Consider the following 57,671-nt stretch of genomic DNA (forward strand, 5'->3'; position numbering starts at 1 on the left):
AGGGTTACGCCATAGATTGCGCCAGGCCATAAAGAGCAGCATGGGCAGGTGGGCGCGGCGGGCTTGTTCCACCATGGCGTTACCTGAGGCGCTGCAGGTTCTGCAGTGAGAAGAACGCCGGTTCCAGCGGCACGCCGAACTTGATGCTGTTGTAGGTGATCACCGTGGATTCGTTGGGTTTGTCTTCGGGCTGCAGGGTGAGGCGCATCGGGATCACTCGCTCATCCAGGGTCATAAACTGGTCAAAGGTCAGGGTGCGTACCAACAGGCCCTCTTCGTCAAAATAGAGCGCCTCCATGGGGGCGAGGCTGGACTGCTCGACCCGCATCACCACCTTACCCCAGACCACCGGTGCGTTCTCTCGTGGGATGGAGGTGATCTCATAGATCATCAAGCCGTCGCGTTGGCCCTCGAAGCTGATGTGTGAATCATAGTCGTCGGCGAAAGTGCTCTCGCGGATCAGGTCGTCGTTGGTGAAGTGGCTGCCCATCCAGGAGCCGGACATCATGCTGGAGGGGATCTTGGTCACCCGGTTGATCTTGGGCAGGTAGTTCCAGATGTTGGCTTCCACCTTGAGGGTGGCGATACCCCGATCCTTGACCGGATTGCGGATCAGGACCAGTGAGTGTTCCTTGCCGTAGCTCCAGGCCTCCATGGTCATGGTGCGTTGATAGCGCTGGGTTTTGACCTGCATCTCCATCTCGGCCTGAGAAGTTTCGCCGCGCCAGAGCTTGTCGATGTGGTCGATCAGGGCGTTGATATCGGTGGCCCAGGACGTGGGGCTGATGAATATCAGAAACAGAAGCAACGTCATCCGTGGCACCCGACGGGGCCGGTAACTGGAACGGATCTCTGACCTTGGATAATCCATAGAACCTCCCTGGCGGTACGCAACTAAGTGTAGCAGCCGCATATGGGCGGCGTATTGTTCGGAAAATCCGATCTATCAGAGCCTATAAATCGTTTTGTGCCGTTGGGGCAGGCTCCCTAGACTCATCCCTATAGGGTGAAAGCAACGGGGTGTCGAGCATGATAAAAGGCCACTCCATAATTCTGACAACGGTATTGCTGGCCGGGCTATGGTGGCTGTTGACGGGCGGTCAGCCTGAGTCCTGGTTGATTGGTATACCAGCCATTTTCTTCGCCAGTTGGGTACTCTGGCTGATGCCGGCGGATCGAGGCCGTGCCATCTCCTTAATCGCAGTTTTGCGTTTTCTCCCGCTCTTTGTGTACGAATCTCTGCGTGGTGGTGTGGCTGTAGCGCGTCGGGTGTTGGTGCCGACAGTCAACGTTCGCGCTGAGATGGTGCGCTATCACACCTGTCTGCAAGGCACGACTGCGCGCGTGTTTTTTGTTATCTGCATCAACCTGTTACCCGGCACACTGGTCGCCGAGATGAGCGGTGCGAACTTGCGTATACATCTGCTCAATGCCGATTCGGATGCGCTGGAGGAGGTGCGCACTCTGGAACAGATTGTCGCGCGTATCTTCCGCGAGACCTGCCGGGTCGAGAAGGTCTCATGAGCATCTCAACGCTCGCCGTTCTGGCGCTGAATATCTTGCTGGCTGCCGTGATCATCGGACTGCTGAGGGCGTTTTGGGGCGCTTCGCTGGAAGATCGCATGCTGTCGGTGCTGCTGATCGGCACAGGTGGTGTCGCTATCACACTGCTGCTCTCATTTGCACTGGCGGCGCCAGCCTTACTGGACGTCGCGCTGGTCATGGCGTTGCTGGCAGCAGTCGCGGTGATCGCCCTGACCAAGGGGGATGCCAGTGATGATTGAGAGTATTGGCTGGGGCCTGGTGTTTGTTGGCATCGGCTTTATTGCTGCAGGTAGCGTAGGACTGGTGCGTTTGCCGGACCTCTATTGTCGTCTGCATGCGCTGACCAAAGCCGACAACCTCGGGCTGGGTTGTATCTGCAGCGGACTGGCACTGCTGTTTGGGCAATGGATCATTGCCATCAAGTTGCTGCTGATCTGGTTACTGGTGCTGCTTACCAGTGCCGCTGTGGCCCACTTCATTGCCCGCCACGTGTTGGATAAGGAGCGGCGCAAATGAACATGCTGTTGTGGAATCTGTTCGATTGCGTGTTGGCTCTGCTGGCTCTTGTATTGGGCTGGCGTGTGGTCAGTAGCCACGATCTTAAGCGTGCTGTGGTGCTGTTTATCGCCTTTGGGTTGTTAATGTCGCTGATCTGGGCGCGTCTTGCGGCTCCCGATCTGGCGCTGGCTGAAGCGGCCATCGGGGCCGGTCTGACGGGTGCCTTACTGTTGTCAGCCCTGCGCCAGCAACCCGCCAGCAGTGAATCCCCGGTAAGGTCCTTGATGGATGTGTACGGGTCCCTGGTGCTGGTTTTGGTGTTAGGGGGCGTGATGGCATGGGCGCTGTTTGCGGCGCCCGGTATGGTGCAGGGCAGTTCATCGAATAATCCGATCTATCTGCAGCTTGAACAGAGCGGCGTCAGCAACCCGGTGACTGCAGTTCTCCTGAACTTCCGAGCGTATGACACCTTGCTGGAAATAGCGGTGCTGTTTTGTGTCGCCATTGGCGTGCTTGCTTTCGGTCGCGAACGTCAGCACGTGATGCCTGCAGGGCCCTTGCTCGGTGTTCTGATGCGCGTGCTGGTACCGTTACTCGTGGTCATGTCGAGTTACCTGTTATGGGTCGGCGCCCATGCGCCCGGTGGCGCCTTTCAGGCGGGAGCTGTACTGGCTGCCGCTGGCATCCTGCTGCATCTGGGCGGGATGCCCACACTTGGGATGCCCGGTCCACTCAACCTGCGTTGGTTACTTATCGCCGGGCTCGCCTGCTTCCTGTTGGTGGGGCTGGCCACCATGCTGAACGGAGCGTCGTTCCTGACCTACCCACAGGCATGGACCAGCGTGTTGATTCTGTTGATTGAAACGGGGGCTGTGCTCAGCATCGCTGCCACCCTGGTCTTGGCGTACCGAGGCGGTGGGGCGCCGTTGGATCAACCTCAGGGGGAGGGCAGTCACGAGGAGCGCCTCTGATGTTATCCGCAACGTTGATTTACGGGCTCAGTGGACTGGGGCTTTTTGTGGTCGGCCTGTATGGCGCCCTGCGCCCCGAGAGCCTGTTAGCCCGTGTGCTGGCGGTGAACGTCAGCAGTGCCGGCGTTTTCCTGATGCTGGTCGCGTTGGCCTACCGTGGCAACGATCAATTGCCGGATCCACTGCCCCATGCCCTGGTGCTGACCGGTCTGGTGGTAGCGATCAGTGCTACCGCTCTGGCGTTGGTGCTTGAGCGCCGTTTGCGGGAGTGGGGCGATGACTAGTCTGCTCATCCTGCCGGTGGCGTTGCCACTGTTGATGTCTCTGCTGGCGCTGATCTGGCCCGCCCGGGTTAACCAGATCGGTGTTGCAACAGGTCTGCTGATTGTCCTTATCGGTAGCGCTATTGTCGCGCTTGTTGCCGGCAATGGGGTGCAGTCCCAGGTACTGGGTGGTTGGCAAGCGGGACTGGGGATAGCGCTGTATGCGGATGGTCTGACGGCCGTGATGCTGCTGATGAGTGCGTTGATCGGACTGGCGGCGAGCACCTTTGCCTGCCGTTACTTCGCAGGCAAGCCAACGCTGGTACAGTTCTGGCCGTTGTGGCTGCTGCTGCAAGCGGCCATCAGCGCACTGCTGTTGTCGGCCGACCTGTTTAACCTCTACGTGGCGCTGGAGCTGCTGGGACTGTCTGCAGTTGCCTTAACGGCGTTGGGCAGCGGTCGGGCAGCGCTTAAAGCTGCGGTGGATTATCTGTTGCTCGGTTTGGTGGGATCGCTGGTGTTTCTGGCCGCGGTTGTGCTGATCTATGCGCGTTACGGTACGCTCGATATGCTGTTGTTGGGGGCCATGCTGCAAGCCGAACCGATCACCTGGGTTGCGCTGGCGCTCTTTACCACGAGTTTGATGCTCAAGTGCGCGCTGTTCCCTCTGCACTTCTGGCTGCCTGCGGTGCATGCGAATGCACCGGCGCCTGTCAGTGCTGCGTTGTCCGCACTGGTGGTCAAAGTCGTTTTTTACCTGTTGCTCCGCCTCTGGGTTGACCTGTTTGCGCCGGTCATCACGCCGGCATTGGCCTCCGTGCTGGGCGTATTGGGTGCTGCAGCGATACTGTGGGGTTCGTTCTGCGCGATCCGGGCAGAGCGGCTCAAACTGCTGGCGGCCTACTCAACCATCGCCCAGTTGGGCTATCTGTTCCTCTTTTTCTCTCTGTTGGTGGTGATGCCTGAGGGTGCGCAACGTCAGTTGCTCTATGGCGCGCTGCTGTTGTTTGCCCTGACCCACGGTTTCGCCAAAAGCGCCCTGTTTCTGGCGGCAGGTGAGGTGCAGCAACGCCTGGGGCATGACCGGATTGCAGAGTTGGGCGGCTTTGCCCGGGCGTTGCCCACCACCCTGTTTGCAACGGCGTTGGCGGGGATCGCGCTGATTGGGTTGCCGCCCAGCGGCAGTTTCCTGGCCAAATGGCAGTTGATGGCGCAAGCCCTGAGTCTGGGGCATTGGTATGTGGTGCTGGTGGTGGCCCTGGGGTCGCTGCTGGCCTGTATCTATCTGTTCCGGTTATTGGGCTGTGCCTTTAGCCCCGGCCTTGATAAGGCGCCGCCGGTAGTGGAGCGCCGCGCGCAGCTGTCACCCGTGATGATGGCGCTGATCGCCACGATTGTGCTGGGCCTGGGCAGTCACCCGCTTTGGCAACTGTTGGCCGATGTCGGCGGGGGAGGTGTTTGAGCATGATGCTGAATCAATGGTTACCGCTGCTGATCCTGGCCAGTTCGCTGGTGCCCGGGTTGTTGATCTTCTACCTGAGTGAACGCAGATCCGGATTGAGAACCTGGCTGAATATGAGTGGCGCGGTGCTCAAACTGCTGCTGGTGGGTGTGATGATCTGGGGGGTATTCCATGAGCAGGTCTACGAATCCCGTTGGACCCTGGCGCCAGGTCTGGAGCTGGTGTTGCATGCCGACGCACTGAGTGTGTTGTTCGTCACCCTGTCGACGGTGTTGTGGTTGGTGACCACCGTGTATGCGATCGGATATCTGGAGCGCAGTCCCTGCCGTAGCCGCTTCTTCGGTTTCTTCTGTCTTTGCGTGACGGCAACGGTTGGGCTGGCGCTGGCGGGTAACTTGTTCACCTTCGTGCTGTTCTATGAAGCGCTCACGCTGGCGACATATCCCCTGGTGGCGCATAAGGGCACACCCGAGGCGGTGCGTGGTGCGCGCACCTATCTGGCCTATACCTTGGGCGGCGGTATGGTGTTGTTGGTTGGGACCATCTGGCTGCAAACGCTGGCGGGGCCACTCGAGTTCGCTCAGGGGGGGATTCTGGAGAGCATCCCCGGGCTGGACCCGACCACGCTACGTTGGATCTTTCTGCTGCTGATTGTCGGGCTGGGCGTGAAGGCTGCGTTGGTGCCGCTTCACGGTTGGCTGCCCCAGGCGATGGTTGCCCCGGCACCGGTCAGTGCGCTGTTGCACGCGGTGGCGGTGGTAAAAGCGGGCGCGTTTGGCATCGTGCGGGTGGTGTATGACGTCTATGGCATTGAGTTCTCCGCATCCCTTGGTCTGCTGGGGCCCTTGGGGGCGGCCGCTGCGTTGACCATCGTCTATGGATCGGTCCGGGCGTTGTCACAGGATAATCTGAAGACACGGCTGGCGTATTCAACCGTAAGCCAGGTGTCCTATATCGCGCTGGGGACGGCGATCCTCGGCCCGCTGGCGACCGTGGGTGGACTGGTGCACCTGGTGCATCAGGGGCTGATGAAGATCACACTGTTCTTTGCCGCCGGTAACTACGCCGAAACGCTCGGCATCCATCGTGTCAGCGAGATGGACGGGGTCGGGCGACGGATGCCGGGCACCACCCTGGCGTTTACGGTGGGCGCGCTGGGAATGATCGGTGTGCCACCGGTGGCCGGGTTTATCAGCAAGTGGTTCCTGGCTCTGGGGTCGGTGGAGGCCGGGGCCGCCGCTTGGGTGATCCCGGTGCTGATGATCAGCAGCCTGCTTAATGCACTCTATTTCCTGCCGATCCTCTACCGCGCCTGGTTCAAGCCGGCGCCTGAGGAGTGGCCTCTGGACAGCAGTGCAGCGGGGCCGCTGGAGACTGCCGGTGCGTTGCTCTGGCCGCCGGTGGCGACCGCAGTGCTGGCGTTGGCGGCGGGGCTGCTTGCTGCCGCGCCCTTTAGCCATCTGGAGTGGGTTCAGCTGATCGCCGCCCGGGAGTACCGATGATGAACGGGATCCTACTGCTGGCTTTGTGGTTGGTACCGTTGCTCTTGGTACCTTTGGCCATCCGTGGCAACAGTGGTGTTTGGCCAATCCTGGCTGCACTGCCGGCGCTGGTCGCGGCGCTGCTCCTGCCGGACGGAGCGCAGATTGAGATTCCGTGGTTGCTGCTTGGGGTGCAGCTGGGCCTTGATGCCCAGAGCAGGATTTTTCTGCTGATCGCTGCCCTGTTGTGGCTTGTCGCCGCCTGCTATGTGCGCGCGTGGCTGGTGGATGATCGCACGGCCCGCCGTTTTCGCCTGTTCTTCCTGCTGGCGATGAGCGGTAACTTCGGGGTGATCGTCGGCCAGGATCTGGTCAGTTTCTATCTCGGTTTTTCCGTTATGGGGCTGGCTACCTACGGCTTGGTGGTGCATGGCGGCCAACCGCAGCAACGTTGGGCGGGCAAGGTCTACCTGGCGATGACGTTGCTGGGGGAACTGGTGCTGTTTGCCGCGTTCGTTTTGATCTACCAGCGGACTGGCACTCTGGCCCCTGATATGGAACAGCTTGTCGGTGGCGGTCCGTGGGAGGTCGGTCTATTAATACTGGCGTTCGCCATCAAGGCGGGCGTGGTTGGCGTGCATTTCTGGCTCCCGCTGGCCTACGTTGCGGCTCCGGTACCCGCCACTGCAGTGATGAGTGGTGCAATGAGCAAGACGGCGCTGATCGGCTGGTTACGTTTTCTGCCCCTCGGCCAGCAAGCGATACCCGAGTGGGGGGCGGGCTTACTGATCGCGGGATCTGTTGCCGTGTTGTTGGTAATACCCGCGGGGTTGGTGCAGCGCGATCCTAAAGCGGTGCTTGCCTATTCGAGCATTGGCAAGATGGGCCTGATGGTGGCGGCGCTGGGGCTCGCGTTGCGGGAACCGACGCTGGCAGGCGGGCTGATCGCTGTCGTGGTGCTTTTTGCTGCCCATCACAGCCTTGCCAAGGGGGCGCTGTTCCTGGGCATCGGCCTGGTGAAAAATACGCTGTCACGCTGGACGCTCTGGCTGATGGTATTGCCTGCCCTGGCGTTGGCCGGCGCGCCCTTTACCAGTGGTGGACTTGCCAAAGCACAATTGAGCGAGGTGCTATCCGAAGGTGACGTTCTGTGGGGTAACGGGATGCTGTGGCTGCTCGTGGTTGCCGCTATCGGCACACCGCTGCTGATGGCGCGATTCCTCTATCTGCTGAACTGCGTGCCGCGTAATCCGATAGCTCGTTCCCGCTGGCAGCTCGTGCCCTGGCTTATACTGGTGACAATGATGCTGCTGTTGCCGCTGATAGAAGATGATCTGTCCGACTCCTTGTCTGATCCGTGGTGGTTGTTGAGTGCGTTGGTGGTCGCTGCTGTCGTCTGGTGGCGGTGTCCCGATCCGCTGGCACGTTGGGTGGGGGCAATCCCGCCGGGGGATGTGCTGGTGCCGTTGTATTGCGGTTGGCAGAAAGTGGTCGAGTTGGTGAAGGGGCGCGCGCAGGTCGCTGGTAACCGGTTATCCCGGATGTCGATCCTGAAAATGGAGCGGATTCAGTTGAAGGGTGGCCGGCTGAGGGGGCTGTTGCTGCTGGCAGGGCGTGCCGGTTTTGGCTCCCTCTGGCTGGGTGTGACCTTGATATTTTTGCTGTTGACGGTGTGGTCCTGATTAACGGAGGTAACTGTTTAGCGGAGGTAACGATGAAACGCTTTAAGAACATTCTCTATTTCGCTGATGGCGAACAGCGAATTGGAAACGCCTTTGAACGGGCGGTGAATCTGGCACGTGCCAACAATGCCCAACTCTGTGTTTTTGATGTACTGCCCAGTACCAGTTCAGTAGCGGAAATCGAACAGCGCCTGGGTCTGACTTTGAACGATGTTTTGCGTGGCATGCGTCGGGATGCACTGGCCGTACTTGTCGAACCTTATGTGGAAGATGCGAGTCAATTGAGCATCAAAGTGGCGACGGGGGCTGCGTTTGTTGAAGTGATTCGAGAGGTCATCAGTGGTGGGTTTGACCTGGTGGTGAAAGCGGCACGGGCTCCTGGTGGGCTTTCTGAACGTTTGCTGGGCAGTACGGATATGCATTTGTTGCGCAAGTGCCCCTGCCCGGTGTGGGTTGATCGTCCCAGCGGTAAAACCGCTTACCGTAGTATTCTGGCAGCGGTTGATCCCGAAAGCCCTGAAGGGCAGGACTGTGCAGCAAAGGTACTGACCCTTGCTGCCTCAATGGCGGCGCGGGAAAACGCCGAACTGACGGTGGTGCACGCCTGGCACCTGTACGGTGAATCTTCGTTGGAAAGCGGTTTTGCTAAGATTCCGAAGACGGAGCTTGATGATCTGTTGGCCGACACAGAGCGCAAACACCGCGAGATGCTGGACCAGATGATGGAAAAATGCGGACTTGCCGATGCGGGTTACACGGTGCATCTGGTCAAGGAACTGCCGGCATCCTGTATCCGGCAAATGTGCCAGCAGGTCAGCGCAGATTTGATTGTAATGGGGACCGTGGGGCGGTGTGGGATACCCGGTTTTATCATCGGCAACACCGCCGAAGAAGTGCTGCAAACGACACAAGCGTCCATACTTGCTGTGAAGCCCGACGCCTTTGTGTCTCCGGTAACGCTCTCCTAGTGAATTGACGGGATATTGATGCCGTAGCATTGCGTGGTGAAGTGAAGGTGGGCAACAAACTGTCGGGCCGGGTTTGGCAACCGGGGGTGATTGATGCACAACCTGAAACTCAACCTGAAGCACCTACGCTATTTCTGGGCCGTGGCCAGTCATGGGTCTATTGTCCGGGCGGCGCAGGCACTTTGTATTACACCTCAGACCATAAGTGGCCAGCTGCGCGAGCTTGAACATCAGGTGGGCGCCAAACTGTTCCGGCGCCATGGGCGCAATCTGGTACTGACGGAGACCGGACAGCTGGTGTTTTCCTACACCGACGAGATGTTTGAGTTGGGTGGTCAGCTGCAGGATGCGCTGGATGGCAACCGCCCGGGTTCATCATTGGCCCTTAAAGTGGGTGTGGCGATGGTGGTTCCTAAACTGCTTGCCTACAGGGTGCTGGAACCGGTGCTATCGTTGGAAAACCCGGTTCGCCTGGTGTGCAATGAGGCACCGTTGGTGGATCTGCTTGCAGAGCTGTCGGTACATAAACTGGATGCGGTGTTGGCGGATTGTGCGGTGAACCCGACCCTTAATATCCGCGCCTATAACCACCGCTTGGGTGAATCGGGTATCAGCTTTTTTGCCACCCCCGATTGTGCCGACGCGTTGGCCCCAGAGTTTCCAGGCAGCCTTGATGGCCAGGATATGCTGATGCCGACCAGTGGCAGTAGTTTACGTCGTAATCTGCAGGTGTGGTTTGATCAGAACGGGATCAAACCAGAGGTGGTGGCGGAGTTTGAGGATCGCGCGCTCATGAAAGCATTTGGCGAGCGAGGTGCGGGCCTCTTTACTTCACCGACTGCGGTAGAGAGGGATGTATTGGATAAATACCGGGTTCGGGTGATTGGCCGTACAGCGGAGATTACCGAACAGTTCTATCTGATCTCTGCTGAACGTCGGATCAAGCACCCGGCACTCAGCGTGATAACAGAGCAGGCGCGGGACCTGCTCTTATCATAGCCAGGTCCGTTGCGTCGCGGATCTGGAAGAGAGGGCGCGGGCAACCCAGGCCTCCCGCGCCCGGCCGTTTAGCTTGGCAGGAACTCCTTGCCCCAGCCGGTACCGGCGATCTTACGTTCGATCATCGACTCGATCTCGTTATCGCTGTAGCCCACGCTGGCCAGAATCTCGCGGGTGGAGTGACCAAAGGCTTCAGTCGGGGAGACCGCTTTGATCTGCGCTTCCAGTGGACGGATCGAGTAGTGGTCGATCTGGGTGATGCAGTGACCGCTTGGGTGATCCGGGTAGATGGAGAAGGCGTAGCTGCCCCGATCGGTTCCCACGGTACCATCGGCGATACGGCTGTACTGCTCGCGCAGGGTTTCGATCGCCAGCGGCTCCGCTGCAGCGATATCCGCTTCGTGCAGCACCTCGATCCAGTAGGCGGTTGGCGCCTGCTTGAATGCTGCTGTCAGGAAGGCGGCGGTGTCCTCAGCCTGCGTGATGCCCACCAGGCTTTCCACAGACGCCAGTTTATCCAGCTCGGAAGTATCAGAATCCATAAACACCCAACCATCTTCGGTGGCATAGAAGTGGGACAGGGCGTGGTTGCCCAGGGCTTCACGGCCGGATGGCTCATCAAACGCTGCACGGCCTTCGTAGTCAAAGGCAAACGGGATCTGTGCCAGGTTGGTGACCGCCGACAGGGAGGTGCGGGCACGGCTCGGCTGGCCGGTTTTCAGTTTGTGGTAGATCGCAATCGCCATACCGAGACCGGCGGAGAAACCGCAGTTTACGTCCAGCGTACCCAGGTGCGCGTGCTCTTCCGGAGTCTCCGGGCCACCAAAACGGCTCATGATGCCACTGTTAGCCTGGATGATGTCGTCGTAACCGATGTAGTTGGTTTTTGGTCCCACGCGTGGGCCACCCAGGCAGTCCAGACGGCAGAACAGCACACCCGGGTTGATCGCCTGCAGGCTTGCGTCGTCCAGACCCAGCGGTTTCATCTGGCGCTCCGGGGCGTTGATCAGTACCAGATCGACGGACTTCACCAGACGGTTGAATGCCTCACGGCCTTCGTCGGTGGTGATATCCACCAGGGCTTTCTTCTTACCCATATCGGTCTGGAAGGTGAACAGGGTGCCGATCAGCGGATCATACAGCGGGGTCACCGGATCCAGCTTGATCACCTCAGCGCCGAAACGGCTGAGGAATGCACCGGAGTGCGGACCGGCGATCACGTTGGTCAGGTCGAGGACACGCACACCGTCGAGCCAGCCTTTGCCGGACGCCGGTTGAATGGCGTCGCCCACCGGACGGGTGACGGTTTCGCTTTCGGCTGCGTCGGTCAGCAGCGTCAGGGCTTCTTCGTAGGTGACCTGCTTGCGTGGTTGTGGGGTAAGCATTGGTTCGGCCATGCCCTCCAGCCAGCAGATCGGTCCCGGCTGCTTCATCAGGCCGTACTCCGGATCGTCGACCTCGATAATCAGGCCCGCGGCGTTAGTGTGCTCGCTGTTGACCCACTCCTGGGTGGTACGGTGTGGAGCGCCCGGGATCTGACCTTCACCGAACAAAACACCCCACTCCTCGGAGGTTTTGGTCAGGAACGCCTGCTTCATCTTGGCGGAGATGATGTCCGCCCACTTCTTCGGCAGCGGGTACACACCGATGGAGGTTTCGCCATCCCATTCGGCGATTGGCTGGTGCAGGTCTTCTACATCCGGCAGGCCTTCCGCCACCAGTTCATCGTAGATACCCAGCAGTTTCAGGGCGCGCTTAGCGTGGTTGCGGTGGGACGGGCAGACACAGTAGAACTTGCGGCCGTCGGCACACTTGTAGGTGCGGTAGAACGGGTCCAGGTACTCCTGCAGATCGTCGTAGGAGAGGTCCATTGGGATGTTGTTATTGCGGCGGTACTCGATCTCATGCTCACGCATGGTTTTGTAGCGCTCCGGTAACCCGTCGATCACATAGGAGTTGTAAGACAGGCCTTCCATCAGTGCCGCAGTAATCGGGACCTCGATGTTGTCACCGCGGCCGGTTTTTTCACGCTCCAGCAGCGCCAGGACTACAGAGCTGGCGGCCAGGGAGGTGGCATAAGAGGAACCCAGCGGTAGCGGGGAGAAGCTTGGTTCGATCCCCATCAGTACGCGGTTAAAACCCATATCGGTAAACGCCCCGGAGGTGGCCGCAACAATTGCCTCAGTGGCTTTCCAGTCGCGACGCAGTTCGTCATTGCTGGCAAAACCCGGGACCGACAGGGTCACCAGCTCCGGACGTTCCTGGCGCAGCTGTTCGAAGTCGATGCCCAGGCGTTTCATTACACCCGGTCGGAAACTCTCGATCACCACATCGGCCTTGGCGATCAGGGCCAGGGCCTGCTGCAGTCCAGAGTCGGTTTTCAGGTCGATCGAGAGGCAGCTTTTATTCCGGTTGAGGATAGCGTTTGCCGGGTGGTTCCAAAGTGGACCGGTTGGCGGATCGATATGAACAACCGTGGCTCCCATATCTGCCAGTGTCATGGCTACAGCCGGGCCAGCGATCTGTTGGCCAAAATCTACAACACGCAGCCCTGCCAAAGGTAAATATTTATTATTTTTCATCGCTATTTATCCTCGAAAAATAAAGCTGTTTTCATGTTTTTGGTTTTCAAGAAAACATGTGTATCGGATTAGTTGAGAGTGTGAGCTTTGTTTTTCTGCGTTTGGCTTTTATTTCAATTAAAAGGTTTTTGCAGTGGGTCAATGGTAGGTTTTTTGTGTTTTTCGACCAGCAATAAAAAATGAGTCTGAGGGGCGTTTTTTTTTATGGGTATACAGCGTTAAATAAAACGATACCTGAGGCCTCAAAAATCTTATGGCTCATGCGCTTGATAATGGTTTTGTACCTGTGTGCGGCATGGTTTGGCGCTTCGTGTGCTGTATTCATGGTTAGGTATAAAAAAAATTGGGTCTTAGGGGATTTTTTTATTGCTTCTAAGTTTTCTTGATCTTCATAACAATGATTTCTCGTTGGTATTTCCGGAGTTTAGTCATTTGTTTGGCTGAATTGATTAAATAAACCCAAGAGACGAGTTATGAATAATAAATACAAGAACGTCGTCATTCCGGTAGATTTGGAACATCCAAGCTCCTGGTATAACGCTCTGCCCATGGCTGTCGAATTTGCGCGTAATAATGAAGCAACGTTGCATGTTATTACCGTGGCTGCCCAAGCCGATATTCCGGCGGTTGCCATTCATCTGCCTAAAGATATCGATGATCAGATCATCTCTGCGACTGCCGAACGCCTGAAGCGCTTGGTACAGCAGGAAGTACCGTCGGATATCGAGACACTGACGGCGGTGGGTCAGGGACGCATCTATAAGGAGGTGTTACGCCTGGCCGCGAAAGCCGATGCGGATCTGATTGTGATGGCATCCCACCGTCCGGAAATCACGGATTTCCTGATTGGTGCAAATGCCGCCAATGTGATGCGCCATGCTCCGTGCTCGGTAATGGTCGTGCGTGAACAAGACCGGAGGGCTGCATAATGAAAACGATGAAGATCTCAATGCCGGAGAGTGGCCTGTTTGCCGGGGTACATCCGATCATGGCGGTGGGTTCCGGTTTGCTGGTGCTGGCATTTGTGTTGTTCACCCTGTTTGACCCGGAGTATGCAAGTTCTGTCTATGGGGCTGCCAAGGCCTATATTGCCTCTGATCTGGCCTGGTACTACGTGGGCATTGTCAGCGCCTTCCTGTTTTTTGCCGTTTGGCTGGCGTTTAGCCGCTACGGCAACATCCGCCTGGGGGCGGACGACGCGCGACCGGAGTTCAGTAACTTCTCCTGGTTCTCCATGCTGTTCGGTGCCGGGATCGGTATCGGCATCCTGTTCTGGAGTATCGCTGAGCCGATCTACCACTTCCAAAGCAATCCGTTTATCGGTGAAGAACAGAAGCTGACCGCAGAAGCAGCACAGGCGGCGATGCGTATCTCCATCTTCCACTGGGGTTTGCACGGCTGGGCACTGTTTGCCGTGATCGGTCTGGTGCTGGCCTATTTCTCCTACCGCAAGGGGCTGCCGCTGAGTATCCGCTCCAGCCTCTATCCGATCTTCGGTGAGCGTATCTACGGCCCAATCGGTCACGTGGCGGACCTGCTGGCGGTATTTGGCACCGTGTTTGGTATCGCCACCTCCCTGGGGCTCGGCGCACAGCAGATGAATGCGGGTTTGAGCCACCTGTTTGGTATCGAAGTGTCGTCCACCAATCAGGTGATCCTGATCGTATTGATCTCGATTGTTGCCACCGTATCGGTGCTGACCGGGGTGAACAAAGGCATTCGTATCCTCAGTGAGCTGAATATGCAGCTGACCGGTTTGATCCTGGTTCTGTTTGTCCTGTTTGGTCCGACCGCGTATGTGCTGGGCTCCTTCTTTACCAACACCGGTGACTACCTGTTCCACGTGGTGGAGCTGGGCCTGTGGGTGAATCCTGATCCGGAAAGTCCATGGCAGGGCTGGTGGACCATCTTCTACTGGGGCTGGTGGATCGCCTGGGCGCCGTTTGTGGCGATGTTCATTGCCCGTATCTCCAAGGGCCGTACGATCCGCGAATTTGTGCTGGGCGTGCTGATTGCTCCAACCGTCCTGTCCACCTTCTGGATCACCGTATTCGGCAACAGCGCGATCTTCCTGGAGTTGTACAGCGGTGGCGGCGTGGTAGACGCGGTGAATAGCGATATCACCATGGCCCTGTTCAAAACCATCGAACTGATGGTCTCCAGCGAGCTGCTGGCGATCACGATGGCGGGTATCTGCACCTTTATGCTGGTGACCTACTTCGTCACCTCGGCGGACTCCGCCACGCTGGTGATCTGCACCCTGGTGTCCATGGGTGATGAGCACCCACCGGCACGTTACCGCGTGTTCTGGGGGATGGCGATTGGCGCGGTGGCGGCGGTGCTGCTGTTCGCGGGTGGCCTGAAAGCGCTGCAGACCGCATCGATTGTAGCTGCCTTACCGTTCTCTGTTATTGCCCTGATGGCGACCTACGGGCTCTACAAGTCCCTGCGGGCTGAGCCACTGCCGGGCAAGCCGACGAAGAAACATGCGCCGGTTGCGGAGCCGGAAGAAGCTCATGTCGAAGTTCCGGTCGAAGCGCAGGTCAGCGTAGCGACAAGTTCCAACTGATTTTCCCGCAAAGCAGGGAGCACAGATGTGTTTCCTCTCCAATCAACCCGACGGCTTCACTGCGTGTGAACTGAGCGTGAAGTCGTCTCCTGAACTTACTCGTGGAGTTGATATGTCCTCTCAAGTAATTCTTCCCCGCATCATGCAGGTTGGTGCGGGTGCCAGTGAAAATGTACATGAAGTACTAATGAGCCTGGGCTGTGACCGCCCGTTGATCATCACCGACAAGATGATGGTCCAGCTGGGGTATGCCGGTCGTATCCAGGAAGTATTGGCCCTGCATGGTGTGAATGCCGACGTGTTTGACGACACCGTACCCGAGCCAACCGTGAACTCGATTCAGGCCGGTGTTGCGGCCATCCGTGACGGCAGCTACGACAGCATAATCGCGCTGGGTGGCGGTAGCCCGATCGACAGTGCCAAGGCGATGGGGATTCTCGGCAAGTTCGGTGGTGAGATGCGGGACTACAAGTTCCCACGCATCGTCAACGAAGAGGGCCTGCCGATCATCGCCGTGCCAACCACCGCAGGCACCGGTTCCGAAGTGACCCGCTTCACCATCATCACCGACGAAACCACCGATGAAAAAATGCTCTGTGTCGGTGTGGGCTTTATGCCGGTGGCAGCGCTGGTGGACTACACCCTGACGTTGTCGTTGCCTGCCCGGATCACCGCGGATACCGGCATCGATGCGCTGACCCACGCCATGGAGGCCTACGTAAGCCAGAAGGCGAACCACTACAGCGACAGTCAGGCGCTGGCGGCGATGAAATTGATCGGTCCGAATCTACGCAAGGTGTATCACGACGGCTCTGATGCCGCGGCCCGGGAGGCGATGATGCTGGGTTCCACCCTGGCCGGTGTGGCGTTCTCCAACGCGTCTGTGGCCTTGGTACACGGCATGAGCCGCCCGATCGGTGCCGCGTTCCACGTGCCCCACGGCTTGTCCAACGCCATGTTGCTGCCGAGTGTGACTGAATTCTCGATCCCAGGCGCACCGGATCGTTACGCTGACTGTGCCCGTGCCATCGGCGTTGCCAGCGAAGCTGACAGTGACGAGGTGGCTAACGCCAAGCTGCTGGACGAATTGCGGGCGCTGAACGACGAACTGCAGGTGCCAACACCGGAACAGTTTGGTATCGATCACACCACCTTTATGGAGCTGATGCCAACCATGGCGGAGCAGGCGCTGGCATCCGGTTCGCCCAACAACAACCCACGTATCCCAAACGCACAGGAAATCGTCGAAATCTACAAAACACTGTGGTGAGCGCTCCGGCGTTTGTGCGGTTTTTGACAACGAATTCTGCAGGCAACTGCTTATCCGTTATGAATTGAGGAAAGAAAAAGAATGAACATCGTAGGTCATCTGATTAATGGCACCATGGTCTCCGAAGCAGACCGAGTGCAGGACGTATACAACCCGGCTACCGGCAGTGTTTCCAAGCAGGTTGCGCTGGCGTCTAAAGCGACAGTAGAAGAGGCGATTGCTGCGGCGCAGGCGGCGTATCCGGCGTGGCGTAATACACCACCGATCAAACGTGCACGCATTATGTTCCGCTACAAAGAGCTGCTGGAGCAGAATGCCGACAAGATCTGCGCCATGATCGGCGAAGAGCACGGCAAAATCAGCCACGATGCGGCGGGTGAACTGCAGCGTGGTATCGAAAACGTAGAATTCGCCTGTGGTATCCCGGAACTGCTGAAAGGGGATTACACCAAGAACGTAGGCCCGAATATCGACTCCTGGAGCGAATTCCAGCCGCTGGGTGTGGTGGCGGGCATTACCCCGTTTAACTTCCCAACCATGGTACCGATGTGGATGTTCCCGCTGGCGATCGCCTGCGGCAACACCTTTGTGCTGAAGCCGTCCGAGCGTGATCCAAGCTCCACGCTGTTTATTGCTCAGCTGCTGCAGGAAGCCGGTTTGCCGGACGGTGTGCTCAACGTGGTGAACGGTGACAAGGAAGCAGTAGACGTACTGCTGACCGACGAGCGTATCAAGGCGGTGAGCTTTGTTGGCTCTACTCCGATTGCGGAGTACATCTACAGCACTGCCAACGCTAACGGTAAACGCTGCCAGGCGCTGGGTGGTGCAAAAAACCACGCCATCGTGATGCCGGATGCGGATATGGATAACACCGTGAATCAGCTGCTGGGTGCAGCGTTTGGTTCCTCAGGTGAACGTTGCATGGCGCTGTCGGTGGCGGTGGCTGTGGGTGATGCGGCGGCGGATGCGCTGGTTGCCAAAATGCGCGATGCGATGCAGTCCCTGAAAGTGGGCGCTTACACCGACAGCAGCAACGACTTCGGCCCGGTGATTACCGCCCAGCACCAGCAGAAAGTGGTCGGTTACATCAACAGCGCCGAACAGGACGGTGCCACTGTGGTGGTAGATGGCCGTTGTCCACAGGTAAGTGGTTACGAGGAAGGTTTCTTTGTGGGTGCCACCCTGATCGACGGTGTGACACCGCAGATGCAGAGCTATCAGGAAGAGATCTTCGGGCCGGTACTGCAGGTGGTGCGTGTGAACAGCATGGAAGAGGCGATGCAGCTGATCGACGACCACGAATACGGTAACGGCACCTGCATCTTTACCCGTGACGGTGAGGCGGCGCGTTACTTCTCCGACCACATCCAGGTGGGCATGGTGGGTATCAACGTACCGCTGCCGGTGCCTGTGGCCTATCACAGCTTTGGTGGCTGGAAACGTTCCCTGTTTGGAGATCTGCATGCCTACGGACCGGACGGCGTGCGCTTCTACACCAAGCGTAAGACCATCACCCAGCGCTGGCCTTCTGCCGGTGTGCGTGAAGGTGTGAACTTCTCGATGCCTACCATGAAATAAGCGATCGAGCGTCGGCACCACGTTCCAGTTGGGGCGTGGTGTTCCTACCGCGACACGCCCGTCGGGAGGCAGGATTAAGTTTAAGAATTACCTACACTTTTTTCTTGCGACTGCGCCGTCTTGGCTTATTCTGGAATCATCAAATAAGAATAATTTACCGTCAGGTTGTATGAGTGTCGGTTGCCCACGATGACAGCAAAAAACGTTAAAAAGAAACTGCCCCCACTGAACTGGCTACGCGCGTTTGAGGCGTCTGCGCGCCACCTCAATTTCACCCAGGCTGCGGCCGAGCTGAATATGACGCAGGCGGCGATCAGTCAGCAGATAAAAGGGCTGGAGAACCAGCTGGGTATGGCGCTGTTTAAACGTCTGCCGCGTGGCCTCGAATTGACCGAGGCTGGACAGGGTTTTATGCCGGTGGTGCAGGAATCGATCGAGCGTCTGGCCGTTGCCACCGATGAACTGTTTGGTCAGGGGCGCAACCGATTACTGAACGTTCGGGTTAATCTGGTCTTCTTTACCACCTGGCTGGCGCCTCGATTAGGGCGTTTTCGTGCATTGCACCCCGAAGTTGGATTGCGTATCAGCAGCAATATCTGGGTGGATGAGCGGGAAAAAGAGGCAGATATGGAGATCCGTTATGGTACGGGTGTGTGGCGTGGATTTACCGCAAGCCGCCTCACCTGGGATGAGCTGATCCCGGTCTGCAGTCCACAGCTGGATAACGGATTACCGCCCCCACGTACCCCTGAAGAGCTGGAAAACCACACTCTGTTGCATGTGATCGGTTACAAGGAAGGTTGGGGCCATTGGCTCAACAAAACCGGTCATCCGGAAATCGATTCACCGCAGAGCTTCCAGCTGGATACCCTGATTACCGCTCTGGAGATGGCTTCACTGGGGCAGGGCATTGCCTTGGGACGGACCTCGCTGGTGGCACGTAAGCTGGCCTCCGGGGAGTTGATTGCGCCGATGGCTGAATCGGTGCCCACCGAGGAAGCCTTTTATCTGGTCAACCCTGATACCAGTTACCATCATCCGCACGCGGAAGTCTTCCGTCAGTGGCTGTTGTCAGAAGCGGAACAGGAGGCGGGGAGCGACCTGCCGCAGGTTGGCGACACCTGAGCCTGGCCTAACAATTGGAACCACTACGGATATCCATGTCCGCGCATATGGTTGAGACAGGCCTGTTTTTTAAGCAGGCCTGGCTTCAGGCCGCGCTGTAACGCTCCGGTGGCGCTTCATACGGCTTAATCCCTGCGAACGTATCGGCGTTGTAGCGTCGGTGTTTGGCATCCACCATCTCATCCAGCGTATCAATTACCGTGTCACACGCGCGTTCAATCTGTTCGAAGGTAGCGTACAGCTGTGTCTGTATATCCAGATCCTGTTCCCAATCCTGACCGATCAGTTCCAGCACCAGCTGCATGTTCAGGTGCAGGTCCGCATGTGGTGTAGGGATTGCGTTGAAGGCGCGCAGTTGGCCAAACTGTTCCTGCGTATCGTCAGCGTTCAGCCACTGACCGAGGTGGCATTGGTGCGTATCGATGTCTGCTGCCCGCGCGTTGTCCGAATCCCGTCCCAGGTTCACCGCCGTATAACCGTTCTGCTTGTGGATAAAGTGCTCCAGCTTGGCCAGGGAGGCGAAGCTCACGTCATGGATATAGCTGATACGCGACAGGGCTGTGTTGGACGACTGGGCAACCTCATTGAAGTGGTTTTCAAACTGACCCAGGGTATCGCTGGATGCGATCGACATCTCCCGCATGGCGGCCGTGTCGGTCAACATGCGTGTGGATTCCTGACGCAGGGTTTGCATCACCTCTGAGATCTCTGAGGAGGCACGCTTGGAGTGTTCGGCCAGGCTGCGCACTTCATCGGCCACCACCGAGAAACCACGACCGTGTTCACCGGCACGGGCCGCTTCAATCGCCGCGTTTAGGGCCAGCAGGTTGGTCTGGTCGGCGATGGTGGTGATCAGATTCACCGAGTGGGTTACCGCTTCCTGGTGGGCGTTAAACTCCTCAACCGCTTTTGCCGTCTGGTCGATCTTCTGCACCAGCTGGCTGAAGATGCTGCTCATCTCCTGCATCGACTGGATACTGTCTTCCGCGGCGGAGGCGTTTTTGGCCGACAGGCTTTCCAGCTCTTCGGTGGCGGAGACGATGCCACGGATATCGGTTTGGCTGGTGGTCATGTTTTTCAGCAGGTTTTCGGCGTTCAGGTGCCCCAGGTTGGAGAGCAACTTATTGCGACGCTCCTTCTGGTGGTTTTCCTGCAGAATCTCCAGCGACTGGTTGCCCTGTTCCAGCGCTTCGCGGTAGGCCCCATGCAAGCCTGAGGTCTGCATCTTGCGGTAGAACTTGCCCTCGCTGGCAAACTTCAGTGCGGTGGATTGTTCGCGGAAGCAGGTCTCCAGCTGGTCGAGCATGTTGTTAAAGTGCCAGCACACCTCGCCCAGGCTGTTGCGGTGGCGGATATGGGTGATACGTGAACCCAGCTGGCCGTCACTGATCTCCCGTGCCACGCGGGTGATCTCCGCCAGCGGTGACAGGGCGATGCGCAGGTTGTGCAGATAGAGCAGGGCGCTGCCGACACCAAACAGCATCAGGCCACCAAACCAGAGCCAGTCCATCGGTTGCCAGCCGTGGGACGCCATGCCGATAATCCCGGCAATAAACAGCAGCAGGTTTAGGAAAACAACCGCGTATACCGCTTTAGATAGAAAGGATAAATTCGTCATAGCTGAGGTTCAGTTGGTTGAGTTTGGAGGTCAGCAAGCTGAGGGATGCATCAATCGCATCCCGTGGGCCTACCCGTTGTTCTTCGGCCAGCAGTTCGGCGTAGAGCGCTGACATGATGGCGACAGCTTCCGGACGCGGTTTGCGGCGCACGGAGAAATACCCTACCGGGCGTCCATCGGGGCCGTTATCGGGGGTGACGTTGGCAAAGACCCAGTAAAAACTACCGTCTTTGGCCATGTTTTTGACGTAGGCGAAGCACTCCCGGCCCTCTTTGATGGTGGTCCAGAGGAAATGGAACACTCCGCGTGGCATATCAGGGTGGCGCACGATATTGTGCTGGGTGCCCAGCAGCTCCTCTTCGGAGTAACCGGAGAACTGGATAAAGATTTCGTTGCAGTAGGTGATGCGACCGCTGGCGTCCGTTTTGGATACGATGAAGTCGCCCTCTATCATCACACGTTCGTGCTGGGTGGGGGTGATCTTGTTTTTCATTATTTTTTATCTGATTGAGCGGTGATCGTGACCGGCTGAAACGAGCGGTACCAGTCATCGAACTGCGCTGCAGGTAATGGTTTGGAGAACAGATAGCCCTGTCCGTAGTCGCATCCTGCCTGGGTCAGCAGCATCTGCTGCTCTTCGGTTTCAATCCCTTCGGCAACCACTTTGATACCCAGTTTGTGGGCCATCACGATGATTGCTTCACACAGTGACAGTTCACTGGAATCCTTGCTCAAGTTGCGCACGAAGGATTGATCGATTTTCAGGAAATCGATATCCAGCTGGCGCAGGTAGGAGAGCGATGAATAGCCGGTGCCAAAGTCGTCCAGGGAGATCTGCATACCCGCATCCCGGAAACTTGTCAGCGTGGCGGTAACCTGATCGCCGGACTGCATCAGCAGGTTCTCGGTGATTTCGATGGTGATCGCGTTGCCGCTGAGGTCGCGTTTGCTCATCAGGTCGGTCCACTGGGAGAGTTTCCCCTGGGCATCCTGGAACTGGATGGGCGACGCGTTGACGCTGATCTGGAAGCGCGGATCGACTTCGTGGCGCCAGGTCTTTACCTGCTGCAGCGCCTGGCCGAATACCCAGTCACCAATCTCCAGGATGATCCCGGTCTCTTCCGCCAGAGGGATGAAGTCTGCCGGGCTGACAAAACCGCGCACCGGGTGAATCCAGCGCAGCAGCAGCTCGGCCTTGTAGACCGAGTTGTTCTGCAGGTCGATGATCGGCTGGTAGTAGGCAACCAGCTCCTGCTTACAGATGGCGGTTTTCAGGTCCGTGGTGAGTAGGATGCGTTCCCGCGTCTCCTCTTCCATCTGTGGCGTAAAGAACTGGTAGCGGTTGCGCCCCTGACGCTTGGCGGTGTACATCGCCTGGTCGGCGTTCTTCAGCAGTGACTGCACATCCTGGGCATCGTTTGGATAGAGGCTGATGCCCACACTGGCGGAAATATAGTTCACCTCGTTGTCATCCAAGGTGTAGGAGAATGAGAGGGTATCGATGATATCCGACGCCACGCGTTCCGGGCTCTGGGCATTGGAAACCTGCTTCAGGATCACAGTAAATTCGTCGCCCCCCAAGCGGGCCACCACATCGGACTGACGTACGCAGTTGCTGATGCGTTTTGCTACTTGCTTGAGCAGGTCATCACCCTGGTGGTGCCCCAGGGTATCGTTCACATCCTTGAAGCGGTCCAGATCGATAAACAGTAGGGCCACCGGCAAGCCGGAAAAGTCGGCTTCGCACATGGCGCTGCTCAGCAGATCCAGGAACATGTTGCGGTTGGGCAGGGAGGTCAACGGATCCAGGTTGGCCTGCTGCCAGATCAGCTTTTCCGACTCTTTCTGGGCGGACAGGTCGGAGAACAGGGCCACACGCCGGTGGGGATTGCCGTCCTTATTGTAGACCGTGTTGATCGTCAGCCACTCGGGATAGAGTTCGCCGGTTTTTTTCTTGTTCCAGATCTCTCCCTGCCAGGCACCGGTGTCGGACAGCGTCTGCCACATCTGCTGGTAGAAGGATTTATCGTGCAGGTCCGAGCTCAGTACGCTGGTTTTCAGCCCCTTTACTTCGGAAAACTCGTAACCCGTAACCTTGGTGAATGCCGGGTTGACCGCCAGAATGTGGCCGTTGGCATCGGTCACTGTCATCGCTTCGCTGCTGTTGCCAAAGATCAGCGACGCCAGCTGTAACTCTTCCGACTGACGGTATTGCTCAACCACCAGGGCCAGCAACGTGGTGATGCGTTTAACCAGACGGCGCTCGTTGCCGGACGGTGTGCCCGCGTATTTCTTGTAGATGGCAAAGACACCCAGCTGCTTGCCGTTGCCGCCGAGAATCGGTTGCAGGTAACAGGAGCGGATCCGCACACGTTCGCCGATCTCCGGGCGGGATCTCCACTGCGCGTCGCAGCGCACATCCGGCACGGTGTAGCGTTGGCGTGCGGCGCTGGCCAGGCTAAGCGCCGCCACCGCTTCGGTGGTGTCTTTATCCCAGCGTTTGCCGATATGGGGGGCGCTGAGAATATCGATATCCCCACCGGTATTGCCGATGACCGCGCAGCAGCGGAACTCCGGGTTATCCCGTTCGATCTGGCACAGAGCGAAGTGGATCACTTCATCGAGCTGGGTGCCCTGGTAAAGCTTCTGCAATACCTCGCTGCGGGTGATGGAGGAGTTCTCCAGCTGCTCCTTCTCCTGGATGGCCAGGGCCAGGATCGTACCGATCACACTCAGCGCCATCAGGAACATCCACAGGTTGGTGACGCCGTGAATCGGCTGCAGATCCGCGTTGATACCGGTGCCTTCAACCAGATACGCCACACCCAGCAGGGTGCAGATACTGATGACAAACATGGCACCGTGCATCTTGAAACGTACGCCGCCCCAGGCCACGAATGCGAACATCAAATAGGATTCCAGCCAGCCGCTGGCACCGTCGGAGAAGATGGCAAAGGCGGTTATGAGGGTCATACCGCCCAAAAATAGCACTTCGCTGAACAGGGTGTGGGAATAGGTGTAGCGGGGCGGACATTTCCACACCAGGATGGATACGGCGATCACCAGAACACCTAACAGATCACCCTGAAACCAGTGGATAAAGTTGAGCGGTAGGCTGCTGCTCGATAATGCTCCAAACAGGCTGTGGGCGAGGGTGCCCAGGGATGCGGTGACCAACGAACAGATCAGGCCCGCAAGGGTGATCTGTAGGTAATCCTGCCGGGTGCGCATGCTGAGATCACGGTGATACCAGTGCTTGAGGTACCCCACGGCTGCGAGCACACCCAGGGTATTGGCGATCGCTACACTGCCGATCAGTGTGGATGAGTTCTCCGTTGAGAGGCCGCTCAGGATGGAGCCGAGCAGAATGCCGGGCCAGAGCTGCACACCACCGATCAGCAGCACGGCCAGGGCAATGCCATTGGCCAACCATGTGTTCAGAATTTGTGGATCAACCGACAGAAAGGAGAGTGTGAAACTGCCGCATAGCCCGTACACCAAGGTAAACAGGCTGATTTTGAACAACGCACCTTTGTCGCGAAGGATACGTCTCAGCGAGATGAACGAACGGTGGGCGGCTTTGTTAAGCGTCGCCAGATAATACTGATGTCCTGAGTCCATGGAGATAATCGGAACTGCATAAATTTGTACTGTGAAAAATAGAGCGTGAAGGATATTACGAAAAAAGTACTAGTACCGGGATTGATATGCAGAAAGGATGGAGGTGTTGATTTAGATCAAGAATTTATGAGCAATCATTCTCGTTTATGTTTCAAAGTTCATATTTGCGACATGCGCTTATGAGTAGCACGAGCGCATTCGCGTGAATCGTCGCTGCTTTCCACAGGCGATTCACGCGAGGCCCTTCAGATGAGAATAGCGGGGGACTTTAGGTTTCCTGCGCTGTATCCATAAATACCACCCCACCCGGAGATTCTTGTTTGAGCTGCCTGATTCGATGTTCGACGTCCTTCATTACGCTGGCCTGTTTCTGATGGGGATGGCAGGTGGCCACCACAAAAGTCGCGCTCAATTGGATGTTTTCGGTAAAGCGGTGGCTGTGGATGGATGAGGCCAGTGCCTCGGCGGTTTTCCGAGCAATATCGGTTGGTGTGTCCGGACACAGGATCAGGAAGCTGTCACCGCCCCAACGGCCAAAGTGAACGTTGTCCGGCAGACGCTCTTCGATCAGTCGGCTCATCTCTACCAGCACCAGATCACCCACGGCGTGGCCGTAGTCCACATTCAGTTTGCTGAAGCCATCCAGGTCAAACAGGATGATGTTGAGTGGCTGGCCGTTACTACTGCAGTGTTCGATATCCCGTTCCAGCTCCGAATCCATGTTCACACGGTGGTAGACCCCGGTGAGGTAATCGCGCTTGGCCAGCTGCTCCAGGCGCTGGTTACGGTCGTTCAGGCGGGCGTTGACCTTGGAAAGCTGGGCGTTGAACAGACGGCTGCTGTAGTTGCGGTAGGCCAGAAAGGCGGCGAATACAGAGAGAATCCCAACCAACACAAGTAGCACGGTGTAGTCCCGTGCCTGTTGCACTTCAATGTTGTACCAACGCGACAAAATCTCATCCCGCTTCTGTTCTGTGATTGCAAGTACGGCTTTCTGAAAGGCGGTAGTCAGTAGCAGATCGTCGTTGCGAATGCCGATGCCCAGCTCGATGTAGAAATCCGTATGACCGCCGATTTTCAGCGAGCTCATGCCATGCCGTTCAATCTGGTAGAGGGCGATGGGCAGGGTTGCCATGGCTGCCGTCACCTCACCCTTCATCACCGCACGTAGTGACTCCAGCAGGGAGGGAGGGTAGATCACATCCAGTTGGGGGAAGTTATTACGTACGTGTTCGGCAAAGATGTAACCATCGGGGATCGCCAACTTCTCGCCTTCCAGGCTTTTCAGGCCGTCGAGATAAGTGGCTTTCTGGTCGGTGATCAGCACAACCGGCATCGATACATAAGGAACGGTGAAGTTGAGGAACTTCGCGCGTTCGGGACTCTGGTTGATCATCGGTAACACGTCACAGAGTCGCTCACGGGCTTTGTCCATCGATTCTGACCAGTTCTCGGTGGGTACCAATTGGAGCTTTATGCCGAGCATTTTGGCGTACTCTTTCATAAAGTCAGCACTGACACCGGTATGGCGCCCCTGCTTATTTATGGCCTCAAATGGCATCCAGTTGGGATCAACGCACACCTTTACCGGGCCGCGCTCACGGAGATAACGCCTCTCCTCTGCGCTGAACTCCAGGTCTGCTGCGTAAATGCATGAAGCCCCACCTAACAATAAAAGTGCACCCAATCGCAGGCACGTTTCCCTCAATCCCATAAACGGCATGTCCTTACAGATCTTTGGTGCTTATAGCGTAGCAACAGAGTGCGGATCGGGCTAAATCGAATCCGGTCTGTTGTTTGAGGCGGGGGAACTGGATTGCTGAGGAAACCGAGCTGGTCAAAACTTGATCTGAGTCAAAAATATGTTTCTAAAATAAGTATTATGTATCATAAAAAATACGCATAAATCATAAGTGTTAATTGAAATTAGTTCTCGTTTTCAATTAAAAATATATATTAAACAGTGGCTTAGTTTTTTTTGTGTTGGTGTTTGTGTTTGTTTTAAAGTGATACGTAACAAATATATAGAGTGTTGTATTTTGTATCATAAGTGCTAAGTTTGAGCGGACTTAAAAATAACAACGCCCAATCAGAGGTTATGCTCATGCACGATAAGATCGCTCACACCATGGAAATGCCACCAGAAACGCCTCAGCCAAACATCTACCCGTTGAGCTGGGAAACCAAGACCTCCAAAGCGGAAGAGATTTGGGATGCTTCTCTGCGTGAAGCCTGGAACCCGAAAGATCTGCCTTGGGATACTTTCAATGTAGAAAGCTACTCTTGGGAAGAGCGTGAAGCGATTGCTTACTGGTGGACCCTACTGTCCGTATTCGATGCATCTGCACCACCGGTATTTGCCGAAGCATTTATCAAGACCTATGAAGACCACGAAGAAGACGCTATCCGTCGTTGCTTCTTCTCCGTTACCCGTGACGAACAGAACCACGAACAGATGTGTGGTCTGGCAATCACCAAGCTGCTGGAATCTAACAGCCCGCTGGAATACGAACCAAAAACCGACCTGGGTAAACGCCTGAAGCGCAACGCTGCGTGGTTGTACTACAACGGCGGTCGTTACTGGAACGGTTACAAACAGGCCGTGCCTAAGTACAGCCTGGCGGTACTGTTCAGCTCCTTCCTGATGGGTGAGATCGCTGCGGCGACCATCTTCAAGCAGATGTCCCAGAGCTGTGAAGAGCTGGTATTCCAGGAAGCATTTAAGAACATCGGTCGTGACGAAGGCCGCCACATGGCGATCTGTCTGTCCCTGATGGAGCGCGACTATCCGAAGCTGTCTGACGAAGAGAAGAAGATCATCACCAAGCAGATCCGCGCAGGTTACCTGTTCCTGTCTGCGGTGCTGTTCGAGCCGCCAGCAGAGTTCTGGGATCTGCCGGAAGACTTCATCTCCACTCAGCGTGAAGCGGAAGAGATTGCGCGTGAAGCGGGCTTCGGTATCCCAAGCTTCGACGCGAAGAAAGACAACTGGCGTGAAGCGATGCTGAACCTGAAAGCGGTTCTGGATAAGTACGACACTCCATTCCCGGCGATCCCTGAAGTGGACATCACCGGTGAAGAAGTGACTCAGGCAGACCTGGACGCAGCGGACATCATCCCAATCTTCTGATCCCGTCCCTTTGCAAGTCACTGCGCAGCCGCTCGGGTTTCCCGGGCTGGCTGCTTTGTTTTATAGAACGAATGCTGTTACAGGGCTGATTGATTAGGTTCAGAGCCCGGAGGTGAGTATGACTACGATCCGTTTATCCCCGTCCGGTAAAGAGGTGGAAGCCAAGTCCGGTGAAACCGTACTGGAAACCCTGGAAAACGCGGGTTACGCCCTGCCTAACAACTGCCGTGCCGGTGCCTGTGGTGAATGTAAGGTTAAGGTTCTGGAAGGTGAGTTCGACCAGGGGCTGGTAATGGACATGGCCCTGTCTCAGGAAGAGCGTGCAGAAGGTTTCGGCCTGATGTGTATGTGTAAGCCGTTAGGTGAATCCCTGGAGATCGACTGGGGTACCGACGATGCGATGCCGAAGCTGTTCCCGCCAAAAGAAAACGTACGTTGCATGGTAGTGGACCGCATCGAGCGCACACCACGTATCGCCGAGATCCGTTTGCGTCCGGTAGGCGAAGCGGTGCGTTTCTGGCCGGGTCAGTATGTCAGCCTGACCGATACCAACCGTACGATCACACCACGTTCCTACTCCATCGCCAATGCGCCACGCCCGGATGGCGAGATCGTATTGCAGATCACCCGCGTGCCCGAAGGTAAAACCAGCAACTGGGTGCACGACGAAGTACACGCTGGCACCATGGTGAACATCTCCGGTCCATACGGTACCTTTATCGGTGATCCAAGTACCGATGCGCCGGTACTCTGTCTGGCAGCGGGTACGGGTCTTGCGCCTATCATGGGGTTGGCGGATGCGGCCCTGCGCCGAGGCTTCAACAAGCCGGTACACCTGATGTTCTCCGCGCAGCGCGAAGAAGACATCTACTGTAAAGGTCAGCTGGAGCTGTGGAACGTACGCCACCGCCGCTTTAAGTTCCTGCCGACCCTGACCCGTGAAGAGAAAGCGGGCATGCTGTACGGCCGTATTCCGGGCATCCTGAAGGATCACTACCCGGATCTATCCAAACACGCGATCTACATTGCAGGCAGCCCGGAATTTGTGGATGACTGTATTGCGGCCGCTAAAGCGCTGGGTGCACAGGACGATATGATCCACACCGAAGGTTTCTTCGATCAGGCACCGCCTGAGACACCGGCGGAAGACCGTCTGGTCTGATATCACCGCTAACCTTGCATAAAAAAAAACCGGTCCTTTGTGGCCGGTTTTTTTGTGTCTGTCTGGAATTTTAGACGGCGTGTGAGATGAGTGTATGGATAACCATTCATAATTTATGAATGATCGTCCGGGAGTGTTGGTTGGTTTTGTTATCAACCGACTGTTTTATATGAGATTTTTGCTGGCTGGTCTCTGTCTTGCTCTAGTGGTTGTTTTCCACCTCCTGTGTCTGATGCGAACAGGAGCGTGGATCACTCTGACCAATAACAAGAGCTAACGGATACTCTCAGATGACCCAACCCAAAAACGCCATCGTAACCGGTTCGACCAGCGGCATCGGTTTAGGTATCGCCACCGCACTTGCCAAAAGCGGCATGAATATCATGCTGAACGGTTTTGGTGATGCTGCGCAGATTGAACAGATTCGCCAGGATCTGGAGAACCGCTATGGCGTGCAGGTGCTCTATTCCGATGCTGATATGACCCAGCCCACTGCGATTGAAGTAATGGTAGAGCAGGCGGAGACCGCCTTTGGGCAGATCGATGTGCTGGTCAACAACGCCGGTATCCAGCATGTGGCGCCGGTGGATGAGTTTCCGACCGAAAAGTGGGACGCGATTATGGCGATCAACCTTACCAGCGCATTCCACACCACCCGCCTGGTCTTGCCGGGCATGAAAGCGCGCGGCTGGGGCCGCATCATCAACCTGGCCTCGGCCCACGGTCTGGTGGCGTCACCTTATAAATCTGCCTACGTGGCCGCCAAGCATGGCCTGATCGGTTTCACCAAAACCGTTGCCCTGGAAGTGGCAGAGCAGGGGGTGACCGTCAATGCGATCTGCCCGGGTTACGTGCTTACTCCGCTGGTGGAAAAACAGATTCCGGACACCGCCAGGGCCCGCGGTATCACTGAAGAGGAAGTAAAACGGGACGTGCTGCTGAAGGCTCAGCCCACCAAGAAGTTTGTCACCGTCGAGCAGCTGGGTGATGCGGCACTGTTCCTCTGCAGCGATGCGACAGCTTCCATGACCGGTACGTCGATGATCATGGACGGCGGTTGGACAGCGCAGTAAAGCGTTAGGTTGATGGCCTGTGTGATTGCAGTCTGGTCTGCACCTGATGCCAGTAATACGCCGCCCAGGTCATCAGTGCCGCCAGGCTCATGGCGATCAGAGTGGCGATGGCGGCGCCGTTGATACTGTAACGGGGGATCAACCAGAGGTTGCACAGGGCATCAATTGACAGGGTCAGGCAGCCGATCACCACCACGTAGGTGCCGCGATGGCTGTACTGCAGCCAGGTGGAGGAAAATGCTGCCAACGCCCACACAGCGTAGCCCGAAATCAGGTAGATCAGCGCCTGTTGGGCCTGCAGGAAGTCTTCGCCAAAGAAGGAGAGCAACCACTGTCCGGCGACGATCAGGAATAGGGTAAGTGTGACAATCACCAGAGTGATCAGCTTCTGGCCGCGCCAGAACAAAGTGCGAGCCGTGTGTTCACCCTGTTCCATCGCCGGTGCGATCAACGGCAGGAACAGCCCCGCGACCGTCACCTGAGCTACCGGTAGCATATGGGCGGTGGTGGCTGCCGCCGCAAAGTGGCCCACGTCATGTTCCTGCGCCAGCAGCTCCAGCATAAACAGGTCGATCTGGTTCAGTCCCAGGGTGATCAACATCGCCAGCATCATTGGGACCGACAGCTTGAGCCAATGCTGGCCGCCACTTGTCTCCGGTGCGCGCTGTATTGTGACCAGATCCAGCTGACGCAATTTGTACCACTGCCAACCGATAATTACACAAACCGCAGTGGCACCGGAGGCGATCACCTGCCACAACTCCACCTTGGCGAATAGCGCCCAGATCGCGCCGATCAATACGATCTTCAGCAGGGGGAGGGCGATACGCCAGGGTAGGTTGGAGAGCGCCAGCAGTTTTGCGGATTGCAGTACGCGACTGAGCAACGCCCCAACGGCGATCAACGGCAGGACAAAGGACATCATCAACAGCGGATGGTGATCTTCCAGGTCGGTGCTGCTCAGATGCAGGTAACCACCGATGGCCGTACAGATAATCACCGCCAGTGAAAGGCCCGCGGCAATCAGTAGATAGAAACGCAGAAATTCCCACACGCAACGGTTATCCCCGCGGGACAGCGGCGCCGATAGAATGCGCGGCGCCACCCGGTCACCACCTAGCAGGATCAATACACTGGCCAGCGCAGCGAAGGCGTAGGCTACCTTGTAGTCGCCGTATTCATGGCTTGAGAGTGTGTTGCTGAGCGTGAGGTTAAACAGGTAATCGGCCAGGAAACCCACAAACACACCCAGGAACAGAATCAGGCTGCCCTTTTTGAAGTAGTCGGGCGCAAGTGGGTCTTTAGTGTTTTGATTTTCCATGGGGGTGCTTATCGCGCTGTTGGATAGCGCGAAGATATAGAAGGTGAAATGGGATGGCTATTCCACAATGGCCTAGATTAGGCCAATGGATAAGAGGCCATTTCAGGCCCAATATCGTCATTGATGGTAGCGGATTACTTGATCGGCAGTTTGGTGGTGTACTTGATCTCTTCCATAGAGAAACTGGAGGTGACATTGGATAACCCGTCGATATCGTTGATCAGCTTTTTATAGAACACATCGAAGGTTTCGATATCCTTCACCACCACCCGCAGCAGGTAGTCCCACTCGCCGGACATGCGGTAGCACTCCACCACCTCATCAAAATACATTACCCGCTCGGCAAACTTCTCCAGCCAGGCGGAGTCGTGGTGTTGGGTTTTGATATGCACAAACACCGAAATGCCCAATTGGATCTTGGCACCGTCCAGCAGCGCTACTCGGGCCTTGATGATGCCTTCATCTTCCAGACGTTTGATCCGCTTCCAGCAGGGGGTGGTGGACAGGTTTACCTGCTCGGCGATCTCGCTCACCGACAGGGTGCAGTCGCTTTGCAGTAGATCAAGAATTTTTCGGTCTGTCTTGTCCATGGCATTTGGTTTTCTTATTGGGGCTCAGTGGAGAAAATATTTCTCCTTTTAGGCGTAGGCTGTCAAGAACTAGCAAAAATTTTCTCCACCCCCCTTGGTAGATTAATCACAACGTTTTTTAATCTGAAAGAGGGTAAATGATGGCGTCCTGGGTAACTGAAGCAATCGGTAAAATTTCCGCAGATTATCAGCGTTCGGCGGATACACATCTGATCAAGCTGGAAGGGCTGAAGCTGAAGGGGATCGATATCTATCTGAAGGATGAAAGCACTCACCCAACTGGCAGTCTGAAGCACCGCCTGGCGCGTTCCCTGTTTCTGTATGCGCTTTGTAACGGCAAGGTCACCAAAAACACCACCGTCGTGGAAGCTTCCTCGGGCAGTACCGCGGTATCCGAGGCGTACTTTGCGCGGATGATTGGTGTACCGTTTATCGCCGTGATGCCACGCAGTACCGCCAAGAGCAAAATCCGCCAGATCGAATTTTTTGGCGGTCGTTGCCACTTTGTGGACTGCGCAACCCAGATGCATGATGAAGCGATCAAAGTGGCAAACGAGCTGAATGGCTGCTTTATGGATCAGTTTACCTACGCCGAGCGGGCCACCGACTGGCGCGGCAACAATAACATTGCCGAAAGCATCTTCCGGCAGATGGAAGCAGAACCCAACCCGGTGCCACACACCGTGGTGATGAGTGCGGGTACCGGCGGCACATCGGCCACCATCGGGCGCTATATTCGCTACAAAGGGTTTGATACACAGCTGCTGGTGGTCGATCCGGAGAACTCTGTGTTCTATGACAGTTATGTCACCCGCGATGCCGGTCTGACTGCCAGTATGGGCAGCCGGATAGAGGGGATTGGTCGTCCGCAGGTGGAGGCGTCCTTTCAGTGGGATGTGATCGACACAATGATAAAGGTGGAGGATGCCGCCAGTATCGCCACGATTCTGTGGTTGGAGCAAAAAATCGGCCGTAAGGCAGGGGCATCTACCGGAACCAACTTGTGGGGTGTATTGCAGGTTGCCAAAGAGATGCAGGCTCGGGGAGAAACCGGATCAATCGTTACCCTGATGTGTGACAGCGGCGAGCGCTATCTGGATACCTATTACAGCCCGGTTTGGGTGAAGAAACATATTGGGGATGTTCAGCCCTATATCGACCAACTGGACGCCCGGTTTTGAGCCCTGTTTTGGGGCGTCGGGATTCGATGCTGCCCCAATTTTGTGCCCTTATTTCAGCAAGATAGGAGTCCCCTGCCAATTTGCCGGGTTACTTCTGGCGTCATTACGAACAGAGTAGTCGCATGCAGGCGCAGTTAATCCTGAATTTTGTTACCATATACGCGCTGGGCGAAACGGTGTTGTAGATCTTTAAATATGGCGTCGTGATGATGTCTGGCAGGCCGCTGATCACCGAGGTGGGTGAGCGGTAACTACAGCATTCTGAATACGGCTTTATTTGCCGTCTTCAGGCCTGCATGAGATGGCTAACTATCGGTGTATCTGTGGCTAATCTAGAGAATACCGATTTTTATCTATCTCGTCTGCGTGCATAATTCGCATTTGGGATTTAATAACGTGGCCCCGCCCCCTTTCTGACAGGCGCGGCCAGCTGCTAAGCAATAGGTATATATTCGATGGGCACAGCACAAGTCAGCATCATTATGGGTTCTCGCTCCGATTGGGAAACCATGAAAAACGCAACCAAACCACTGAGCGAGCTGGGTGTAGAATTCGACACACAGGTTGTATCCGCTCACCGTACGCCAGAGCGTCTGTTTGAGTTCGCGACTGAAGCGCACAACCGTGGCGTGGAAGTGATCATCGCTGGTGCGGGCGGTGCTGCTCACCTGGCGGGTATGGCGGCGTCCATGACTCACCTGCCAGTGATCGCTGTGCCTGTAGCAAGCAAAAACCTCAAAGGCATGGACAGCCTGCTGTCCATGGTTCAGATGCCAAAAGGCGTAGCCGTTGCCTGTCAGGCGATTGGTGAAGCCGGTGCCTACAACGCAGGCCTGATGGCTGCACAGATGCTGGCGCTGAAAGACGAAGCACTGAGCCAGCGTCTGCAGGACTGGCGTAAAAACCAGACTGACAATGTGCCTGTGGAGGTCGAATAATGAACGTAGCTGTCGTTGGGTGCGGGCAACTTGCTCGAATGCTTGCACTTGCCGGTTGGCCTATGGGATATCGCTTCTCGTTCCTGGCGATGCCAGGCGAGAACCGCGGCTGCGTGGAAGGCTTGGGAACCATTGTTGAGTTCCAGCCTGAGCAGAGCATGGAAGAGCTTTATGAAGCAATGGGTAAACCTGATGTGGTGACCGTTGAACGCGAGCACCTGGACGTAGAGCTGCTGAAAGCATTTCAGCCATTCTGCGCCGTTTGCCCAAGTCCAGATGCTGTGAAAATCTGCCAGCACCGTGGTCGCGAAAAGCGTTTCCTCAACGGTATCGGCATTCCGACAGCACCGTTCAAACTGGCTGCGAACGATGACGAGCTGCGCCAGGGTATCGCCGAAATGGGCTTCCCGGTGCTGGTCAAGACCTGTGAAGAGGGTTACGACGGCTACGGCCAGTGGATGCTCCGTACAGAAGAAGACTTTGCTGAGCTGATGGCACTGGATTCCCGTCCAGAGCTGGTAATCGAAGGCCTGGTGAAGTTCGAGCGCGAAGTTTCCCTGGTGGCTGCACGTAACACCGAAGGTGAAGTGGCGTTTTATCCACTGACTGAGAACTACCACAGCAACGGCATTCTGCTGACCTCCATCGTACCGGCTGAACTGCCTTCACCCGAGCTGGTGGAACAGGCTGAAGAGATCGGCCGCAAAGTGCTGGACGCAATGGATTACGTGGGTGTGCTGGCGATTGAGCTGTTTGTCACCGACGAGGGGCTGGTGGTCAACGAGCTGGCGCCGCGCGTGCACAACAGCGGTCACTGGACACAAGCGCTGAACGTAAGCTCCCAGTTTGAAAACCACCTGCGTGCAATCACCTCGCTGGGCCTGGGTAACACCCAGCCAAGCCAGTGTGTGGGCATGGTCAACCTGCTGGGTTGTCGCCCAACCAAAGCGCAGCAAAGCCTGAGCAATGTTCAGGTTCACCAGTACAACAAATCCCTCCGCCCTGGTCGAAAAGTGGGTCATCTAAACCTTTGGAATGATGATCGCGCCCAACTTCTGGACCAACTCAATAGTATCAAGCAGGATTTGTACGGTCCTGATTCCGTATGATATAAGTTACGGCCATCGCGCGTTGCAGCATGTAAAAACAGTTATGCTTGCAACGCTGGCTGTACACATTTTCGTGTTGCAGAGGTGTTCCACAAGAACGCCTCTGGCCCCGTTATGACGTGTAAGGAAAATGCCTTGTAAGGGCTTTATCGAAGCTTTCCAGGCTGGGGTATGTGTTACAGATGGCGAAAGCCCGTTGATTTGATGACGAGCAAGGATGAGGCTCGGGTTTCTGTTTAGTGTGTTTAACGCGCTTGATTGGCGAACTTTTTGCAAGGTTTCATCTCTGATGAAAGGCCTGCGATTTTCGCTGTAGAGGCATTAAATCATTTACCACAGTTACTTATAGTTCAGACAATGCGTAACAGATGTTTTGTCGTTATGAGTATGTAATCCCCATTGAGAATTCTGATAAAGTGACACGTCTAAGACTTTAGTCGGTGGCAATCAGATAGCCAAAATGGCTCCCGAAGTGGTTCGGGATTTAGCTGATTGATCCGTCCGAATGACGTCTTAAGTCGTGCGAATCAGAGATTGTGATTGGAGCATAAGATGAGACCGAAACGCAGAGTTAAGGGCAAAGAGTACATAGCGCCGTGGGAAAAGGCGTTTAACAGCGTTCTCTCTCCGCTTGAGGAGTTCATTCACCGTCAGACCACCAGTGGTGTGTTGCTGATGTTGTGTGCGGTAGTTGCGCTAATAATTGCCAACACTGGTTTCTACGAACAATACCATCACTTCTTCCAACTGCATTTCACAGTTGGCGTAGAAGGCTTCCAACTGTCTAAAACATTACACCACTGGATTAACGATGGCCTGATGGCGATCTTCTTCCTGGTCGTAGGTTTGGAACTTAAACGCGAGCTGCTCGTTGGCGAACTGTCCGACGTGAAACAGGCTCTGTTGCCGATTATCGCTGCAGTAGGCGGCATGGTCGTACCAGCATTGATCTATATGGGTATCAATGCGGGTAGCCCAACCTTTGTAGGGTGGGGTATCCCAATGGCAACCGATATCGCTTTCGCTCTGGGTGCGCTGGCGCTGTTAGGGAGCCGTATTCCGACTAGTTTGCTGTTGTTCCTTGTAGCACTGGCGATCGTGGATGACTTGGGCGCGGTTATCGTTATTGCCCTGTTCTACACCGAAAGTCTGAACATGGGCGCCATGGGTATTGCTGCATTGTGTGTAGCGATCCTCATCAGCTTTAACAAAGGTGGTATCCGCCGCCAGTCTCCTTACCTGTTCATCGGAGCAATCCTGTGGATTGCGATGCTGAAGAGTGGTGTACACGCAACCCTTGCCGGGGTGCTGCTGGCGTTCACCATGCCGATGAAACCGAAATATGATCCGAAGCGTTTCATCTGTCAGATGAAGATGACCCTTGATCAGATCAAGGAGTCGTACAAACGTAATGCGAACATCATGGTGAATGATGAGCTGCGTTCCCGTGTGCACCATCTGGGTGAAGGTGTAAACCTGGCTCAGGCGCCGGCACAGCAGCTGGAACATGCATTGCACCTGCCATCTGCGTATATCGTAATCCCGATCTTTGCGCTGGCTAACGCGGGTGTGCCGATTGAGTTTGGTAGCTTCGGCGACGTGCTGACCGATCCGGTTGCTCTGGGTGTTATTTTTGGTCTGGTAGTCGGTAAGCTGATCGGTATTGCTGGTCTGAGTTGGGTTGCAGTGAAGATGGGGCTTTGTAAGCTGCCAGCGGATCTGAACTTCAACCATATTGTCGGCGTAGCGTTCATGGGTGGTATCGGTTTCACCATGTCCATCTTCATCGCTGAGCTTGGCTTTGCGGGCTCGCCACACGATCTGCTCATGGCGAAAACAGGTATCCTGTTTGCGTCCTTGGTATCCGGTCTGATCGGCTTCACCTGGTTGTACATGATGACCAAGAAGCAGGTGAAAGAACCTGAGGTTGAGTCCGAGGTGGAAGCAGATACAGCTGAACCGGCCGAGGAAGAGACTAAGATCGCTGAGGAAACTCCTAAGACGGCTGAGTCTAGCACCTAAGGAATAGCGTCAAGATGCTCCCAGTGAGCATCTAAGCCAGACATGCGAAAGCCCTGCTCTATGAGCGGGGCTTTTTTATTTGTGTTCGTCTACAACGTGATTAGGGCAGGGAGGGCAGTCCTGAGGTTGTCTACAGTGGGGCTTAGTAGGCGTAGTGAGAGATACTCCGCGGCCGGAATGATCGTTTCAGCCTTTGGGCTGCAACGACCCTGCTGAAGCAGGGCTTTGGCGTGAACGCCTCGTCTCAAATAGCATCGTGGGATGCTATTTGTCGAACCTCCGGTTCTCCTCCGGCAGCTGTCTGGCGACAGCTAATACAAACAAAAAGGCCCCACTCGATGAGCAGGGCCTTTTTGTTTGTAATCTGTGGTACCAGCGGCCGGACTCGAACCGGCACACCCGTTAAGGCGGGGGATTTTGAATCCCCTGTGTCTACCAATTTCACCACGCTGGCACAGTGAGGGCGTATTATAGGTAGGTTTCACGATGCGTCAATCACTTAGTGGTCATTTTTCTGCAAAAACTTCCCAATTCCGTTAGAATGCGCGGTCTTCAAATTGCGAGTGTAAGTACGCTGCATGCAGGTAAAAGATTTTCATTTTGAGCTTCCTGAAGAGCTGATTGCGAGTTTTCCGCTGGAAAAACGCACCCAGAGCCGTTTGCTGTGCCTGGACGGCAACAGCGGTGAGCTGAAACACCGTCACTTTGCCGATGTGCTGGATATGGTGGAAACGGGCGATCTGGTGGTGTTTAACGATACCCGCGTGATTCCGGCACGTCTGTTTGGCCAGAAAGAGAGTGGCGGCAAGGTTGAGGTGCTGATCGAGCGTTTGCTGGATGATAAACGTGCGTTGGCGCATATCCGTTCCAGCCGTTCACCTAAGCCGGGCGCCAAGCTGAGTCTGGAAGGTGGTATCGAAGCGCTGATGGTGGCGCGTCACGATAAGCTGTTCGAGCTGGAGTTCCAGCTGGACGGTCACGTGATCGATGCGCTGGAGCAGCACGGTCATATGCCGTTGCCGCCCTATATGAAGCGCGAAGACCAGTTGTCTGACCGCGAACGCTACCAGACGGTGTACAACGCCAAGCCAGGCGCTGTGGCGGCTCCTACCGCCGGTTTGCACTTCGACGAAGAGCTGCTGGCCAAACTGGAAGCAAAAGGCGTTGAGAAAGCCTTTGTGACACTGCACGTGGGTGCGGGTACCTTCCAGCCGGTGAAAGTGGACAGCATCGATGAGCACAAGATGCACGCTGAGTATATCGAGGTCAGCGAAGCGGTGTGCGAGCAGGTGAAGGCGACCAAGGCGCGTGGCGGTCGGGTGATCGCGGTGGGCACCACCAGTGTGCGTTGCCTGGAGACCGCATCCCAAAGCGGTGAGATCCAGCCGTACATGGGCGACACCGATATCTTTATCTATCCTGGCTACGACTACCGCGCGGTAGACGTGCTGATTACCAATTTTCATCTACCGGAGTCCACGCTGCTGATGCTGGTGAGTGCCTTTGCGGGTTACGAGCATGTGATGCAGGCATACAAGGTGGCGGTAGAGGAGCGTTACCGTTTCTTCAGTTACGGTGATGCGATGTTTATTACCCGTCAGGGCGGGTCTTTGGAGGCAAAGTGAGCCGAGAATGTTTCATGAAGTTTGAGAAGCTGGGCGAAGACGGTAAAGCCCGTCGCGGCCGCCTCTCATTTCCACGCGGTGATGTGGAAACGCCGGCATTCATGCCAGTGGGTACCTACGGTACCGTCAAAGGTATGCTGCCACGTGATGTGAAAGCTACCGGTGCACAGATCTGCCTGGGTAACACCTTTCACCTGATGTTGCGTCCGGGTACCGAGATCATCAAGCAACACGGTGATCTGCACGACTTTATGCAGTGGAAAGGGCCGATCCTGACCGATTCCGGCGGTTTCCAGGTATTCAGCCTGGGCAACATGCGTAAGATCACCGAAGAGGGTGTGACTTTCCAATCGCCGGTGAACGGCGACAAGGTGGTACTGAGCCCGGAGAAGTCGATGGAGGTTCAGCGTGATCTGGGTTCCGACATCGTGATGATCTTCGACGAGTGCACCCCGTACCCGGCGACCGAAAACGAAGCGGCGCAGTCTATGCGTCTGTCTTTGCGTTGGGCGGAGCGTTCCAAGAACGCCCACGGCGACAGCCCGTCGGCGCTGTTTGGTATCGTGCAGGGCGGTATGTATGAACACCTGCGTGACGAATCCCTCGAAGGTCTGACCCAGATCGGTTTTGATGGTTACGCCATCGGTGGCCTGTCTGTGGGGGAACCAAAAGAGGAGATGGTGAAGGTACTGGATCATCTGGCGTACAAGATGCCGGAAGATAAACCCCGTTACCTGATGGGTGTGGGTAAACCGGAAGATATCGTCGAAGCGGTACGCCGCGGTGTGGATATGTTCGACTGCGTGATGCCAACCCGTAACGCGCGTAACGGTTTCCTGTTCACCACCACCGGCATCGTAAAGATCCGCAATTCGTCTAATAAGACCGATACCCGTCCATTGGATGAAACCTGTGACTGTTATACCTGTCAGAACTTCAGTCGCTCCTACCTGCACCATCTGGACAAGTGCAAGGAGATTCTGGGCTCGCAGCTGAACACCATCCATAACCTGCACTACTACCAGGTACTGATGGCCGGATTGCGCGAGGCTATTGAACAGGGTAAATTGAGCGACTTTGTTGACGAATTTTACCGTCTGCGGGGCCTTGAAACGCCGCCGCTTGACACCATATAAGTCAAAAGAACATTTATTATACGTTGTGGAGTAAGCTGAATGAGCTTCCTGATCTCTCCTGCATACGCAGAAGGCGCTGCTGTAGCACCTGATTCCGGCATGTTTAACATTCTGTTCCTGGTCGGCTTCGGTCTGATCTTCTACTTCTTCATGTGGCGCCCACAGGCAAAACGTGCAAAAGAGCACCGCGAACTGGTTGGTGGTCTGTCGAAAGGTGACGAAGTCCTGACTGCTGGCGGCATCCTGGGCAAAGTAGTTAAGCTGAACGATGACTACGTTGTTCTGGAGGTAAGCGAAGGTACTGAGCTGACTTTCCAGAAAAACCACGTGTCTGCGGCACTTCCAAAAGGCACCCTGAAAAGCATCTGATCTAACGCTTAATAAGGAAACGCCACTTACAAAGTGGCGTTTTTGTATCTGATAGGGACAGGGCACCATGCTCAACCGATACCCCCTCTGGAAAAACCTGCTGGTCGTATTCGTACTGGCACTGGGTGCGTTATACGCTGCACCAAACCTCTATCCGGATGACCACGCCATACAGGTGACGGGCACCCGTGATATTTACACGGTCGATCAACAACTGATGAGCCGTGTAACCAATGCCCTGGAAAAAGCGGGTATTGAGATCAAATCCTCCGAGCTGAACGAACGTAACGGTCTGATCCGCTTTCCTGATGGCGAAGCGCAGCTGAAGGCGAAAGACGTTGTCGCCAGTGTTGTCGGCGACAACTACGTAGCAGCGCTCAACTTGGCACAGACCACCCCTGACTGGCTGACCTCCATCGGCGCCGGTCCAATGAAATTGGGTCTGGACCTGCGTGGCGGTGTGCACTTCCTGCTGGAAGTTGACCTGCCAACCGCCGTGTCGCAGAAGCTGGACAACTACAACTCCGAGATTAAGCGTAAGCTGCGTGATGAGAAGTTGCGTTACCGTACTGTGGATACACAGGATAACGGTGCGCTGGCGGTGAAGTTTCCTAAGCTGGAAACCCGCGATGCAGCACTGAGCTTCCTGCGTAAGGAGTACCCGGATTTCCTGGTCACCAACGACGACCGCGATGGTGCGTACTACGTAGTGGTGAACCTGTCTGAAGCCAAGATTCGCGAGATCGAAGACTACGCGCTGAAACAGAACCTGACGACCCTGCGTAACCGTGTCAACGAACTGGGTGTGGCTGAACCGTTGGTACAACGTCAGGGCCGTAACCGTATCGTCGTGCAGTTGCCGGGTATTCAGGACACTGCAGCGGCCAAGAAGATCATCGGTAAGACCGCAACGTTGGAATTCCGTCTGGAAGCGAAGACCACTGCATCCCGTGCGACCACCGAAACCTACGAGTTCCGTAGCGAACCGGGTCGTACCGCCGTGCTGGAAAAGGCGATCATCATCAAGGGTGATAACGTAGCCAACGCGCAGGCGAGCTTCGACGAAAATGGCATGCCGCAGGTTAACATCAACCTGGATAGCCAGGGCGGTGAGCTGATGAACCGTACCACCCGCAACGCGGTTAAGCGTCGCATGGCGGTACTGTTTGTTGAGGACAAAGAGCGCACGGTAACCAAGCAGGTTAACGGCGAGACCGTAACCGAGAAGATTCGTTACCAGGAGAAGAAGATTATCTCCCTGGCGACCATCCAGTCCGTATTGGGTAACCAGTTCCGTATCACCGGTCTGGACGGTGCAGGCGAATCCTCCGAGTTGGCACTGTTGCTGCGTGCCGGTGCGCTGGCTGCGCCAATCTACTTCGTGGAAGAGCGTACCGTGGGTCCTAGCCTGGGTGCAGAGAACATCGAACTGGGTGTGACCTCCGTACAGATCGGTTTCGCCCTGGTACTGATCTTCATGCTGGTGTACTACCGCGTGTTTGGTTTGCTGGCAAACGTGGCGCTGACCCTGAACCTGGTGCTGCTGGTGGCGGTGATGTCGATGCTGTCGGCAACCCTGACCCTGCCGGGTATCGCCGGTATCGTACTGACCGTCGGTATGGCCGTGGACGCCAACGTTCTGATCTTCTCCCGTATCAAGGAGGAGCTGAAGAACGGTCTGCCGCCGCAGTCTGCGATCCACGCCGGCTTCGAGCGCGCATTCACCACCATCTTCGATGCCAACATCACCACCTTACTGGCGGCAGTGATCCTGTTTGCTATGGGTACCGGTCCGGTGAAAGGCTTCGCTATCACTCTGTCCGTGGGTATCGTGACCTCCATGTTCACTGCGATCATGGTAACCCGTGCACTGGTTAACCTGGCCTACGGTGGTCGCCAGCTTAAGAAGCTGTCGATCTGAGGGAGCAAGAGAGATGACTGAAAAGATTTTGAACTTCATGGGCCTGCGCAAAGTTGCGACAGTGTTCTCGGCAGTCCTGCTGCTGATCTCGATTGGTTCCCTGGCGGTTAACGGCCTGAAGCTGGGTCTGGACTTCACCGGCGGTAGTCTGGTGGAGGTGGGGTACGAACAGCCTGCCGACCTGAACCGTGTACGTGGCCAGCTGGAAGCAGCGGGTTACGACGATGCGGTAGTACAGACCTTTGGTTCGCCAACCGATATCCTGATCCGTCTGGGCCAGGACCACGACCCGAAACTGGGTGACAAGGTGGTTGCTGCGCTGCAGGAAGGTGAAACTCAGGAACTGACCCTGCGTCGTAACGAGTTTGTCGGCGCCCAGGTGGGTGAGGAACTGCGTGAACAGGGTGGTCTGGGCATGCTGCTGGCACTGTTCATGATCATGGTGTACGTGGCGTTCCGCTTCCAGTTCAAGTTCTCTGTGGGGGCGGTATCCGCCTTGGCACACGACGTACTGATCGTGCTGGGCTTCTTCTCCGTATTCCAGCTGGACTTCGACCTGACGGTACTGGCAGCAGTGCTGGCGGTAATCGGTTACTCCCTCAACGATACCATCGTTGTGTCTGACCGTATCCGTGAGAACTTCCGTAAGGTGCGTAAGGGTACGCCAATCGAGATTATGAACATCTCCCTGAGCCAGACCCTGGGCCGTACCTTAGTAACCTCCTTGACCACCTTGCTGGTGCTGGTTGCGCTGGCGGTGTTCGGTGGTGAGATGATCCACGGCTTTGCCATTGCCCTGTTGGTGGGTGTACTGATCGGTACTTACTCCTCCATCTACGTGGCGGCGAACGTGCTGATCATGATGAATCTGACCAAGGAAGACCTGATGCCACCGGAGAAGGAGGAGGAGGTCGACGACCGACCTTAAGCTGTTGGTGTATAGCTATTGCGCTTGGCTGTGCTGCGTTAAAAGTCTGCTCAAGATGCTCATTTACTCCCGGTAAACTGCGCTCTTTCACAGACTTTTGCCTTGCCCAGCCTGCGCTCATAACGTTCTACCCACAACAGCTCTTCTCGGAAAGAATCTTAAAAGCCAGCTAAATGCTGGCTTTTTTTGTTTTACGGCCGATAAAACGCCTGCTAAGTGCCTGAAATGAAGATAGAAAGCACGACATGCGTTAGACTCATAGAATTAGATTTCGAATTGAATAGGCAAAACCATCCGCATGGGTAATAACTGGATCGAAAAAGACCCTCATGCCGCCGCAGAGGCGGAGAAATACGGTAACGCGATTCCTAGCCGCGCCTTCATTATGGAGTTCCTGGATAACTGGAATGCGCCGATCAGCCATCGTCACCTGTGTCGCGAGCTGGAGATTTACGATCCGGCCGTGGCCGACCCGCTGATGCACCGCCTCAAGGCGATGTGCCGTGATGGCCAACTGATGAGCAACCGTAAGAACGAGTTCTGTCTGATCAAACGTATGTCGCTGATCCAGGGGCGTGTGATCGGTCACCGTGACGGTTTTGGTTTTGTGCAGCCGGATGAAGGCGGCGATGACCTGTTCCTGACCCCGCGCGAGATGCGCCAGGTATTTGATGGCGACCGTGTACTGGTGCAGGAAGTAGGTGTCGACCACAAAGGGCGCCGCGAAGGTAAGATTGTTGAGGTGCTGGAGCACTGCACCCGCAAGCTGGTGGGGCGCTTTACCGGTGACAACGGTTTTGGTGAACTGATCCCGGAAAACCAGCGTGTCACCCAGAAAGTCCTGATCGTGCCGGACCCGGAAAACCGCCTGGAATACCAGGATCAGCAGTTGGTTGTGGTGGAGGTGTTCCGCCAGCCGGGTAAACGCCAGATGCCGCAGGCCCATGTGGTTGAGGTGCTGGGCGACCACATGGCACCGGGGATGGAGATCAAGGTTGCGATCGCCAACTACGATGTGCCGAACGAGTGGCCGGATACGGTACGCCAGGAGATCGGTGACCTGACCGCTGAGGTGGAAGAGAGCGCTAAGGCCAACCGCGTCGATCTGCGTCATTTGCCACTGGTCACCATCGACGGTGAAGATGCCAAAGACTTTGATGATGCTGTCTATGCCGAGAAGAAAAAGTCCGGTGGCTGGCGTCTTTGGGTGGCGATTGCGGATGTGTCCTGGTACGTGCGCCCGGGCAGTGCGCTGGATCTGGAAGGTCACAACCGGGGTAACTCGGTGTACTTCCCTGAGTTCGTGGTGCCGATGCTGCCGGAGCTGCTCTCTAATGGCCTCTGCTCCCTGAATCCGCACGTAGACCGTCTGGCGATGGTGTGTGAGATGACCATCAGTGCCGCCGGTAACCTGTCGGGATACAAGTTCTACGAAGCCGTGATCCAGTCCCACGCACGCCTGACCTACACCAAGGTGGGCAAGATGCTGATGCAGCCGGAGAGTAAAGACGGCAAGTCCCTGCGTGGCCAATACGCAGATCTGATGCCGCATCTGGAAACACTGCATGGCCTCTATCACAGTCTGCGCGCAGCGCGTGAAGAGCGTGGTGCGATCGACTTTGAAACCACTGAAACCCGTATCCTGTTTGGTGATGAGCGCAAGATCGAGAAGATCGTGCCGGTGTACCGCAACGATGCCCACAAGCTGATCGAGGAGTGCATGCTGTGCGCCAACGTGGCGACCGCACGTTTCCTGGCCAAGCTGAAAGTGCCATCGCTGTACCGTATCCATGAAGGACCAAAAGAGCAGAAACTCAGCAGCCTGCGCGCCTACCTGGGCGAGCTGGGATTGAATCTGGGTGGTGGTGATGAACCAACGCCTGCGGACTACCAATTGCTGGCTGAGCAGATCGAAGGTCGCCCGGATCGTCATGTGATCCAGACCATGATGCTGCGCTCCATGCGTCAAGCGGTCTACAGCCCGGACAACAAAGGCCACTTTGGTCTGGCGTATGCTGCATATACTCACTTCACCTCCCCAATCCGCCGTTACCCGGACCTGATGGTGCACCGTGCAATCCGTGCCATGATCCACTCAGCGAAAGAGGACCGTTCAATTGGCCGTCCGGATGAGTTCAGCCCCAACCTGGATTTCCAGTATGGCTACACCCTGGAGCAGATGCTGCAGCTGGGTGAGCACTGCTCCATGACAGAGCGTCGTGCGGACGATGCAACCCGTGATGTGGTGGCGTGGCTGAAGTGCGAATACATGCAGGATCAGGTGGGTGAGGAGTTTGACGGCGTCATTTCTGCTGTGACCGGCTTTGGCGTTTTCGTTGAGCTGGAAGACGTGTTTGTTGAAGGCTTGATCCACGTGACCGCGCTGCCAGGGGATTACTACAATTTTGACGCGGCTAAGCAGCGCCTGGTGGGCGAGCGTACCCGCAAGAACTTCCGTCTGGGTGACCGTTTGCGTGTGCAGGTGGTGCGTGTAGACCTGGATGAGCGCAAGATTGACTTCGAGCTGGTCAAAACCATCGAAACCCGTGAAAAGGTGAAGAAGCGTCAGTTGCTGGCGGAAGGCAAAATCAGTGCGCCGTCCGAAGTTGGACGTAAAGCCGATTACGGCAGCAAGCACGAGTGGGAGAGCAATCGTAAGCCGCGCAAGCGTCCGGTCTCGACCAAAGCTAAGGCGAAAGATCCGCACAACCCACGCCGTAAGCAAGAGAGTGAAGCCAAAGACAAGGCTCGCCTGGAAAAGCTCTCACCGGCCGAACGGGAACTGGCTGAGCTGGCGCCGAAATCCAAAGGCAAGAGCAAGAAGTCCCTGAAGCGCAAAGGCAAGGCGGGCAAAAAGGCCTCTGTGAAAAAGGTGGTTGCAGCTAAAGCAACCACGAAGAAGGGCGCCAAGAAAAGTCCTAAGAAAGTCGCCAAGAAGCCTAAGCGTTAACCTGCATAAAAGCTGATTGCAGAGGGCAAACGCCATAAGGCGTAGCCCAGGCTTAGCAGAACGATCCCTGCGCCCAGCCAATAGCGAAATGCTGTTGGCTGGGTGTAATTCCCCTCCTGATCCATCTGCCAGCGCAGCAGCGCGGCAAAGAACAACCCCACCGTACTGCCGGCCACCACATCCAGCGGCCAGTGAACCCCCAGCAATACTCTTGAGAGTGCCACCGGTGCGATCAGTGCAAATGTCGCCAGGTAGATCCTGCGCTTTGTTCGTGCCTCATATTTATGTGCCATCAGCACCGCCCAGCCTGCCAGCAGTGCGGCTGCGCCTGCAGCATGTCCGCTGGGGAAGCTGGCGCTTTCGTAAAGCTGTTGGCCGATCGCTGGGCGTGGCCAGTCAAATAGCAGCTTCAGCAGTGTATTGATCGCCATGGTGGCTGCGACGGTGCCAGCAAAGCAGAGCGCGGCTGACCGGTGTCGGTAAAACCAGAGCAGCAGGGCTGTGGATAAACTGCCCAGCGCCAGGAACAGGCCGTCCCCCGGCAGGGTGCTCAGCGTTATCGTGGGCAAAAGGTGCTCAGGCAGGCTCTGCATCCGTTCAAAGGTGCTGTGCTCCCAGGAGGGCAGCGCCCAGTATAGGCGCACGCCGATGCAGGCAAGCAGGGTGGCCAACATGCTGGTCGCGAACAGGCGGGTACGCAGCTGCCGGTGGGGGTGTTCTGCAAAAGGGTGCAGGTAGCGGTAGAGCCAGTTGCCGGGTTCCAGCTGGTGGTGGGCCGCCTGAAATAGCACCGCGACAAACATCAGCAGGGCGATCAGCTGTAACCAGATATTCCAGGTCATTTGCAGCTCTTCTGCCTGTTGGCCGAGCCAATAGGCGGGCAACAGGGATACCGGCGCCCAACAGGCGGCGGAGAGCAGGTTAAAGACCAGGAAGCGCTGTGGTGGCATTGCACAGCTTCCTGCGACAAAGGGGATCACTGCCCTTATAGGGCCAACAAAACGCCCCAGGAAGATGCTGCGGCCGCCGTAACGGGCGAAGAACCTCTGGCCTTCCGTCAGCCAGTTGGGATGTCGCTTGATGATCGGAAGGGTTGAGATCCAGTGGCTGGCGTAGCGACCCAGCAGGTAGCTGAGCCAGTCGCCGATCACAGCGCCGATAAAACCGCTCAGCAGCATGAAGGGCAGTGACAGCGCCTGTTGGCCGGCAAACCAGCTTAATGTGGCCAGAATCGCGATCCCGGGAACGAGAATGCCAACAAAGGCGAGCGACTCCAGCATGGAGAGGACGCCAATTGCCAGCAGAATGCCTAGGCTACTGTTGCTGTTGATCCAGGTGATCAGGTCGTCCAAGGCGATCATCCCTTAGCAGTAAAGCAATAAAGAAGAGTTAACATGTCCTAATACTGTAATCATAGATATGAAATTGATTACCTCTGTTATAATTTGCGCCCAAACCGACCGGCTACGGAACCACTTTTGATGAACGAGATCATCCTGCTCACTATTTCCGGTGATGACAAACCGGGTGTTACGTCCGCAATCACCACTATTCTGGCGGAAAACCAGATCAATATCCTCGATATCGGCCAGGCTGTTATCCACAACACCCTGTCCCTGGGGATTCTGATCGAGGTGCCTAAAGAAGCGGAAAGCTCACCCATGCTGCGTGACTTGCTGTTTAAGGCCCACGAACTGAACATGAATATCCGTTTCCAGCCGGTGGACGCGGATGAGTACGAGGGCTGGGTGGATGGCCAGGGTAAATCCCGTCATATCATCACCCTGCTGGCGCGTAAGATTACCGCAGATCATATCGGGCGTGTGACACGTATCGCTGCAGAGCATGGCCTGAACATCGACAACATCAGCCGTCTCTCCGGCCGTATCTCCCTGCAGGACGCTACTGAGCAAACCAAGGCCTGTGTAGAGTTTTCCGTGCGTGGTGCACCGCATGATGATGCTGCATTGCGTGCCGAGTTCCTCAAGGCTGCCAGCGATCTGGACGTGGATATCGCCTTCCAGGAAGACAATATCTATCGCCGTAACCGTCGCCTGGTGGTGTTTGATATGGACTCCACCCTGATTGAAGCGGAAGTGATCGACGAACTGGCGAAGGAAGCCGGTGTAGGTGATCAGGTGATCGAAATCACCGAAGCCGCGATGCGCGGTGAGATCGATTTCAATGAGAGCTTCCGTCGTCGTGTCGGCTTGCTGAAAGGTCTGGATGCCTCTGTGCTGCAGGATATCGCCGAACGCCTGCCGATGACCGAAGGTGTGGAAGAGCTGGTGTCTAACCTGAAAGCGCTGGGCTTCAAAACCGCGATCCTATCCGGTGGTTTTACCTACTTTGGCCACTACCTGCAGGAGAAGCTGGGCTTCGACTATGTGCACGCCAATGAGCTGGACATCGTTGACGGCAAAGTAACCGGTGAGGTGAAGGGCACCATCGTAAACGGTGAGCGTAAAGCTGAGCTGCTGCGCGAGATTGCTGAGAAGGAAGGCGTATGTCTGGAGCAGACAATCGCTGTCGGTGACGGCGCTAACGACCTGCCGATGCTGTCTATTGCTGGTTTGGGTATCGCCTTCCGTGCGAAGCCACTGGTGCGCCAGAGCGCGAAACAGGCGATCTCTACCCTGGGTCTGGACGGTATCCTGTATCTGATCGGTTTCCGCGATCGTGATGCGCTGAAGTAATGCAAAAGCAGCTAACCGCTGCGTAGAGAAAACCCTTTGGATTTCCCTGTATATCAGGGGGATCAAAAGGTTTTTTTTGTGCGTATTGCTTGGCGGGCCTTAAGGATCGGTCTGGTGTACAGGCGGGTTCCCATCACCAGAAACAGTATCAGCAAGGCATTCTGGATCTGATGGGCATTGCCGCCTTCGAGGAATAGCAATGACTCGCCTACAAACGCAAGGCAAAACAATATCACCAGCTGGCTCGTTTGATCGAGAAGGCTAATCATTTGAATTCTATATCCCCTTTGTTGCTGATCTGTTTTAACAGTACAGAGAAGTATAGACGTGATTGTCAGGATTGCCTGAGAGTAGATCAATGGCGAGGGGGGAAATAAAAAATCCCCGCAAGACGTCTGCCTTACGGGGAGGATTAGTCTACAAGTCAGTGACTAACTGAAGAATAGAAAGCAATCAACAGCCTGTGGTTGCACAGCCTGCAGCCAGTATAGTTAGCAGACTTTTATATTTCGAATGGCTATTTATATATATCTAATGGAGATATCAACTGTCGAAGAAGTCGTAATCCATCGCGTCTTTTGGTGACTGCAGGTAGTTACCCTGTACAAAGTCGACACCCGCTTTCCAGAGAGTGCCCATAACGCGGGTGCCTTCTACCAGCGGTGCGATAGTGACTTTCTTCTGTACTTTCAGCATGTGCAGCAGCTTCATAACGTCTTTATTGTCAGCACCGGCTTCGTTCAGCTCCTGAATGTAGCTGCCATCCAGCTTCACGTAGTCCGGGTTGATCTGTTTCAGGACCAGCTCGGAGTTGATAGAGCTGCCGAAGTGCTTGATACAGATCTGGCAGTGCAGCTTGCGCAGGCTGTCGGCAAACAGCTTGGCGTGCTTCAGGTAAGAAGATGCATCGGTCTCACTGATCTGGAATACCAGATAGTTGGCAGGCAGGCCTGCTTTGCGTAGCAGTTCAGCCAGCCACAGCAGCGTCTTGCGGTCTCGCAGGGTGCGGCTGGAGAGGTTGATAAAGACGCGGTTGCGTTGCTTGCGGCGGAACTCACGCTGCATGTTCAGCATGGTTTCCTTGATCACCCAGCGATCCACCTTGATGCTGATATCGGCTTGGTCCAGCGTGTCGAGGAAATCGTTTGGCGAGATCTCTTCACCGCTCTCGCCCAGCAGACGCAGGAAGGTTTCGTAGTGGTGATCAGTGACGTTCTGGCTGTTCAGGGCAACAATCGGCTGGAACAACAGCTTCAGGTTGTTCTGCTGAATCGCGTCTTCCAGCATGAAGACCTGATCGGTGGAATCGTCGGTGTTGCTCTCGGACGGCTCGTAAAGCTTCACGCCGTTACCGCGCTGGTTCTCGGCGCGGATGCTGTCGGCAGCAGAGCGAGCGCGCTCCAGAATCACCTTACGCGTAGGGGTGTTGTCACTGATGGTGGCGACACCGATGGAGCTGGTGGTCTGGATGGTGGTGCTGCCCGACTCGGAGATGTTACCGGAAATCGCTTTACACAGCTTTCTGGCCAGATTGTAGGCTTTGTCCGGATTCGGGTCGTGGTACACCACTGCAAAGCTGTCTTCCTCCGGGCGTGCCAGCAGGTGAGCTTTGTTGACGTGTTTCTTCAGCAGGGTAGAGATATCACGCACAACCTGGTCGCAACCTTCGATACCGATATCGGAGCGGATCTCCAGATAATTATCCAGGCTGATGTAGAGTAGGTTACAGTCGGCGCCACCTTCCAGTGCACGCTGCAGGGTTTCATCCAGTTCGCTGTTGAAGTGCTCCAGGTTATACAAACCGGATACCAGATCCAGTTTGTCCTGCAGTACCTCTTCCTTACGTTCAGCGCTTAGTGTGACCTGAATGCAGGCGCTGTTGTTGTAACGCGCCGGGCGCAGGGCGAGGTTGGTATCAAATTCGGTTTCGTCGGCACGTACTGCTGTCAGCTGCAGGCTGGCGCTACGCAGGTTTTCCGCTGGCATGCGCTGTAGCTGTTCCTGAAGCTCCTCTTTGTGGTTCTGGCTGAAGCAGAGGCCCAGAGAGGTGCCGATCAGGGTTTCCGGGGATTCGAAGCCCAGCAGGGACGCCATGCTCTGGTTGGCAAACAGGATGGTGTCGCCGTCACAGCAGGCAATTGCGTGCGTGGAGCTTTCCAGCAGGGATTCGTACTGTTTCTCAGCATCGGAAAGCGCGGATTCAGTCTGGCGCAGCTTGCGGCGGGCTTCCAGGTTTTCAAGCTCGCGGCGGATCGCCAGAATCAGGAGTTCTTTCTCTTCCAGTGGCACAACGGCCTGGATGTTGTTCTTCAGACCCTGCAACAGATAGTGGCTGTCGGAGTTTGGTACCAGCTGAATGAGGGGGATATCTTTGTCGAGGCGACGCAGGTGGTGCATCGCGTTTTTACCGCTGAAACCGGACTGATCGGTCGTGAACAGAATGGCATCCCAGGAACGCTCACTCAGGGCGTCCAGGAACTCCTGTTCGGTTGATACCAGATGCCCGCGTGGCGCAAGACGAGATGCGCGCAACAGACGAATGATCGGATCTGTCTCTTCTGCAGACATACCGAGAAACATCAGTTGTACGTTCTTTCTCAATCTCTGACGTCGCCGTGTCGAGAGCTGGTCTAAGACCGCTTTGGTTGCAAATGAAGGTGATTGAGTCATGCGCTATCCCCGGGCGCTTGAATTTCAGTCCTTGGTTTTAGTCGGTCAAGTGTATCGGCTTAAACTTTAAAAGTCAGGACATATTTTGACCAGCTATTGATATAAAACAAAATTTAACCGGCGCGAAAATTTTTAAGAAAAAACACTGGAAAAAGTAGGGGGAGAGGGCAAAGAGAGTGGCTGGGGTAGGAGGATTCGAACCTCCGCATGCGGGAATCAGAATCCCGTGCCTTACCGCTTGGCGATACCCCAACAATGTCGCTCGAATGAGCTTTAATGCAGGCTCTCAGTGAGAGCAAATGGTGGCAATAGCGGGACTCGAACCTGCGACCCTCGCATTATGAATGCGATGCTCTAACCAACTGAGCTATATTGCCGTGCTGTTGAGGTCGCGAATTATTCTCTGTTTTGGCTTATGTGTCAACAGCTTGTATGCGAAAAAAATTAAAAAATCGGCAATTTTTTTGAAGCGTCAAGCAAAGTGATTTTGGCTGGTTATTTGTTCGCCAGAGTTGGTTGATTGGTGTGCAGTTTGGGGTAAGGAAGGAGGCGGGGGAGAAACAAAAAAGCCGATCTCGAGGGATCGGCTTTTTTAAGAAGGGTTAGGTCGCTTACACGTTGAAGCGGAAGTGAACGACGTCGCCGTCTTTCACGATGTAGTCCTTACCTTCCAGGCGCCAGCGACCGGCTTCTTTTGCACCTTGTTCGCCGTTATATTCAACGAAGTCATCGTAAGAGACCACTTCGGCACGGATAAAGCCTTTTTCGAAGTCGGTGTGGATAACCCCAGCTGCCTGTGGTGCGGTAGCACCCACCTTAACGGTCCAGGCGCGCACTTCCTTAACACCGGCGGTGAAGTAAGTCTGCAGGCCCAAAAGGTTGTAACCGGCGCGGATTACACGGTCCAGGCCAGGTTCTTCCATCCCTAAGTCTTCCAGGAAGACGTCACGCTCTTCGTCGTCCAGCTCGGCAATCTCGGCTTCCAGCTTGTTGCAGATCGCAACGATCTGAGCGCCTTCAGATTCAGCCAGCTCGCGCACAGCGTCCAGGTGTGGGTTGTTTTCGAAACCATCTTCATCAACGTTGGCGATGTACATGGTTGGCTTAACGGTCAGCAGGTGGAACTGCTTGACCAGCGCGGCTTCGTTGTCGTCCAGCTCCAGGGAGCGAACCGGTTTGCCTGCACCCAGGTGATCCTGCAGACGCTCCAGCATCTCTTTCTGCTTGATCGCATCTTTGTCGCCGCTTTTTGCAACACGCAGAACACGCTGTAGCTGCTTCTCAACAGACTCCAGGTCTGCCAGTGCCAGCTCGGTGTTGATGATGTCGATATCTTCCAGCGGGTGGATACGGTTGTGAACGTGCTGTACGTCGTCGTCTTCGAAACAGCGAACAACGTGAGCGATCGCATCGGTTTCGCGGATGTTGGCCAGGAACTTGTTGCCCAGACCTTCACCCTTGGAGGCGCCTGCTACAAGGCCGGCGATATCCACAAACTCCATGGTGGTAGGGATAACTTTCTCGGGGCTTACGATCTCGGCCAGTTTGTCCAGACGAGGATCAGGCATTGGTACAACACCGGCATTTGGCTCGATGGTACAGAACGCGTAGTTTTCAGCCGCGATGCCTGCTTTAGTCAGAGCGTTGAACAGGGTGGATTTGCCGACGTTCGGCAGACCGACGATACCGCATTTAAAACCCATGGTGAGTCCTACCGTTAACCTTTGAAACTGTGGAGTTGATTCATCGCTTTTGCCCAGTCGCCTTTGATGGCTTCAGGCAGATAGCGGATCGATTCGTGAATGGCGGCATCAGTTGCCTGGCGTTCACTGACCGGTGCTTTGCTCAAGACAAAACCGGAAACCTGGCTGGCGTGGCCTGGGTGGCCAATACCTATGCGCAGGCGGTAAAAATTCTTGTTGTTGCCCATCTTACTGATGATGTCGCGCAGGCCATTGTGGCCACCGTGACCACCCCCTTTCTTGAAACGAGCGACACCCGGAGGCATATCCAGCTCGTCGTGAGCAACCAAAATGGATTCAGGGGGAATTTTGAAGAAATTAGCCAGGGATGATACTGACTGGCCGCTCAAGTTCATGAATGTTGTGGGTACCAGCAGGTGAAGGGGCTGGCCATCGATATGAACTTTTGCGTAGAGCCCGTGGTATTTCTTTTCGGGCTGCAGGGAGGTGAGTTGTTGAGCAGCAAGCTGCTCAACAAACTCAGCACCGGCATTGTGACGGGTATTTGCGTATTGTGCTCCGGGATTTCCCAGACCAACGATAAGCTGAATCTTGTCGTTCATGCCGGTACCTTATGCGTTAAAGCGGGAGTAATTACTTACCAGCTTTAGCACCACGTGGAGAGTAAACGTAACCGATACCCTGGTCGTGGTCTGCGCCGCGACGCAGTGCAACGATTTCTACACCTTCTGGCAGAGTGATGTCAGACAGGTGAAGAACCTGGCCAACTTCTGCAGAGGACAGATCTACAGTCAGGGATTCTGGCAGGTTGTCCGCCAGGCACAGGATCTCTGCAGTGTTTTTCTCAACTGCGAACTTAGCAGCGCCTTTAGAAGCAGCAGACTGTTCGAAGTTTACGAAAGACAGAGGAACAGTGATCTTGATCTTAGTAGTCTTAGTCACGCGCTGGAAGTCTGCGTGCAGAACTTCTGGACGTGCTGGGTGACGCTGCAGGTCTTTGATGATTACCTTGTCTTCTTTACCGTCCAGCTTAACAGTCAGGATAGAAGAGAAGAAAGATTCGTCCTGAATGTCTTTGATCAGTTCGTTGTTAGGGATGGAGATAGCGATAGGCTTCTTGCGCTTGTCACCACCGTAAACGATACCAGGAACCAGACCTTCACGACGCAGGCGGCGGCTCGCACCTTTCCCCTCGTCTTCACGCGCTACAGCGTTGATTACAAATTCAGACATTTTTAATACCTTTAATAAGCAAAACTGCAAACCTCCGCGACCAGAGCTTTGCAGTTGATTGATGCCCTTGTGGGCGATTTAATGCCCTGTTCTCGCGAACAGGGCGCACAGCGGATGCCGCTTAGCGGAACATCGCGCTGATGGATTCTTCGTTGCAGACACGACGTACCGCTTCAGCCAGCATAGGTGCCAGAGTCAGCTGACGAATCTTCTCGCAAGATTTCGCATCGTCAGACAGCGGGATAGTGTCAGAAACAACCAGCTCATCCAGTACAGAGTTGCGGATGTTGTTGATTGCCGGGCCGGACAGTACTGCGTGGGTAGCGTACGCTACAACGCGGGCTGCGCCGTTGTCTTTCAGTGCCTGTGCCGCTTTGCACAGGGTGCCTGCAGTGTCGCACATATCGTCGACCAGGATGCAGGTACGGTCCTGAACATCACCGATGATGTTCATAACCTGAGATTCGTTTGCGCGTTCACGACGTTTGTCGATGATCGCCAGGTCGCAGTCCAGCTGTTTTGCAACAGCACGGGCGCGAACTACGCCGCCTACGTCAGGGGATACAACCATTGCATTGTCATATTCCTGGTCAACGATGTCGTCCAGCAATACTGGAGAGCCGTATACGTTATCAACAGGAACGGAGAAGAAGCCCTGGATCTGGTCAGCGTGCAGGTCAACGGTCAGAACGCGGTCGATACCGATGTTGGACATCAGGTCGGCAACCACTTTAGCTGTAATAGGTACACGCGCAGAACGTGGGCGACGGTCCTGACGGGCATATCCGAAGTAAGGAACAACCGCAGTGATTCGGGAAGCAGATGCACGACGCAGGGCGTCAACCAGTACAATCAGCTCCATCAGGTTGTCATTGGTAGGCGCACAGGTGGACTGGATTACAAATACATCCTTGCCACGCACGTTTTCCTGGATCTCGACGGTTACTTCACCGTCGCTGAACCGGCCAACGTTTGCTTTACCCATGGGAATATCCAGACGCTCAACAACTTTGCGAGCCAGTTCCGGGTTAGCATTCCCGGTAAAGACCATCATCTTGGACACAACGTGCACCTTTTCGGTAATTGGATCGGAATTTATGTCAGAAAGGGAACCGGTCATGAGCAATTGGCTGGGGTAGGAGGATTCGAACCTCCGCATGCGGGAATCAGAATCCCGTGCCTTACCGCTTGGCGATACCCCAGTATTCTCCTGTATGGAGGATTCGGCCTCCCGTTTAAAGAGGCGCACATTCTCTAAGATGCGCTGACGAAAGTCAACACCGAAGCACTTATCTCAGTGCTGTCCATTCCTTGATGATTAACGTGATGCTGAGCGTGTCCCTGCTCAACCGGATTTTACCCGGCAAAGTGTATCTGTCGTGCTGACTGTAACGCAAATAGTTTACCTGCCAGCCATCCTGGTGCAACTGGGATAAGCGATTGTTGCTCAGTTGATGCTGGAAAGGCGAATCCGGTGATGGCAGGCCCCGTACCCACCATTGAATCTGCTGCACTGGCACGGCCCAACCAAGAGTATCGTACATCAGGGCTTCCGGGGAGCTAGCCTGGTAGTCGCCCTCACCGGCAATGCTGATTTTCACATCACCCGGCTGCCCCACAATGCGTGCACCACCCTGACCAAGCGGGCCGGTCATTTCGATGGCGTATTGCTGATCGAGTTGTTGCCAGTACAGGTTGGCGGACTGGCTGTCGTCCGGGGTGCGGATGCCGATCTTGCCACTGAGTTCCCAGTCGGTGATGGCGGCCATCTCCAGCTGGTATTCAGCCCAGCTACCAGCTGGGACCGCAACCGGCTGTTGAACGCTCCATGCACTACAGCCGGACAGAACGATCAACAGGCTCAAAGCCGAAATGCGTAACAGTGACATTATTACCGTGCCCCGATAGCCTGGGCTGCTTCCTGCAGGTGACTGTTATCCGGATCTTTCGCCAGGGCTTCATCCAGTAGTGCACGTGCTTTCTGTTTATCACCGTTTGCCCAGTACGCTCGCACCAGGTGACCTATCACTTCGCCGTCCTTGATCTCATCGTACGCGCGTTGCAGATACTGGATCGATTCTTCATAGCGCTGCAGTTTGAACAACACCCAACCCATTGAATCGATTATCGCTGGATCGTTTGGGCGGATCTCCAGAGCTTTGGCGATCAGCTCATAGGCTTCTTCATAACGCTCGGTGTGGATCGTGAGGGTATAACCCAAGGCGTTCATGGCCAGGGAACTGTCGGGCTCAATCTCCAGAATCTTGCGCAGGTCCTCTTCGGCACGGGCAAAGTCGATGCTTTCCAGCATCATGGCGCGGGTGTACAGCAGGTTGACGTCATCGCTGTAGCGCGTCAGTGCTTCTTCCAATACGACCAGCGCGTCATCGGTAAAGTTGTGCAGATTCAGCCACTCCGCTTCCATGGTGTATAGCTGGCTGGCCAGGTCAGGACGGGTTTTACGCAGGTCGCCGATGATGCCGGTGAGGCGTTCACGGTCCTCAGGTGAATCGAGCAGTGCGGATACACGACCGATTGCCTGGAATGTGGTTGCGGGATCATCAACCTTGAGATAGTGATCGATAGCCTGGTCGATTTGACCTTGCTGCTGAGCGATGGTGCCTAAATAGAAGTAGGGACGGGTATCGTTGCTGTTCTGCTCCAGCAATTCATTCAGCAGGATTTGAGCGTCATCACCGCGATTGTTTTCCAGCAGCAACAGTGCCAGGTAGAACTTGAGCTGGTAGTCCTTGTTGTTGATCGCCAGGATCTCCTGGGCCTGGGCTACACCTTTTTCTATCTGACCTGACTGAAACAGCAACTGGGTGTTGAGGATCATCAGCGACTGATTGTCAGGCTGGGACTTCAGCGCCGGTGCCAGTGTCTGCAGGGCCTGAGTAAACTGGCCACGCAGGCGCAGCAGTTCCGCTTTCTGGGCAATGGCATCGGCGCTGCGTGCATCAATGGCCAAAGCGGTTTCGTAAGCGTCCAGCGCAGCATCAAGGTTTTTCTGCTGTTTATAGAGCAGTCCCTGGGTGACCAGCACGTCGGTTTGGTTCGGTTCTTTATCCAGCAGCTGGGTGAACAGGTTGATATAGCCGCTGATTACCTCGTTGGGCATTTCGGGAATCTGCCCACGGATCACCGCCAGCATTCGCGGGCGGTCAAATTCAAGGGCACGCTCCACCAGTGGCATCGCCTCTTCGTAACGCTTCTGGTGCAGCAGGATGCTGGCGGAGATTTGGTACGGTTCGGCATTTTCCGGATCGGTTTCGATCCAGAGCCCCGCCGCTTCGGTGATGCCTTCCACACTGCGCAGGTACTGCGCGACGCGGGTGGCACGCTCGGCAATCGCCGGATCACGGTTCAGGCGCGCCTGCTTGATGTAGTTGTTCAGGGCAAGATCAAACTGACCCTGTTGGCCTGCCAGTTCGGCAACCAGCAGCTCATAGATCGACTCGCGGTTGAACTCGCCCGGGGTATAGGTCGGCGGCTGCACAACGTAGGCATCCTGTTCACGAGTGTTCTGCATGCTGCAGCCGGAGAGTAGGGCGGCAGTGATTAAAGCGTAGAGGCGTATTTTCATGTGATGATGAGCCGGCGTCCCTGTGTTTTCAGGTCACTATAGATGAATCTTGGGGTGAATGTCAGTCTACCAGACTGTGGACTGCATCCGGGCTGC

The 57,671-nt window shown here is 55.7% G+C and carries 46 protein-coding genes and 4 tRNA genes (1 of these 50 only partly in view); 29 read left to right on the forward strand and 21 right to left on the reverse strand.

Going from position 1 to position 57,671, the window contains the following annotated elements; translation table 11 throughout:
- Positions 1-75 carry the 5' portion of an ABC transporter permease gene (locus ACEQ15_RS09735; protein WP_370278971.1) on the reverse strand. It extends 1,233 nt beyond the left edge of the window, so only the first 75 of its 1,308 coding nucleotides appear in the window; its start codon is at positions 73-75; its stop codon lies off the left edge, out of view.
- Between the two features lie 4 nt (positions 76-79).
- A complete protein-coding gene (locus ACEQ15_RS09740) occupies positions 80-871 on the reverse strand; it encodes an outer membrane lipoprotein-sorting protein (protein WP_370278972.1) in 792 nt (263 codons plus the stop codon).
- Between the two features lie 158 nt (positions 872-1,029).
- On the opposite strand from ACEQ15_RS09740, the gene ACEQ15_RS09745 reads away from it, so the two are divergent.
- The 10 genes from ACEQ15_RS09745 to nhaR all read left to right on the forward strand — a co-directional run bounded on the left by ACEQ15_RS09745 (position 1,030) and on the right by nhaR (position 9,869).
- Positions 1,030-1,524, forward strand: a complete 495-nt coding sequence (locus ACEQ15_RS09745) for a Na+/H+ antiporter subunit E (protein WP_370278973.1) — start codon at positions 1,030-1,032, stop codon at positions 1,522-1,524.
- Positions 1,521-1,784: a monovalent cation/H+ antiporter complex subunit F gene (locus ACEQ15_RS09750; protein WP_370278974.1), complete on the forward strand. Its 264-nt coding sequence runs from the start codon at positions 1,521-1,523 to the stop codon at positions 1,782-1,784. Before ACEQ15_RS09745 ends, ACEQ15_RS09750 begins: the two co-directional genes overlap by 4 nt.
- Positions 1,777-2,061, forward strand: coding sequence for a monovalent cation/H(+) antiporter subunit G (mnhG, locus tag ACEQ15_RS09755; protein ID WP_370278975.1), 285 nt, complete (start codon positions 1,777-1,779; stop codon positions 2,059-2,061). Before ACEQ15_RS09750 ends, mnhG begins: the two co-directional genes overlap by 8 nt.
- A complete protein-coding gene (gene mbhE, locus ACEQ15_RS09760) occupies positions 2,058-3,014 on the forward strand; it encodes a hydrogen gas-evolving membrane-bound hydrogenase subunit E (RefSeq protein ID WP_370278976.1) in 957 nt (318 codons plus the stop codon). The genes mnhG and mbhE overlap by 4 nt, the downstream gene beginning before the upstream one ends.
- On the forward strand, positions 3,014-3,298 hold the full coding sequence (locus ACEQ15_RS09765) for an NADH-quinone oxidoreductase subunit K (RefSeq protein WP_370278977.1): 285 nt from the start codon (positions 3,014-3,016) through the stop codon (positions 3,296-3,298). The genes mbhE and ACEQ15_RS09765 overlap by 1 nt, the downstream gene beginning before the upstream one ends.
- Positions 3,291-4,739, forward strand: coding sequence for a complex I subunit 5 family protein (locus ACEQ15_RS09770; RefSeq protein WP_370278978.1), 1,449 nt, complete (start codon positions 3,291-3,293; stop codon positions 4,737-4,739). The genes ACEQ15_RS09765 and ACEQ15_RS09770 overlap by 8 nt, the downstream gene beginning before the upstream one ends.
- Before the next feature lie 2 nt (positions 4,740-4,741).
- On the forward strand, positions 4,742-6,241 hold the full coding sequence (locus tag ACEQ15_RS09775; protein WP_370278979.1) for a complex I subunit 5 family protein: 1,500 nt from the start codon (positions 4,742-4,744) through the stop codon (positions 6,239-6,241).
- Entirely contained in the window at positions 6,238-7,902 is a 1,665-nt protein-coding gene (locus ACEQ15_RS09780; RefSeq protein WP_370278980.1) for a complex I subunit 5 family protein, read from the forward strand. Before ACEQ15_RS09775 ends, ACEQ15_RS09780 begins: the two co-directional genes overlap by 4 nt.
- A 32-nt stretch (positions 7,903-7,934) precedes the next feature.
- Entirely contained in the window at positions 7,935-8,870 is a 936-nt protein-coding gene (locus ACEQ15_RS09785; protein WP_370278981.1) for a universal stress protein, read from the forward strand.
- A 93-nt stretch (positions 8,871-8,963) separates the two neighbouring features.
- The gene (gene nhaR, locus ACEQ15_RS09790) at positions 8,964-9,869 is read left to right on the forward strand and encodes a transcriptional activator NhaR (RefSeq protein ID WP_370278982.1); all 906 of its coding nucleotides are present in this window, start codon (positions 8,964-8,966) and stop codon (positions 9,867-9,869) included.
- A 68-nt stretch (positions 9,870-9,937) separates the two neighbouring features.
- Here the strand turns inward: nhaR and ACEQ15_RS09795 are convergent, their stop codons facing one another.
- Positions 9,938-12,451, reverse strand: coding sequence for a CoA transferase (locus ACEQ15_RS09795; protein WP_370278983.1), 2,514 nt, complete (start codon positions 12,449-12,451; stop codon positions 9,938-9,940).
- 473 nt (positions 12,452-12,924) lie between these two features.
- On the opposite strand from ACEQ15_RS09795, the gene ACEQ15_RS09800 reads away from it, so the two are divergent.
- The 5 genes from ACEQ15_RS09800 to gcvA all read left to right on the forward strand — a co-directional run bounded on the left by ACEQ15_RS09800 (position 12,925) and on the right by gcvA (position 18,993).
- Positions 12,925-13,380, forward strand: a complete 456-nt coding sequence (locus ACEQ15_RS09800) for a universal stress protein (protein ID WP_370278984.1) — start codon at positions 12,925-12,927, stop codon at positions 13,378-13,380.
- On the forward strand, positions 13,380-15,020 hold the full coding sequence (locus ACEQ15_RS09805; RefSeq protein WP_370278985.1) for a BCCT family transporter: 1,641 nt from the start codon (positions 13,380-13,382) through the stop codon (positions 15,018-15,020). Before ACEQ15_RS09800 ends, ACEQ15_RS09805 begins: the two co-directional genes overlap by 1 nt.
- Positions 15,021-15,132: 112 nt before the next feature.
- Positions 15,133-16,290: an iron-containing alcohol dehydrogenase gene (locus ACEQ15_RS09810; RefSeq protein ID WP_370278986.1), complete on the forward strand. Its 1,158-nt coding sequence runs from the start codon at positions 15,133-15,135 to the stop codon at positions 16,288-16,290.
- Between the two features lie 81 nt (positions 16,291-16,371).
- Entirely contained in the window at positions 16,372-17,868 is a 1,497-nt protein-coding gene (locus tag ACEQ15_RS09815) for a CoA-acylating methylmalonate-semialdehyde dehydrogenase (protein WP_370278987.1), read from the forward strand.
- 189 nt (positions 17,869-18,057) lie between these two features.
- Positions 18,058-18,993 (forward strand): transcriptional regulator GcvA, encoded by a 936-nt coding sequence (gene gcvA / locus ACEQ15_RS09820; protein ID WP_370278988.1) that lies wholly within the window; start codon positions 18,058-18,060, stop codon positions 18,991-18,993.
- Positions 18,994-19,078: 85 nt separating this feature from the next.
- Here gcvA and ACEQ15_RS09825 read toward each other — a convergent pair whose 3' ends face one another.
- The 4 genes from ACEQ15_RS09825 to ACEQ15_RS09840 form a co-directional block, all read right to left on the reverse strand.
- Entirely contained in the window at positions 19,079-20,611 is a 1,533-nt protein-coding gene (locus ACEQ15_RS09825; RefSeq protein ID WP_370278989.1) for a methyl-accepting chemotaxis protein, read from the reverse strand.
- Positions 20,586-21,104: a PAS domain-containing protein gene (locus ACEQ15_RS09830; RefSeq protein WP_370278990.1), complete on the reverse strand. Its 519-nt coding sequence runs from the start codon at positions 21,102-21,104 to the stop codon at positions 20,586-20,588. Before ACEQ15_RS09830 ends, ACEQ15_RS09825 begins: the two co-directional genes overlap by 26 nt.
- Positions 21,104-24,232 (reverse strand): EAL domain-containing protein, encoded by a 3,129-nt coding sequence (locus tag ACEQ15_RS09835; protein ID WP_370278991.1) that lies wholly within the window; start codon positions 24,230-24,232, stop codon positions 21,104-21,106. Before ACEQ15_RS09835 ends, ACEQ15_RS09830 begins: the two co-directional genes overlap by 1 nt.
- Before the next feature lie 268 nt (positions 24,233-24,500).
- Positions 24,501-25,955 carry a diguanylate cyclase gene (locus ACEQ15_RS09840; protein ID WP_370278992.1) on the reverse strand — a complete coding sequence of 485 codons (1,455 nt, stop codon included), beginning with the start codon at positions 25,953-25,955 and terminating at the stop codon, positions 24,501-24,503.
- Positions 25,956-26,336: 381 nt separating this feature from the next.
- Here ACEQ15_RS09840 and ACEQ15_RS09845 point away from each other — a divergent pair, with 381 nt between their 5' ends.
- From ACEQ15_RS09845 to ACEQ15_RS09855, 3 genes are all read left to right on the forward strand, one after another.
- Complete coding sequence (locus ACEQ15_RS09845; protein WP_370278993.1) at positions 26,337-27,362, forward strand: hypothetical protein; 1,026 nt, start codon at positions 26,337-26,339, stop codon at positions 27,360-27,362.
- 118 nt (positions 27,363-27,480) lie between these two features.
- Positions 27,481-28,524 carry a 2Fe-2S iron-sulfur cluster-binding protein gene (locus ACEQ15_RS09850; protein WP_370278994.1) on the forward strand — a complete coding sequence of 348 codons (1,044 nt, stop codon included), beginning with the start codon at positions 27,481-27,483 and terminating at the stop codon, positions 28,522-28,524.
- Positions 28,525-28,814: 290 nt separating this feature from the next.
- Entirely contained in the window at positions 28,815-29,597 is a 783-nt protein-coding gene (locus tag ACEQ15_RS09855) for a 3-hydroxybutyrate dehydrogenase (RefSeq protein WP_370278995.1), read from the forward strand.
- Between the two features lie 4 nt (positions 29,598-29,601).
- Here ACEQ15_RS09855 and ACEQ15_RS09860 read toward each other — a convergent pair whose 3' ends face one another.
- Complete coding sequence (locus ACEQ15_RS09860) at positions 29,602-30,918, reverse strand: oligosaccharide flippase family protein (RefSeq protein ID WP_370278996.1); 1,317 nt, start codon at positions 30,916-30,918, stop codon at positions 29,602-29,604.
- A gap of 134 nt (positions 30,919-31,052) precedes the next feature.
- A complete protein-coding gene (locus tag ACEQ15_RS09865; protein WP_370278997.1) occupies positions 31,053-31,508 on the reverse strand; it encodes an Lrp/AsnC family transcriptional regulator in 456 nt (151 codons plus the stop codon).
- 137 nt (positions 31,509-31,645) lie between these two features.
- Here ACEQ15_RS09865 and ACEQ15_RS09870 point away from each other — a divergent pair, with 137 nt between their 5' ends.
- The 4 genes from ACEQ15_RS09870 to nhaA all read left to right on the forward strand — a co-directional run bounded on the left by ACEQ15_RS09870 (position 31,646) and on the right by nhaA (position 36,758).
- Positions 31,646-32,689, forward strand: coding sequence for a PLP-dependent cysteine synthase family protein (locus tag ACEQ15_RS09870; protein WP_370278998.1), 1,044 nt, complete (start codon positions 31,646-31,648; stop codon positions 32,687-32,689).
- 455 nt (positions 32,690-33,144) lie between these two features.
- The gene (gene purE, locus ACEQ15_RS09875; protein WP_370278999.1) at positions 33,145-33,627 is read left to right on the forward strand and encodes a 5-(carboxyamino)imidazole ribonucleotide mutase; all 483 of its coding nucleotides are present in this window, start codon (positions 33,145-33,147) and stop codon (positions 33,625-33,627) included.
- Entirely contained in the window at positions 33,627-34,736 is a 1,110-nt protein-coding gene (locus ACEQ15_RS09880) for a 5-(carboxyamino)imidazole ribonucleotide synthase (RefSeq protein ID WP_370279000.1), read from the forward strand. The genes purE and ACEQ15_RS09880 overlap by 1 nt, the downstream gene beginning before the upstream one ends.
- Before the next feature lie 552 nt (positions 34,737-35,288).
- Entirely contained in the window at positions 35,289-36,758 is a 1,470-nt protein-coding gene (nhaA, locus tag ACEQ15_RS09885; protein ID WP_370279001.1) for a Na+/H+ antiporter NhaA, read from the forward strand.
- Between the two features lie 367 nt (positions 36,759-37,125).
- On the opposite strand, the gene ACEQ15_RS09890 is transcribed toward nhaA, so the two are convergent.
- Positions 37,126-37,212: transfer RNA gene (locus ACEQ15_RS09890), tRNA-Leu, on the reverse strand.
- 124 nt (positions 37,213-37,336) lie between these two features.
- Between ACEQ15_RS09890 and queA the strand changes: the two genes are divergently transcribed.
- The 6 genes from queA to rnr all read left to right on the forward strand — a co-directional run bounded on the left by queA (position 37,337) and on the right by rnr (position 45,687).
- The gene (gene queA / locus ACEQ15_RS09895; RefSeq protein ID WP_370279002.1) at positions 37,337-38,383 is read left to right on the forward strand and encodes a tRNA preQ1(34) S-adenosylmethionine ribosyltransferase-isomerase QueA; all 1,047 of its coding nucleotides are present in this window, start codon (positions 37,337-37,339) and stop codon (positions 38,381-38,383) included.
- Complete coding sequence (tgt, locus tag ACEQ15_RS09900) at positions 38,380-39,519, forward strand: tRNA guanosine(34) transglycosylase Tgt (protein WP_370279003.1); 1,140 nt, start codon at positions 38,380-38,382, stop codon at positions 39,517-39,519. The genes queA and tgt overlap by 4 nt, the downstream gene beginning before the upstream one ends.
- Positions 39,520-39,558: 39 nt before the next feature.
- Positions 39,559-39,888, forward strand: a complete 330-nt coding sequence (gene yajC / locus ACEQ15_RS09905) for a preprotein translocase subunit YajC (RefSeq protein ID WP_370279004.1) — start codon at positions 39,559-39,561, stop codon at positions 39,886-39,888.
- Between the two features lie 67 nt (positions 39,889-39,955).
- Complete coding sequence (secD, locus tag ACEQ15_RS09910; protein ID WP_370279005.1) at positions 39,956-41,809, forward strand: protein translocase subunit SecD; 1,854 nt, start codon at positions 39,956-39,958, stop codon at positions 41,807-41,809.
- A 13-nt stretch (positions 41,810-41,822) separates the two neighbouring features.
- On the forward strand, positions 41,823-42,737 hold the full coding sequence (secF, locus tag ACEQ15_RS09915) for a protein translocase subunit SecF (protein ID WP_370279006.1): 915 nt from the start codon (positions 41,823-41,825) through the stop codon (positions 42,735-42,737).
- A 298-nt stretch (positions 42,738-43,035) separates the two neighbouring features.
- Positions 43,036-45,687, forward strand: a complete 2,652-nt coding sequence (gene rnr, locus ACEQ15_RS09920) for a ribonuclease R (protein WP_370279007.1) — start codon at positions 43,036-43,038, stop codon at positions 45,685-45,687.
- On the opposite strand, the gene ACEQ15_RS09925 is transcribed toward rnr, so the two are convergent.
- Positions 45,684-47,039 carry a phosphatase PAP2 family protein gene (locus ACEQ15_RS09925; protein ID WP_370279008.1) on the reverse strand — a complete coding sequence of 452 codons (1,356 nt, stop codon included), beginning with the start codon at positions 47,037-47,039 and terminating at the stop codon, positions 45,684-45,686. The two genes, rnr and ACEQ15_RS09925, sit on opposite strands and share 4 nt — an antisense overlap.
- 129 nt (positions 47,040-47,168) lie before the next feature.
- On the opposite strand from ACEQ15_RS09925, the gene serB reads away from it, so the two are divergent.
- Entirely contained in the window at positions 47,169-48,383 is a 1,215-nt protein-coding gene (serB, locus tag ACEQ15_RS09930; protein WP_370279010.1) for a phosphoserine phosphatase SerB, read from the forward strand.
- 543 nt (positions 48,384-48,926) lie between these two features.
- Here serB and ACEQ15_RS09935 read toward each other — a convergent pair.
- From ACEQ15_RS09935 to ACEQ15_RS09980, 10 genes are all read right to left on the reverse strand, one after another.
- Positions 48,927-50,984 carry an EAL domain-containing protein gene (locus tag ACEQ15_RS09935; protein WP_370279011.1) on the reverse strand — a complete coding sequence of 686 codons (2,058 nt, stop codon included), beginning with the start codon at positions 50,982-50,984 and terminating at the stop codon, positions 48,927-48,929.
- 246 nt (positions 50,985-51,230) lie between these two features.
- Positions 51,231-51,305: transfer RNA gene (locus ACEQ15_RS09940), tRNA-Gln, on the reverse strand.
- A gap of 48 nt (positions 51,306-51,353) precedes the next feature.
- Positions 51,354-51,430: transfer RNA gene (locus ACEQ15_RS09945), tRNA-Met, on the reverse strand.
- Positions 51,431-51,664: 234 nt separating this feature from the next.
- Positions 51,665-52,756: a redox-regulated ATPase YchF gene (gene ychF, locus ACEQ15_RS09950; protein ID WP_370279012.1), complete on the reverse strand. Its 1,092-nt coding sequence runs from the start codon at positions 52,754-52,756 to the stop codon at positions 51,665-51,667.
- A gap of 14 nt (positions 52,757-52,770) precedes the next feature.
- Positions 52,771-53,358: an aminoacyl-tRNA hydrolase gene (gene pth, locus ACEQ15_RS09955; protein WP_370279014.1), complete on the reverse strand. Its 588-nt coding sequence runs from the start codon at positions 53,356-53,358 to the stop codon at positions 52,771-52,773.
- Positions 53,359-53,389: 31 nt separating this feature from the next.
- Entirely contained in the window at positions 53,390-53,989 is a 600-nt protein-coding gene (locus tag ACEQ15_RS09960) for a 50S ribosomal protein L25/general stress protein Ctc (RefSeq protein WP_370279015.1), read from the reverse strand.
- Between the two features lie 121 nt (positions 53,990-54,110).
- Positions 54,111-55,052, reverse strand: coding sequence for a ribose-phosphate pyrophosphokinase (locus tag ACEQ15_RS09965; RefSeq protein ID WP_370279016.1), 942 nt, complete (start codon positions 55,050-55,052; stop codon positions 54,111-54,113).
- A gap of 64 nt (positions 55,053-55,116) precedes the next feature.
- Positions 55,117-55,191: transfer RNA gene (locus tag ACEQ15_RS09970), tRNA-Gln, on the reverse strand.
- Positions 55,192-55,278: 87 nt separating this feature from the next.
- A complete protein-coding gene (gene lolB, locus ACEQ15_RS09975; RefSeq protein WP_370279017.1) occupies positions 55,279-55,878 on the reverse strand; it encodes a lipoprotein insertase outer membrane protein LolB in 600 nt (199 codons plus the stop codon).
- 2 nt (positions 55,879-55,880) lie between these two features.
- Entirely contained in the window at positions 55,881-57,521 is a 1,641-nt protein-coding gene (locus ACEQ15_RS09980; RefSeq protein ID WP_370279018.1) for a tetratricopeptide repeat protein, read from the reverse strand.
- Positions 57,522-57,671 lie beyond the last annotated feature (150 nt).

Origin of the sequence: Pontibacterium sp., assembly GCF_964228735.1 — a bacterium.
Lineage (GTDB): Bacteria > Pseudomonadota > Gammaproteobacteria > Pseudomonadales > Balneatricaceae > Pontibacterium.

Bases quoted from the DNA above. Each gene is read 5' to 3' on its own strand.
- ACEQ15_RS09740 (WP_370278972.1), bottom strand. From the start codon at position 871: ATGGATTATCCAAGGTCAGAGATCCGTTCCAGTTACCGGCCCCGTCGG.
- ACEQ15_RS09745 (WP_370278973.1), top strand. From the start codon at position 1,030: ATGATAAAAGGCCACTCCATAATTCTGACAACGGTATTGCTGGCCGGG.
- ACEQ15_RS09750 (WP_370278974.1), top strand. From the start codon at position 1,521: ATGAGCATCTCAACGCTCGCCGTTCTGGCGCTGAATATCTTGCTGGCT.
- mnhG (WP_370278975.1), top strand. From the start codon at position 1,777: ATGATTGAGAGTATTGGCTGGGGCCTGGTGTTTGTTGGCATCGGCTTT.
- mbhE (WP_370278976.1), top strand. From the start codon at position 2,058: ATGAACATGCTGTTGTGGAATCTGTTCGATTGCGTGTTGGCTCTGCTG.
- ACEQ15_RS09765 (WP_370278977.1), top strand. From the start codon at position 3,014: ATGTTATCCGCAACGTTGATTTACGGGCTCAGTGGACTGGGGCTTTTT.
- ACEQ15_RS09770 (WP_370278978.1), top strand. From the start codon at position 3,291: ATGACTAGTCTGCTCATCCTGCCGGTGGCGTTGCCACTGTTGATGTCT.
- ACEQ15_RS09775 (WP_370278979.1), top strand. From the start codon at position 4,742: ATGATGCTGAATCAATGGTTACCGCTGCTGATCCTGGCCAGTTCGCTG.
- ACEQ15_RS09780 (WP_370278980.1), top strand. From the start codon at position 6,238: ATGATGAACGGGATCCTACTGCTGGCTTTGTGGTTGGTACCGTTGCTC.
- ACEQ15_RS09785 (WP_370278981.1), top strand. From the start codon at position 7,935: ATGAAACGCTTTAAGAACATTCTCTATTTCGCTGATGGCGAACAGCGA.
- nhaR (WP_370278982.1), top strand. From the start codon at position 8,964: ATGCACAACCTGAAACTCAACCTGAAGCACCTACGCTATTTCTGGGCC.
- ACEQ15_RS09795 (WP_370278983.1), bottom strand. From the start codon at position 12,451: ATGAAAAATAATAAATATTTACCTTTGGCAGGGCTGCGTGTTGTAGAT.
- ACEQ15_RS09800 (WP_370278984.1), top strand. From the start codon at position 12,925: ATGAATAATAAATACAAGAACGTCGTCATTCCGGTAGATTTGGAACAT.
- ACEQ15_RS09805 (WP_370278985.1), top strand. From the start codon at position 13,380: ATGAAAACGATGAAGATCTCAATGCCGGAGAGTGGCCTGTTTGCCGGG.
- ACEQ15_RS09810 (WP_370278986.1), top strand. From the start codon at position 15,133: ATGTCCTCTCAAGTAATTCTTCCCCGCATCATGCAGGTTGGTGCGGGT.
- ACEQ15_RS09815 (WP_370278987.1), top strand. From the start codon at position 16,372: ATGAACATCGTAGGTCATCTGATTAATGGCACCATGGTCTCCGAAGCA.
- gcvA (WP_370278988.1), top strand. From the start codon at position 18,058: ATGACAGCAAAAAACGTTAAAAAGAAACTGCCCCCACTGAACTGGCTA.
- ACEQ15_RS09825 (WP_370278989.1), bottom strand. From the start codon at position 20,611: ATGACGAATTTATCCTTTCTATCTAAAGCGGTATACGCGGTTGTTTTC.
- ACEQ15_RS09830 (WP_370278990.1), bottom strand. From the start codon at position 21,104: ATGAAAAACAAGATCACCCCCACCCAGCACGAACGTGTGATGATAGAG.
- ACEQ15_RS09835 (WP_370278991.1), bottom strand. From the start codon at position 24,232: ATGGACTCAGGACATCAGTATTATCTGGCGACGCTTAACAAAGCCGCC.
- ACEQ15_RS09840 (WP_370278992.1), bottom strand. From the start codon at position 25,955: ATGCCGTTTATGGGATTGAGGGAAACGTGCCTGCGATTGGGTGCACTT.
- ACEQ15_RS09845 (WP_370278993.1), top strand. From the start codon at position 26,337: ATGCACGATAAGATCGCTCACACCATGGAAATGCCACCAGAAACGCCT.
- ACEQ15_RS09850 (WP_370278994.1), top strand. From the start codon at position 27,481: ATGACTACGATCCGTTTATCCCCGTCCGGTAAAGAGGTGGAAGCCAAG.
- ACEQ15_RS09855 (WP_370278995.1), top strand. From the start codon at position 28,815: ATGACCCAACCCAAAAACGCCATCGTAACCGGTTCGACCAGCGGCATC.
- ACEQ15_RS09860 (WP_370278996.1), bottom strand. From the start codon at position 30,918: ATGGAAAATCAAAACACTAAAGACCCACTTGCGCCCGACTACTTCAAA.
- ACEQ15_RS09865 (WP_370278997.1), bottom strand. From the start codon at position 31,508: ATGGACAAGACAGACCGAAAAATTCTTGATCTACTGCAAAGCGACTGC.
- ACEQ15_RS09870 (WP_370278998.1), top strand. From the start codon at position 31,646: ATGATGGCGTCCTGGGTAACTGAAGCAATCGGTAAAATTTCCGCAGAT.
- purE (WP_370278999.1), top strand. From the start codon at position 33,145: ATGGGCACAGCACAAGTCAGCATCATTATGGGTTCTCGCTCCGATTGG.
- ACEQ15_RS09880 (WP_370279000.1), top strand. From the start codon at position 33,627: ATGAACGTAGCTGTCGTTGGGTGCGGGCAACTTGCTCGAATGCTTGCA.
- nhaA (WP_370279001.1), top strand. From the start codon at position 35,289: ATGAGACCGAAACGCAGAGTTAAGGGCAAAGAGTACATAGCGCCGTGG.
- queA (WP_370279002.1), top strand. From the start codon at position 37,337: ATGCAGGTAAAAGATTTTCATTTTGAGCTTCCTGAAGAGCTGATTGCG.
- yajC (WP_370279004.1), top strand. From the start codon at position 39,559: ATGAGCTTCCTGATCTCTCCTGCATACGCAGAAGGCGCTGCTGTAGCA.
- secD (WP_370279005.1), top strand. From the start codon at position 39,956: ATGCTCAACCGATACCCCCTCTGGAAAAACCTGCTGGTCGTATTCGTA.
- secF (WP_370279006.1), top strand. From the start codon at position 41,823: ATGACTGAAAAGATTTTGAACTTCATGGGCCTGCGCAAAGTTGCGACA.
- rnr (WP_370279007.1), top strand. From the start codon at position 43,036: ATGGGTAATAACTGGATCGAAAAAGACCCTCATGCCGCCGCAGAGGCG.
- serB (WP_370279010.1), top strand. From the start codon at position 47,169: ATGAACGAGATCATCCTGCTCACTATTTCCGGTGATGACAAACCGGGT.
- ychF (WP_370279012.1), bottom strand. From the start codon at position 52,756: ATGGGTTTTAAATGCGGTATCGTCGGTCTGCCGAACGTCGGCAAATCC.
- pth (WP_370279014.1), bottom strand. From the start codon at position 53,358: ATGAACGACAAGATTCAGCTTATCGTTGGTCTGGGAAATCCCGGAGCA.
- ACEQ15_RS09960 (WP_370279015.1), bottom strand. From the start codon at position 53,989: ATGTCTGAATTTGTAATCAACGCTGTAGCGCGTGAAGACGAGGGGAAA.
- lolB (WP_370279017.1), bottom strand. From the start codon at position 55,878: ATGTCACTGTTACGCATTTCGGCTTTGAGCCTGTTGATCGTTCTGTCC.
- ACEQ15_RS09980 (WP_370279018.1), bottom strand. From the start codon at position 57,521: ATGCAGAACACTCGTGAACAGGATGCCTACGTTGTGCAGCCGCCGACC.